Here is a 56,552-nt window from a genome sequence, read left to right on the forward strand (position 1 = left end):
CGCCTCAAGGGTTCGCTGCGCCGGGCTTACGCCCGCCCTCGACCCGCCAAACCACCCACTGAGAATTCAAAAGAGGCAGATTTTCTATCCGGCGTTGAGCATTGCAATGGCCGGCGATGAACGACTCGCGAAGAGCAAGCCCGAGCACGACACGATGAGAGAGGACATCGCGAAGCTGCGCTCGATGGGACCGCAGGATGCCGCTTACGACGCATGCTTCATGCAGCTCATGCGCGAAGTGATGCATCACATCGCAGATGAAGAGACCGTGCTGCTGCCGATCGCCGAGCGCGCGCTTGCATCGAAGTTGCCCGAGCTCGGCATGCGCATGACGAAGCGTCGCATGCAGCTCGTCGCGCGCAGTCGTCCATCGGCGATTGTCGCGAACACGGTCGGAACGTTTCCTTTGGCATCGCTTGCCGTCATGTCGCTCGGCGCAATGGCGATCGCGCACTGCTTGCGGCGTGCGGCGCGCCGTTGACTTCGACGATCGATACCGGAATCGACTTTGCGCTAGGCACTTTGCTTTCCTTCGCGTAATGCCATAACGGCAGCAGCGGATTGCACTCGGGGTAGTAACCGGCGATGCACCCTTGCGGTATGTCGTATGGATGAATGCGCAGGCCCGCGACGCGACGCTCGAAACCATCGTCGGAGAGGGTGCGCAACGTGATGCGATCGTCCGTCTTGAGACCGTGACGCGCCATGTCGGCCTCGCACATGAAGATCACCATCCGATCGCCGCTGACGCCGCGAAAACGGTCGTCGTGGCTATAAATGGTCGTGTTGAACTGACTGTCGCTGCGCAGTGTCATGAGGCGCAGCGCATCCGGCTCGCGCACGGGCATGTCCGGATCTTCGCCCAGCGTCTCCGGAACGGCGAATTCCGCCTTGCCGCTCTTCGTCTGCCACTTGCGCTCGCGCGCGGGCAGATCGCGCGGGAAGCCGCCGGGCGTCCACATCCGCTCGTTGAAGTCGTGGAAAGTCTCGGGATAGGTTTTCGCGATTTCATCGCGCACCAGCGCATAGTCATTGCGCCAGCGATCCCAGTCGACGGTCGATCGATCGCCGAGCGTATGCTTCGCCAGTTCCGCGACGATATACGGCTCCGAACGCGCATCGGGCGAAGCCGGTTCGGCCATGCCGCGCGAGCCGTGAATGCAGCCGGTGCTGTCTTCCATCGACACCGCCTGCGCGCCGCTCGCTTGCGTATCGATCTCGATGCGGCTCAGACACGGCAGAATGTACGACTTCTCGCCATGCACGAGATGACTGCGATTGAGCTTCGTCGCGACATTGACCGTGAGCTTGAGGCTGCGCCACGCCGGCTCGATCCGCATGCGGTCCGGCACAGAACGCACGAGATTGCCGCCGAGACTGATGACCGCGCTGACCTTGCCATCGAGCATCGCCTCGAATGTTTCGACGATGTTCATGCCTTTGTCACGCGGCGGCTCGAAGCTGAACTGGCTCGCGAGCTTGTCGAGCGGCGCGAGCTCCGGCTTCTCCGTGATGCCGACTGTGCGCTGCCCCTGCACGTTCGAATGCCCGCGGACCGGCGAAGGCCCCGCGCCCGGCTTGCCAATATTGCCGCGTAGAAAAAGCAGATTGCACAGCATGCGCACGTTCTGCACGCCCTGCCTGTGCTGCGTGATGCCCATGCCGTAGTGCGCCATCACCGCGTTCGCGCGGATGTATTCGCGAGCGGCGGCTTCGAGATCGGCGCGCGGCAATCCCGACACGCGCTCGATATCGTCCCACGATGCCGCGCGTGCGTAATCCGCAAAAGCATCGAACCCCACGGTATGCGTCTCGATGAAGTCGACATCGAGCACGCGCGGCTCGCCCTGTTCCTTCGCGCGATCATCGGCTTGAATGACGAGCTTGCAGATGCCGAGCAACGCGGCCGTATCGCCGCCCGTCTTCACTTGATGATATTGCGTGCTGATGAGCGTATGCGCGGGCGTCATCATCTCGAGCGGCGATTGCGGATTGGAGAACTTCAGCAAGCCCGGCTCGCGCAACGGATTGAACGTGATGATCGGCACGCCGCGCTTTCTCGCGTCCTGCAACTGATGCAGCATGCGCGGGCTATTGGTCCCGACGTTCTGTCCGAAGAAGAACATGAGGTCGGTCTTCTCGAAGTCGTCGAGCCTGACGGTGCCGACGCCCGCGCCGATCGCTTCCTTCAGTCCGACGCTCGTGCTCTCATGGCACATGTTCGAACTGTCGGGCAGATTGTTGGTGCCGTACATGCGCGCGAAAAGCTGGTACATGTACGACGTTTCCAGCGACGCTCTACCCGATGCGTAGAACGCGACGCGCTTCGGATCGAGCGCGCGCAATTCTCGGGCAATGTCTTCGAAGGCCTCCTGCCACGTGACACTCACGTACTTGTCCGTGGTTGCGTCGTAGCGCAGTGGCGCGGTGAGACGTCCCGCCTCTTCGAGGTCGTGGTCATGCCAGGCGCATAACTCCGTCACCGTGTGAAGCTCGAAGAATTGCGGCGTCATGCGCTTCGCGGTCAGGTCCCACGCGGTTGCCTTCGCGCCGCTCTCGCAGAACTCGAAGGTGTGCGGATCGGCGGGCTTCGCCCACGAGCAACTCACGCACGCGAAGCCGTCGGGCTTGTTCTGCTTGAGAAGAATGGCGCCGACCTTGAGCGGCACCTTCTCGTGAACGAGCGCGCCGGTGACGGCTCTCAGCGATCCCCATCCGCCTGACGAATACGGGTATGCGGCGTTCTTGCGAACACGATTGTCTGATTCGGCCATGTGCTTGCCTCCTGCGTTCTCGTGGTATTCGAGTAACGCACGAGCAAGCCTCGTTCCCTTTCTGCGAGCCTTCTACTTCTGCACGCGCGGATGCAGCGCCGCGACGCCATGCCCTTCGCGAGGCGCCATGCGTGCGAAGAACACGACGCCGGCAGCGAGCACGGACATCACCGCAAGCCCAGTCAGACCGCCCTGAATCGATCCCGTCTTCTGCTCGAGAAAGCCGAAGGCGGCCGGCGCGACAAAGCCGCCGAGATTGCCGATCGAATTGATCAGCGCAAGCACGGGTGCCGCGATGCGCGCATCGAGATAACCTTGCGGAATTGGCCAGAAGAGCGACGATGCCGCCTTGAAGCCGATCGCCGCAAAGCAGATCGCGATGAAGGAGAACGCAGGACTTCCCAGGCCCGCGGCATACATGCCCGCCGCTGCGATCAGCAACACGCACGCGACCCACGCCTGCTGAAACTTGAAGCGCGCCGCGAGCGCCGCGAACAGATACATCGCGACGATGGAGATGAGCCACGGAATCGAATTGAACAGTCCGACCTGGAAGTCGTTCAGATGCCCCATCTTACGGATGATGCTCGGCAGCCAGAACGTCGCGCCGTAGATCGTCAGCGACACCGAGAAATAGATCAGGCAAAAGATCAGGATCTGCGGATCGCGCATGAGACTCCACGACGACGGCTTGTTCACATGCGCGGCATCGCGGCGGCGCTGCTCGTCCTCGATCTCCGTGACGATCGCATCCTGCTCGGCAGGCGTGAGCCATTTTGCATCGCGTGGCTTCGAATCGAGCCAGAACCACACGAAGCCCGCGAGCACCACTGACGCCATGCCTTCGATGATGAACATCCACTGCCAGCCGTGCAGGCCCGCGCCTTCGATCAGCATCAGCCCGCCCGAGATCGGGCCGGAGAACACCGATGCAAGCGCCGAGCCGCTCAGAAAAACGGCCATCGCCTTGCCGCGTTCATCGCGCGGCAGCCATTGTGTGAAATAGAACACGACGCCCGGAAAGAAGCCCGCTTCGGCCGCGCCGAGCAGGAGACGCATCGCATAGAACGAGGTTTCGCCCTTCACGAAGGCCATGCCCACGGCCGCCAGTCCCCACGTGATCATGATGCGCGTGAGCCACGCCTTCGCGCCGAAGCGCTGCATCAGCATGTTCGACGGCACTTCGAACACGGCATAGCTCACGAAGAACAGACCCGCGCCGAGCCCATAAGCCGCAGCGCCGATGCCGAGATCCGCGCTCAGATGCTGACGCACGAAACCGATGTTCACCCGGTCGATGTAATTGACGATGAACATGACGACGAAAAGCGGCAGCACATGCCACTTGATCTTGCGAACGGCGCTCGACAGCACGCTGGAACTGCTCATGAAGTGTCTCCTTGATGCGCGCATTTTTGTAATGGCTTAGAAGCGCGGATTCTTGCCGGTAAAGTCCGGCTGATATTTGCGCATTTGCGAGAGGTCGTCGCGATTGCGCACGCCGCACGTCTTGTACTGCTCGTGCAGTTCAGCGAGCTTCTCGCGATCGAGCTCGACGCCGAGGCCGGGCGTCGTCGGCACGCGCACCGATCCATTGTCGAACTTCACGCGGCCGCCCTTGATGACTTCCTCTTCCTGCCACGGGTAATGCGTGTCGCACGCATACGTGAGGTTCGGCACGCTTGCGGCGACATGCGTCATCGCCATCAGGCTGATGCCAAGGTGCGAATTCGAATGCATCGACATGCCGAAGCCCCAGAGCTTGGCCATGCGCGCGAGCGTCTGTGTAGCGCGCAAGCCGCCCCAGTAATGGTGATCGGAGAGCAGCACCTTGATCGAACCCATGTTGCAGCCGCGGCGGAAGTCGTCCATCGTCGTGATGACCATGTTGGTCGCGAGCGGCAGCTTCGTGTGCTTCTGCAGTTCGGCCATGCCTTCGAGACCAGGACACGGGTCTTCGTAGTATTCGAGGATTTCGTCGAGCTGGGGCGCGGCCTTGATGCTGGTTTCGAGCGTCCAGTTCGCGTTCGGATCGAGACGCAACGGCATGCCGGGAAACGCCTTCGCGAGCGCCTGCATGCACGCGATTTCATGCGCCGGTTCGAACACGCCGCCCTTCAGCTTGATGCTTTGGAAACCGTACAGGTCGATCATGCGCTGCGCCTGCGCGACGATCTGCTCCGGGCTGATGCCCTCGCCCCACGCATCGGGCGCGTAAGGCTTCTCGACGTGCTCCGCATACTTGAAGAACAGATACGCGCTGTACGGCACGGCGTCGCGCACCTTGCCGCCCAGCAGATCGACGACCGGCGCGCCGACGATCTGGCCTTGCAGATCGAGCATCGCCACTTCGAGCGTGCTGATGACCTTCGGCGCATTTTTCGCGGCATGCGAGCCGGGCGCGAGTTCGAATTCCACTGCGCCGGGCGTCGCCTTGATCGTCGCGCGCACGCGTTCTTCCATCTGATTCAGATCGAACGGCGAAAGGCCGATCACGAGGTCCTTGGACTGATCGAGCACGCGCAGCATCGGCTCGTCGCCATAGGTTTCGGAGATGCCGACACGTCCGTCGCTCGTCTCCAGTTCGACGATGGCGCGCAACGCCCACGGCTCGTGGATACCCGCGGCGTTGAGCAACGGGCCGTCGCGGAAGGCGATCGGCGTGATTCGAACCTGAGTGATGGCGATATCGCGGGTCATGTCGGACGTTCCGGAAATTAATGGAATAGCCGAATCGTAAAGCACTAATGTATTAGTGTGTCAGTCGGGTTAACGCCGATCCGCGCAAACCTTACCGGCCGGTCGTCGGCGCGGCTATAGTACTAATGTTTCAGTGGCTTTCCTCCCGATCCGACATGAATAATTCCGCTTCCGTCCATCGACTCGACCGCTCTCGCCACGCCGCGCCGCAAGTCTTTGAGCGGCTGCGCGAAATGATTCTGTCGCTCGAACTGGCGCCGGGCACGGTGCTATCGCGCACCGAACTCGCGACGCGTTTCGGCCTGAGCCAGACGCCCGTGCGCGACGCGCTGATGAAGCTCGGCGAGGAAGGACTCGTCGATATTTTTCCGCAGCACGCGACGGTCGTAAGCCAGATCAGCGTGGCATCGGCGCTGCAGGCGCACTTTCTGCGCCGCTCGATCGAACTCGAAGTCGTGCGCACGCTCGCGCGCGAACACAAGCCGTCGCTGGTGGCGCGGCTGCGCGCGACGATCGCGGAGCAGATGGAATGGCTGGAGCCGACGGATGTCGAGCAGTTCTCCGCGCTCGATCAGACGTTTCATCGGCAGATGTATGAGGCTGCGGGCGTGCCGCAACTGTGGGATCTGGTGCGCAGACTGAGCGGCCATATCGACCGGTTGCGGCGGCTGCATCTTCCGGTCGAGGGCAAGACGATGGCCGTGGTGCGCGATCACACGGAAATCGTCGATGCCATCGAAAAAGGCGATCCCGATGCCGCCGATGCCGCGTTGCGCAAGCATCTGTCGGGCACGCTCAGTCAGGTGGACGAGATTCGCACGCGCCACCCGACCTTCGTCACGGATCACTGAGCGCTCAAACCCCGTGCGCGCTCAGGCGCGCCGAATACCAGCGCGAGAACTGCTCCACATAGCTTTCGGTGAACGGCGAGAACACGGCCGGCCGATACGCCGGATCCTGCGTGCCTTCATGCGTGATTTCGACGAGATGCTTGTCCTGCGCGTTCGTCGCGACCCACACTTCGGTCAGATCCTGAATCTGATAGTCGACGCCTTCGACCGCATCGGCATGCACGAGCCATTTCGAGCGCACGAGCGTTTTATCCGGCGCGAGCGGAATGATGTACGAGACCACGGCATGGTCGCTCATCACGTGCGTCCATGAGTTGTGCGTCCAGAGATGCGTGTCGCCGAGATCGCGCCGCTGCAGATTGCCGAGCAGCTTCTGACTCGCGACCTGCGTGCTGATGGTCTGCGATTCGCCGTGCCCCGCGATCACGAGCTGCTGCGTTCTGAATTGCGTGACGGCATCTTCTTCCAGCCACTCGACGGTCGCGCTCGTGAAGCCGTCGTTCTCCCAGCTTGCCTGACACGCTGCGTTCCGTTTTTTATAGTCTTCGATCTCGCGCAGCGATTCTTCGCTGAGGTTCTCGGGACAGAAACCGAAATCCTCGGGCAAAAACGACGCCGTCAGTTCCGGATGCGTCGCGGCGCAGTGATAGCACTCGCGATTATTCTCGATCACGAGCTTCCAGTTGCCGTTCTCGATAATTTCCGACTCGAACGCGATCTTCGTGTTTTGCAGGTCATAGGGCGCGAAACGCGGCGCCATCGTGTCTTCGAGTTTCGCGATGTCCACCGGCGGCTCGTCGGCGAGACACACGAAAATATGCGTGCCGACGATGCGCGTATGCACCGGCAGCAGGCTTCTGCACTTCGCGTCGAAATCCTTGCCCATGTGCGCGGCGTGGCGCAGGCTGCCGTCGAGATCGTAGGTCCACTGGTGATACGGGCACACCAGCATGCCGACGGTCGATTTCCCCGGCTCCTTCAGGCGCGCGCCGCGATGCCGGCAGACGTTGCGATAGGTGCGGATGTTCTCGTCGTCGTCGCGAACGATGATGATCGAAGCCCGGCCGATATCGACGGTCGAGACATCGCCCGGCTCGGGCACGTCCGCTGTCACGCCGACCAGAATCCAGTGCTTCTGGAAAAAAACCTCGACGTCCTTCTCGAACACGTCCTGCCGCCCGAACAGCTCGCCGGGCAATCCGTGGCCGGGCTCGCGGCTGCGGATCAGTTCGCCATGAGTCTTGATCTGCACTTCGGACATCGTCGCTCTCCAACATTCAGGGGTATCGGGACTTCGATGGTCCCGGCATGTGCTGAGTATTGGATCGCGGAAAAATAGCGTCAATGCGCTTTATTTTCGGCGTCGCATGACTTTTGTTTATGCGAGCGCGCCCTCGCGCAGCCACTCGATCAGACCGCCGATGACGGGCGTAAAGGCGCGGCCATGCGGCACCACGGCGAAGTACGAATCGGTCGGCTTGAAGGAGCCCACTTGCAGCCTGACGAGCTCGCCGCTATCGATAAAATCCTGAACGAGCCGGCCCCAGCCGAGCGCAACGCCCTGACCGTAACGCGCCGCCTGGATCGCGTCGGTGTAGAGGCTGCACCGCAGCGCGAAATTCAGGCGCATCGGCCGGCAGCCGAGGGCGTGGAACCACTCTTCCCAGCCCATCCAGCCTTCGGACGTCGAATCCGATTCGACGAGCACCGCGCCCGCCAGCTCGTCGAGCGAAGCCGGCGCGGGCTGCTTCTCGAGCCACGAGGGCGAGCAGACCGGAAACACCTCTTCGTCGAACAGCAGCGTCGCCGTGCCGTCCGGCCACAGACCGTTGCCGAAGCGCACGGCGACGTCGATTTCCTTGTGCCGCAGATCCGCCGTGAACATCTGCGTGGACAGGCGCAGTTGCAGATCGGGCTGCACGGCCTTGAGCGATGCGAGCCGCGGCAGCAGACGAAAATGCGAGAACGCGGACGTCGCCGCGAGCACGAGTTCCTGCTGCACGGGGCCGCGCGCGAGGCGATCGAACACGCTTGCGATTTTTTGCATCGATTCCGCGACGACGCGATACAGCGCCTCGCCTTCGCCGGTCAGTTCGATCGCGCGGTGCAGGCGGTGAAAAAGCCGCGTGCCGAGCGTCTCTTCGAGAAAACGCACCTGGCGGCTCACGGCGGCCTGCGTGACGCCCAGTTCATGCGCCGCGAGCGTGAAGCTGCCGAGCCGCGCGACGGCTTCGAACTCGACCAGCGCGGTCACGGACGGAATCAGCCGCCTATACCCCTTCGTCTTTTCCATTGCCGGTTTCATGCGGCGCTCACAGAACGGCTTTCGATTCGGCCGCGGGCCATCCCTGCATCATCGTTCCGATTTCCTCGTCGAGCCATTGGCGAAACTGGATGTATTCCGGCCGCGCCTTCGCGTTGCGATGCGTGATCAGATAGTGATGACGATCCTGGAACACGAGCGCATCGTCCACGGGGCGAACCAGTTTTTTCTGTTCCACCTGACGATGCACGAGATGATGCCAGCCGAGCAAGGTGCCCTCGCCCGCTTCGGCCTGCGCGACGAGCAGGCGATAGTCGTTGCTCTCCAGATCGTCGTGCTGATCGAGCCGCTCGGAGCCGTCGCCCTGCTGATACCAGTTTTTCCAGACGCGCCAGTCGACGTGCTCGCACACTTGCGCGCGCCCGAGCAGAGAAAGACTCAGTGTGGGATGTGCGAGCAGATCGAGCGGCTTCAGCGTGCGCCCATGAAAATAGCGCTCATAAAACGGAACGCTGCATACCGGATAAACGATGTCGTGAAAGAGCGGCTCGACTTCGTATTCCGCTTCGCGCGGCGGATTCTTCGTGATGATGACATCGGGCTCCATGAGGTCGTCGAGCTCCATGAAGTGCTCGGTCACCATCACATGCAGGCGGATGTTCGGAAAGCGCTGCCGGAACGCGGGCAGCCGAAGCGAAAGCCAGAGCGCCGAAAACGTATGAGAGATACAGAGCGTGAGCGCATGTCGATCGACGCGCCGCACCGCCTGCGCCGCCTCCGCGATGTTCATGATCGACAGATACGACGCGTTGTAGAGAATGCGCCCCGCGTCCGTCAGCGCGATGTGTCTGCCGGTGCGCTCGAAGAGCGCGACTTCGAGCGTGTCTTCAAGCTCCTTGATCTGCCGGCTCACGGCCGCCTGCGTGACGCACAGCACTTCCGCGGCTTGCGTGAAGCTTTCGTAACGCGCCGCGGTGACGAAGCACCGAAGCGCGCGCAGCGACGGCATCTGGGCGAGAAGCCTGTCCGCGAACTGCTGTTTCTTCTGCATGTGACTCACCTTCCAGGGGCTCGCGATTGTCGCTTGTTCTCTTTGTCCCGCACGTTCATTCGCGCCCTTGCACGCGGCGCATGATCGCGTCGAGCGCCTCGGCATAGTGCGCGTAGGTGCCCCGCTCAGACAGCTCGCGATTGAGTTGCTCGTTGAGGCCGCCGGGCGTGCTCACGCGCCCGATCATCGACGAAAAAGGCTGCGTATCGAGCGTCGTTTCATGAGCGAGGCCCACATGATAGCCCGACAAAAACGAACGCGCGGACGCATACGGCACGCCCTGCCGCGCGAGCCACGACGCCTGTTCTTCGAGCAGCGCGAAGTAGGCGGCCATCGTCGCGGTGGCGGCGCTCAATGCGTTGAACTGATGCTCGTCGTCGACTTCGACCGCTTCGCCGAGCGGCGCGAAGAGCGCGCGTGCGATGTCGTCGCGCGGGCAAATCGCCGTGCTGCCTTTGCCCACCGCCACCGCCGGCAAAGGTATCGTGCGCACGACGCCAGCCGAACGGCGCACGAGCGCGCGGATCTCATCGCGCGATTTCGCCGCGATGAAGCTGATGACGTGATGCCGTGCATCGAAGGTCAGTTCGCCCAGCACGTCCGCCGCGATCTGCGGCAAGACCGCGAGACACACGACATCCGATGCATCGAGCACGTGCTGATTGCTTTCGCAAACCTCGATGCGTGCATCGAGCTTCGCAAGCCGCGCCGCCGTTTGCGCGCTGCGCGGCGACAGCGCGACGCGCTCGAAGGGAACATGGAAACGAATCATGCCGGTCACGACCGCCTCCGTGATCGTGCCGGTACCAATGAAGCCAATGCGCATAACGCCTCGTCTGATGGTCAGTCGAGCTTCAGCCAGGTCGTCTTCAGCTCGCAGTATTGATCGTGCGCGTAGACCGACTTGTCGCGTCCGCCGAAGCCGGACTGCTTGAAGCCGCCGAACGGCGTCGAGAGATCGCCCTCGCCGAAGCAGTTCACCGTCACGGTGCCTGCGCGGATGCGTGCCGCGATCTTGTGCGCCTGATTCACGTTATCGGTCCACAGCGATGCCGCGAGTCCGTAGCACGTATCGTTTGCGATGCGCACGGCCTCGTCCACGTCAGCATATTCGATAAAGCAGACGACCGGGCCGAAGACCTCGTCGCGCGCGATGCTCATCTCGGGCGTCACATTGTCGAAGATGGTCGGCTCGACGAACCAGCCGCCCGTTTCCGTCAACACCGCGTTGCCGCCGCACGCGACGCGCGCGCCTTCGGCCTTCGCCTTCTCGATATGCCCGAGCACCTTGCGGTAATGCGCTTCTTCGATGAGCGAGCCGAGCTTGACATCGGGATCGAGCGGATCGCCCGTTTTCCAGCCTTCGAGCACGGCCTGCACCTTTTGCAGCAGTTCGGCCTTGTGGCTCGAATGCACCAGAATGCGCGATCCGGCGCTGCAGTTCTCGCCCATGTTCCAGAACGCGGCGGCAACGGCCTGCTCGGCAACGGCATCGAGATTGGCGACATCGGGCAACACCACTTGCGGATTCTTGCCGCCGCATTCGAGCACGACGCGCTTCATATTCGTATCGGCGGAATAACGCAGGAAGCGCTTGCCGGTTTCGGTGGAACCCGTGAACGCGATGAGATCGACGTCCGCATGCGTGCCGAGCGCCTGCCCCGCGCTCTCGCCGAAGCCCGTCACGACGCTGAACACGCCGGGCGGCACGCCCGCTTCGAGCGCGAGATCGGCGATACGCAGCGTCGACAGCGACGTCTGTTCCGCAGGCTTGACGATGACGCTATTGCCTACCGACAGCGCCGGCCCGATCTTCCACGCCAGCATCAGCGCCGGAAAATTCCACGGCAGCACCGCGCCGACGACGCCAATCGGCTCGCGCGTGATCATGCTCACGACGCTCGAACCCGATGGCGAGAGCGCGTCGTAACGCTTGTCGGTGACTTCGGCATGCCAGCGAATGCAAGCCGCCGATTCGGGAATGTCGAGCCCCATGCACTCGCTGATCGGCTTGCCTGCTTCGAGCGCTTCGAGCAAAGCTAGCTCTTCGGCGTTGTCGTCGATGAGTTGCGCGAGGCGTTGCAGGACCGCCTTTCTCTGCGAGGGCGCCGCCTTCGACCATACGCCCGATTCGAACGCATCGCGCGCCGCAATGACAGCGCGATCGATGTCCTTCGCATCGCACTTCGCGATCTCCGCGAGCACCTTGCCCGTCGATGGATTCAGCGTGCCGAACGTTTCATTCGATGCCGCATTGCACCGTGCTCCCGCGATGAACGCGCGGCCATCGAGCGACAAGTGTTCGGCCTGGCGTTTCCATTCCTGATGCGTCGTCATGTCATGTCCTCACAGATTCAAAGTTCGGCGCCTGCCGAGAATTCCTTCATCCAGATTGCCGCCGATACCGCGACGTCCGCGATCGGCCGTATCGGCAACGAGCGCGGATGCGGTTGTTTCAGCAGTTGATCGATCAGACCGTTTGATTGCCCGAGCGCATGTTCGGCGATGAGCTTGCCCGCCGCCGATCCACGGCTCAAGCCGAGCCCATTGCAGCCGACCGCTTCGTACACGCCGTCGTCACGTTGACCGAAGAGCGCGCCATTGTTCGCCGACAGGCACAACGCGCCGCCCCACGTGTATTGCAGTTCGACGTCCTTGAGCATCGGAAAACGTCGATCGAACGAACGTTGATGCAGATGCTTCGCCTTCATCAGATCATGTTCCGATACCGACAGATTCGGCCGGAACGCGAAATGGTTGCGCACGCAAATGCGATTGGTCGCGAGGCGCCGCACGGTCGTGCCCATCGGGTCTGCGGGAATCAGCGCCCAGGCGTTCGTTCCGCCGAGTATCGCGATCTCGTCACCGGTCATCACGCGCGACATCGACGCGAACGTATAGACCGGCAGCAAGCCGTTCGGATGACCGCCAAACGTCGCCGCATAAGCATTGGTGCACAGCACGACACGCTTCGCTTCGATCCTGCCATTCGCGAACGTCAGCAGCTTCGTCTGCCCGCGCGTTTCCATGCCTTTTACCGCGCTCATCTCGAAGACCGTCACGTTCGACGGCTGCGTCGCCGCGAGGCCGCGCATCAGCGCCGCAGGCTGGACCGTGCTGCATCCCGGCGTGAAAAGCGCGCTCTGATAGAAGCGCGTGCCCGTTACCTTCGCGATGGCGGCTTCGTCGAGCCACTCACATGGTTCGTCGATGCGCGCGAGTCCATCCGCGAAGTGCGTCAGCGCCGTGTGGCCTTTCTTGTTCACCGATGCGTGATACTTGCCATCGTCGCGCCAGTCGCAATCGATGCCGTGCCGCTTCACTGTATCGCGCACATAGCCGATGCCGTGTCGTTGCAGGCGCACGTCCGCCTTGTCGGCCTCGACACTGCGCGAGTAACTTTCACTGCTGATGTCATGCGGCAGATCGACGAAGAAGCCGGAGTTGCGCCCCGCCGTCGAGCGCCCGATGCGATCGGCCTCGACGAGCGCGATCGATGCATCCGGCGCAAGTTCGGCGAGCCGCCGCGCCGCGCACAAACCGGTGATGCCGCCGCCGACCACCACGTAGTCGCAGCGCTGTTCGCCCGTCACGCTCTTCGCGGGCGCGGCTGGCGGAAGACTCTCCCACCAGCCGTTGACGCCATCAGGTGCGGGAAAACGCACGAAGTCCAGTTTCGAGGCCATTCACGTTACTGAGCGTTGCGCAGCAGGGGTTGAACGAGCTTGGCGAAGGCACTGCGTTCTTCGTCGTTAAGCGTGCCGAGCGGCGCGCGCGCGGCGCCGACCTTCGTGCCCGCAAGCTCGCAGCCATAACGCACATACTGGATGAATTTGCCGCTTCGTTCCAGCAACTCGAGCACCGGGAGCAGTTGCGTCATCAGCTTGCGACCGGTGTTGAAATCGCCGCGTTTCACGCAGGCTTCGAGCAGATCGGTGTGTGCTTCGGGCAGAAAGTTCGACGCACCCGCGACCCAGCTGCGCGCGCCCCACGCGAAGAATTCCAGCGCCTGATCGTCCATGCCGCAACTGAGAATGAAGCGCTCGGGCAATTGCGTCGCCAGATGATGCAGATGCGCAATATCGCCCGTGCTCTCTTTCATCGCGGTGAAGTTCGGACGCGCGAGCAGCTTGTCGAGCACTTCATCGCCGATCGCCGTGCCCGTGCGCGCCGGGAAGTTGTAGAGCATGATCGGCATGTCGAGCGCGTCGTCCACGTTCAGCAGGTGATCGAGCAATTCGTCTTGCGTCGGTTGCACGTAGTAAGGCGCCGCGAGCAGCAACGCGTTGTAGCCCGCGCGCTTTGCTTCGTTACCGAGACGCAGCACTTCCTTCGTCGTGGTCGCGTTGATGCCGGCGGTCAGATAGGTCTTGCCGCCGACCGCCGATGCCACCGTCTCGAACGTCTTCACGCGCTCTTCGAAACTGAGCGCGTAGTATTCCCCGGTGGTGCCGCCGACGCCCATGCCCGTCACACGCCCCACAAGACTCGTGGCGTGCTTGCCGAGCATGTCGTGATCGATTTCGCCGTCGGCCTTGAACGGGGTGACGAGCGGAGTATGTACGCCTTCGAAACTCATGATTGTCTCTCTGATGAATGGATCGTATGAAGTCATGCGCGATGCGCGTCAGACGAGCGCTTCTGCATGGGAATAAAACGGGAACGTGTTGCACAGATCGCGCACGCGCGCGCGAACCGCACGCTCGACATGCTCGTCGCCGCGAGGCTCCTGTTCGAGCGCGTTCACTACGTCGAGGATCATCGCGCCGACCTGCTTGAACTGTGCGATGCCGAAGCCGCGCGTCGTGGTCGCGGGCGTGCCGAAGCAAAGGGTTGAAGTCATCGTGGCGCTGCACGTGATGCCCGCGCGCTCGAGCGCCTTCTCGGCCTGCATGCCGGTGATGCGCTTGCCGCGCAGATCGACGAGCAGCAGATGATTGTCCGTGCCGCCGGTCACGAGACGCAGGCCGCCAGCCAGCAATGTCTCGCCGAGCGCGCGGGTGTTGCGCAGCACTCGGTCGATGTAAGCGCTGAATTCAGGGCGCAGCGCTTCGCCGAACGCGACGGCCTTGCCGGCGATCACATGCATCAGTGGTCCGCCCTGCAAGCCGGGAAACACCGCGGCGTCGATCTTCTTCGCGATGTCGCCGTTGTTGGTGATAATGAAGCCACCACGCGGACCGCGCAGCGTCTTGTGCGTCGTGGACGTGACGACATCGGCGAACGGCACCGGATTCAGATGCCGTCCCGCCGCGACGATGCCCGCGATCTGCGCCACGTCGACCATCAACCATGCGCCGACGCTCTCCGCTATGTCGCGAAACGCCGCGAAATCCAGTGCGCGCGGATACGCCGAACTTCCGGCGACGATCAGCTTCGGACGATGCTGTTCGGCCATGCGCCGCACGTCGTCGTAATCGATACGCAGCGTGTCCGGGCTCGCGCCGTACTGAACCGCGTTGAACCACTTGCCCGGCAGCACGGGCGACATGCTCATCACGGTGTCGCCGGGCTGCAGAAGCGCGAGCATCGCCGCGCCGTTCGCCTGAGCGCCCGAATGCGGCTGCACGTTGGCGAAGTCGGCGTCGAACAACGCTTTCACGCGATCGATCGCAAGCGCCTCGATACGATCGACATGCTCGCGGCCGCCGTAGTGGCGCCCCGACGGATAACCCTCGGCGTACGTGTTCGTGAGGACAGTCCCCTGCGCTTCCAGCACCGCCGCCGAGACGATGTTTTCCGATGCGACCAGTTCGAGCTGCGTCTGCTGACGGCGCAATTCCAACGCGATTTCCGATGCGATCACGGGATCGTGGCTTTGCAGGCTTTCGCCGAAGAAGCGCGAATACTCGTTCACGAGACTTGCTCCGAGGGTGTCGTGCAACAAAGCTTCACTGTTCCAGCCAGGCCTTGACCTTGTCCGGATGTGCATCGACGAACTTCTTCGCGGCCGTCGCGTAGTCGTTGGTCGAATTGCCCTCGAACTCGATCGCTTCCACATCCGCGAGCGTCAGCTTGTAATGCTTGAAGAATACGTCGGCGCGGGGGAATTTCTTTGCGAACTGCTTCGATGCAAACGCGTGAACCTGCTCTTCTCCGCCGAGCGTGCCTTTCGGGTCCTTCAGATAGCGCATCTGCCACTTCTGGAACAGCCAGTGCGGGCTCCATACGGTCGCGACGATCCATTGCTTCGATCCATAGGCGCGCTGAATCGCCGCGAGCATGCCGGCCTCGCTTGCGGATTGCAGCTTGTAGCCCGACAGGTCATACGCCTTGATCGTCTTCTCCGACGCCTGCATGAGACCGCCGCCCGGCTCGATGCCTTGGATCACGCCGTTCATTTGCTTCTGCACGTCCGGTTTCTTCAGATCTTCGATCGACGAAACCTGCGATTCGGGCACATAGGCAGGCACGGCCCAGCCGTTCTTGCCGCCCGTGTAAATGATGCCGACGTCGTCAAGCGTGTCCTTGTAGCGCGCGACGTACTGACCGTGCGTCACCGGCAGCCAGCCGCCGACCATGATGTCGAGATCGCCGCGCGACACACCCTGATACTGTATGCCGATATCCGCCTGAACGAATTGCACCGGCTGCTGCAGCTTGGTTTCGAGCACATACTTCGCAACGTTGGCGACGGCGAGCACGTCGGCCCAGTTGGTGACCGCAATCTTGATCGGCTCGGCGGACATCGCCGGACTCGCGCCGGCCCCGAACGCCACGATGGCCGGCGTCACTATCTTGACGATCAAGGATTTGATCAGGCTCTTCTTCATTTCGGACTCCGTATCGTACTGTGCAGTAGGGTTGATTTGATCGACGCTCGTACCGTTCAGGTCTGCGCGCTCGTTCCCGCAGCGGCGGACTTCGCCGGCGTGGACACGACCTTCCTCTTTTTCTTCGCTTTTACGCCGAAGCTCTCCGTGAGGCGGTCGAGGATGATCGCGAGCAGCACTACGCCGAGGCCACCCTCGAAGCCGATGCCGATATCGAGCCGCTGGATGCCGCTCAACACGTACTCGCCAAGGCCGCCCGCGCCGATCATCGAAGCGACCACGACCATCGACAGCGCCATCATGATCGTCTGGTTCACGCCCGCCATGATCGAAGGCAGTGCATTAGGCAACTGGATTTTCCAGAGTAGTTGCGCATCCGTGCTGCCGAAGGAACGGCCCGCTTCGAGCAGTTCCTCGCGCACTTGCCGGATGCCGAGCGTCGTCAGCCGCACGACGGGCGGCATCGCGAACACGATCGTGGCGATCACCGCGGGCACGCGGCCCAGACCGAACAAAATCACGGCGGGAATGAGATACACGAATGCGGGCATGGTCTGCATGAAGTCGAGCAAGGAACGCAGCACGACTTCCACACGCCGGTTGCGCGCGCCCCAGATGCCGAGCGGCACGCCGATCACGAGACTGAAGAACGTCGCCGCGACGACGAGCGCGAGCGTCGATACGGTCTGTGCCCAGAGGCCCATGTAGTTGATCACATAGAGCGCCGCGCCGACAAACACCGCGAACACGACGCCCTTTCTCCACAGCGCGAGCGCCATGAGAATGACGAGCATCGCGATGAACGGCACTGCGCCGAGGCCGTCTTCGAGCAGCTTGATGACCGCGCCGAGCGCGGCCGAGAATGCATCGAATCCGCCGCGAAAGTGCGAGAAAAGAAAGTTGACCGCGTCTTCGGCGAATCGTCCAAAAATCGAGGAATTCATGCTGCTCTCCGCTCCATGACCTGCTTGAGAATCGTGCGGCAGGACACCACGCCCGCGAGTCTGCCGTGTTCATCGGTGACCGGCACGTCGTGCACCTGGCCGAGCGCAATCGCCGCGAGTTCATGCAAATCCGTTGTCAACGGAACGGCCGCGACGTCGCGAAGCAACGCGTCGCTGATCGGGCGATTGCCGCTCTTGTGCAATGACGCCGGCGTCACGCAGCCCTGATATCGCCCTGCTTCGTCGCAGACATAGCCGCACTCCGCGCCGCTGTCGATCAGGCTGTTCAGATAGCGCTCGGAAGGCGCGCTCGTATTACATGCGATGAGACCGCGCTCGACCTTCGTCATCAGGCTCGATGCTTCGAGGAAGCGCGACACGTCGACGTTGCGGAAGAAGTCGCGCACGTAGTCGTCCGCAGGCGATTGAATGAGTTCCGCCGGCGTGCCGACCTGAATCAGGCGGCCGTCTTTCATGATGCCGATGCGCCCACCGATCTTCACCGCCTCTTCGATGTCGTGCGAGATGAAAACGATCGTGCGCTGCTCTTCCTTCTGCAGACGCAGCAGCTCGTTCTGCATCTCGAAGCGGATGAGCGGATCGAGCGCGGAGAACGCTTCGTCCATCAAGAGCACCGAAGGATTCACCGCCAGCGCACGAGCCAGCCCGACGCGCTGCTGCATGCCGCCCGACAGCTCGCTCGGCAAAAGCTTTTCGTAAGAAGCGAGGCCGACGCGCGTCAACGCGGCGCGTGCGAGTTCATATCGTTCCGTTTTTTTCTTGCCCGCGACTTCGAGCCCATAGGCAATGTTGTCGATAACGGTGCGGTTCGGCAGCAGCGCGAAAGACTGGAACACCATTGCCATTTTTTCGCGGCGCACGGCGCGCAGTTCGGGCGTGCTCATCGGCGCGATATCGCGGCCTTCGAGAATCACTTGCCCGGAAGTCGGCTCGATCAGGCGATTGAGCAGACGCACCAGCGTCGATTTTCCGGAACCGGACAGGCCCATGATGACGAAAATCTCGCCTGCGTTGACGGCGAGGCTCACATCGTCGACGGCGACCATGTTGCCGGTCTGCGCGAAGATCTCGTTCCGGCCGAGGCCTTGCTTCAATAACTCCTGAGCGCGCTCCGGCTTCGCACCGAAGATCTTCGAAAGGTTCTTGACCGTGAGGATCTCGGTCTGGGAAGCCGCAACCGGGCGCGCCGGCGAGCGGGTTCCAAACTGCGCGGAAGCCGTACTCGTGACGTCGTTCGGTGCGAGAGTTAGGTTGGGAATCATCGGGTCATTCCACCTAGTTCGAAAAAGGAATTTGTCGCCGCCGGAGAAGTCCGGCCTTCTTTGCGTTGAATGAAGCGTACATGTCCAATTTCGAACACCCACCGACATTTTCTGAGCACTTTTCGATACTTCTGGTAATGAATGCGCGTGTTGCAGCCGATGCTTAAAAAAAGCGGAACGCGGCGCGTGTGCCGTGAAGCCATAGCCGGCGCGGCTTTGCGGGCGAAGGACTTGCTCGCGGCCGTTGCTTGCCACGCGAGCCTTCAAACGGGAGGCTAGGGAATGCCCCTAAACGGCAACGTTTTGATGACTTTTTCGGATGGTAAAGACGCGCTTTTGCGAATCGTCCGTAGGATTGCGGCCAATGCGGCACAATGATGCCGCTCGAAAAAAAGCTGAAAGGAGTTGGAGATGTCACAAGGGAACACTGACGAGGCGCTTCGTCGCATGGCGTCGATGGTCGCGCTGGTGTTTGCGCTCGTCCTCGTCGTGTTGAAGGTCTGGGCCTACTTCGCGACCGGATCGATTTCGCTGCTCACCGCCGCGGCCGACGGTCTCGTCGACGTGCTCGCGTCCTCCGTAACCTTCATGGGCGTGCGCTACGCCGCGCGCCCGGTCGATGCAGGGCATCGCTACGGGCATGGCAAAGCGGAAGCGGTCGCGGCATTCGTGCAGGCGCTGTTGCTCGCGGGCGCGGCGCTCGCGCTCGGCATCGAATCGGTGGAACGCATCCTGAACCCCGAACCGCTGAATCAGACGGGCTTCGGGATCGGGGTCATCATCGTGAGTTCGCTGGCGGCCGTCGCGCTCGTGTTGATGCAGACGTGGGTCGTGAAGCGCACGCGGTCGACCGCCATCGCCGCCGACCGCGCGCACTATGTCACGGACGTCGCCGTGAATATCGCTGTGCTCATCGCGCTGCTGCTCGATCGCTATCTCGGCTGGTCACGCGCCGACGCGATCGGCGCGCTCTGCATCGCGCTGTACATGCTCTGGAACGCGCGCGGCATGGCGGCGGAGGCGCTCATTCAGTTGCTCGACCGCGAGCTCGGCGAGCCGGAACGCGCGCGTATCGTGGCGGCGGTGACGGCAGTGGAAGGCGTGCAAGCCTTGCACGATATCCGCACGCGAAATGGCGGCGATCGCGTATTCGTCGAGTTTCATCTCGAAGTGAATGGCGATCTCACCGTCGCGCAAGGTCACGCCATCGCCGATGATGCGGAAAAAGCCGTGCAGCGGCTCTTTCATGCGTCCGACGTCACCGCGCATGTGGAACCGGCCGGCATCGTCGATGATCGTCTGGACGACCGCGTGCTCGGGATGAGTTCAGCAATCGGCCACAAGTGATTGCATCATCGATTCGCCGCGACATGTTCGCGGCCCTTCGATGCCGAAATGCTTTGCCAGTGCATCGACGACGTGTTCCGCCATCGCGCGACGCGTCTCTTCCGTTCCCGATCCGATATGCGGCGTGAGCACCAGCCTGCGATCGCGCATGAGCGCTTCGGGAACGTCGGGTTCGTGCTCGAACACATCGAGTGCGGCGCCCGCAAGCTTGTCCGATGCAAGCGCCGCGATCAGCGCACGTTCATCGACTACGGGACCACGCGCGATATTCACGAGAAATCCATCGGGGCCGAGCGCATCGATGACGTTCGCATCGATCAGATGATGCGTCGCCTTTGATAGCGGGCACGTGAGGATCAGCATGTCGCTGTTCCGCGCCAGTTGGGCGACGTCATCGTAGTACGGCATATCGACAGCCTTGCGGTTGGGACCGATATACGCGAGCGTCGAACCGAACGCACGCAGCCGATGCGCAATGGCCGAACCGATCGTGCCCAGTCCGACGATGCCGACCTTCATGTGTGAAATGGACCGGCCCAGCCGGTAATGACCTTGCACGGGCCATTGCCCTGAGCGCACGTAGGCATCGGCATTCACGAAGTCGCGCGTGATCGCCAGCGCCAGTCCGACAGCCGCATTCGCCACATCTTCGGCCAGAATGTGCGAAGTATTCTCGATGCGTAGGCCACGGGCGCGCGTCGCCTGAATGTCCACGTTATCCAGTCCCGCACTGTAGCTCGAGATGATTTCCAGCGCGGGAAGCGCATCGAGGAAAGCCACGTCGATCTTCGTTTTACGCAGCGCGATGCCGCGAATCTTGCGACCGTGCTCGATCAGAAACGCACGGGCCTCGGCGGGCTCTTTGGGCAAATCGAGCACGGTAAAAAGCGTTCTCAGTTCAGCGTGAGCCCACTCGGGCAAGTCCGCCGCATTGAGGATGATCGGCTTGGTCATGATTCGAATTCGATGATGGTGTTATGCAAAAAGAAACCTGAAAACAAGGACTCAACTCATTGTGACGCGCTCGATCTTTCCCATGAAGAACAGATAGACGATGGCCGCCAGCAAACAGTGCGCCGCGACGAAGTAGAGTCCGACCGTGTAGCCGCCCGTCGCCTGCACGAGATAGCCGAAGGCGATCGGCGTCACGATCCCGCCGATATTCCCGATGCAATTGAAGATCGCGCCGGCGAGACCGACTGCTTCGCGCGGTGCCGTATCGCTGACGACGGCCCACGTGCCCGCTCCCGCCGCCGCACCCTTGCCGAAGAAGGCCAGCGTCATCAGCATGACGATCACGACATTGCTTTCGGTGACGGCGGACAGCACGAGACTGCAGCCCATCGCCATGCCGACGATATACGGCGTCTTGCGCGCCCACGAGACGCTCCATCCGCGGCGAATGAGCCAGTCGGAAAGCGTGCCGCCCGCAATGCCGCCGACGAAGCCCGCCACGGCCGGCACCATCGTCGCGAAGCCTGCCTGCATCACGTTCATGCCGCGCGCCTGAACGAGATAGATAGGGAACCAGGTGATGAAGAAATAACTCAGCGCGATGGTGCAATACTGCCCGATATACGCGCACCACAGCATGCGGTTGGTGAGCAGCGTGCGCATGACGCCGGACGAGATCGCGGGGCGTGACTGAAGCTCGTGCTTCGAGTCGATATCGACCATTGCGCCGCCCGCGATGATGTGATCCAGCTCGCTGCTCGACACGCGCGGATGATTGCGCGGCTCGTACATCACGACGGCCCACACGCCCGCGGCCACGATGCCGATCACGCCCAGCGCGATGAACGGCGCGGGCCAGCCGAAACGCGACGTGAGCCATCCCGCGAACGGCGAGAAGATCGCCACGGCAAAGTACGATGCCGATGCGAACAGCGATGTCGCGAGACCGCGCTCTTCCTTCGGGAACCACATGACGGCAACGCGGCCGTTGGCGGGAAAGCTCGGCGCTTCGATCAGCCCGAGCGCGAAACGCAGCGCAAACAGCAGCCCCAGCGCAATCGAAAGATCCGACGTGAAGTTGCCGATGAAGCCGACCAACATCGTCGCGACGGACCACAGGATCAGCGTCGCGCCGTACATGGTCTTGGTGCCGAGACGATCGAGCAGCAAGCCGCCGGGTATCTGACCGACGACATACGCCCAACTGAAGGCCGACAGCACATAGCCCAGTTGCACGTGATTCAGGCCGAATTCCTTCGATATGCCGGGCCCTGCGATTGACAGGATGGCGCGATCCGCATAGGCCACCGTGGCCAGCAGCAGAATCATCGCGAGGATCGAGTAGCGTGTTCGCGTCGTGCGGGTTGCGGTGCTCGCTATATACTGGGTCGTTCGCTCTGTAGCCACCGATATCTCCTGTTTCATGCCCCTGAACGCGTCCGGACGACGCGCGCTGCGGAAGCCTTTCGACCTGCTGGCCGGACTTCTCTCGGGGAAATTTGATGCTTGCATTAAACCGACGCCGTGGATGACCGTCAATCTTGATTGATTCGATCAACGTGAAGAACTGGATGACTCAGGAAGAGGCCTGCGAGGCCCTGAGCGTGCGCAAGCAGACGCTATACGCCTATGTGAGCCGTGGTCAGATCGAGGTTCAGGACGACCCGCAGCACGCGAACCGCAATCTCTATCGCGCAGCGGATATCGCGGCGCTCGTGAAGAAGCGCAACCTCGGACGGGCGCGCAAGAACATCGCGGCGAGCACGATGGCCTGGGGCGAGCCGATCATCGACACGAGCATCTCCGCCATCGTGCGCGGGCGGCTCTATTATCGCGGCCGCGATGCGGTGCAACTGGCGGCATCGGCGACGCTCGAAGAGGCCGCGCGTCTGCTCTGGGATATGAACGAACTGCCGCGCTTTCCTTCTATCGAGCCGGTCCGTTTCGATGGACCCGTCCGCGCGCGTGTCTATGCTGCTCTGGCGCACGAGGCGGCGAACGATACGGACCAAACGGTGCGCGTGAATCAGGCCGCGGTGCTGGTGGGCCGCGTCGCGAGCAACTTCGTCGCGTTACGTTCGGATGACGGTCCGTTGCATCTGCGGATCGCGCATGCATGGGATGTCGCGCATCATGCGGATCTGATTCGGCGCGTGCTGGTGCTGCTTGCCGATCAGGAACTCACGAGTTCATCGTTCGCGGCGCGTGTGGCCGCATCGACGGGAGCCTCGCTCGGAGCAAGCATGATCGCGGGACTCGCGGCATTTTCCGGGCCGATGCACGGCAACGCCATCGTGCGCGTACGGGAGCTCATGAACGATGCGAAACGCTCGGGCACCGAGATCGCGGTTCAGCGACGCATCGCGGATGGCGACTCGTTGCCGGGCTTCGGCCACGAACTTTATCCGCAAGGCGATCCGCGCGCGGCCGATCTCTTGTCCGCGTTCGAAGCGCCCGATGCTGCGCGAGCGTTGATCGATTGCGTCGAACGATTGACGGGCAAGCTGCCCGCTATCGATATGGCGCTCGCCGCGCTCGGCGATCATTGCGGTCTCCCCGAGGAAGCGGCGTTCGCTCTATTCTCTATCGCGCGCAGCGTCGGCTGGATGGCTCATTCGATCGAGCAGATCGGCGAAGGACGCTTGCTGCGGCCGCGCGCGAATTATGTCGGGCCTGCGGTCATCGAGTAAGCGAGACTTCCTTCACTGCGGATGCAGGCTTCAGCACGCTCACGAGTTTGCTTTCGATGCCGGTGGTCGGCGCACCGGGGATATATGCGAGCACGCGCGTATCGATGCCCGTCGCGATCGCGGCCACCGTCAACACGATGAGCGCGCCCATCGCGCGGCGCACATGCTCGCCGACGCCGAGCGAACGCTTGACGCGATCGAGCGCGCGTTTGCCGAGGCTCGACGCCACCGCGAGCGCAGTCGCCGCGCCGATGGCATAGGCAAGGAGCGCCGCAACCGTATGCCAGTTCGCGCCATGCAGCGCTGCGCCCGTGAGGATCACGCCGAGAATCGGGCCCGCGCACGGCGCCCACAGAAGGCCCGTCGCCGCGCCAAGCAGCGTCGATGACGCGATGCGGCTCGTTGTCCCTTGCGCCGATGAACGCGCGACGATACGGTCCGCCAGCGCCGATAACGGGCGCGTGAGCCGCTCGGCGACCGATGGGAACAACAACGCCGCGCCGAACACGGCGAGCGTCGCGAGCGCGATCCAGCGGCCGTATTGACTCAGTTGCGCGGCGCCCGCGAGACCCGCGACGCCGATGCCGGTCACGAGCGCGAACGTGCCCGCGAGCCCGATCAAAAGCGGCAGGCGATCGGTGATAAAGGGCTTGTCCGAGCGCGCGAATACGAAGGGCACGACTGGCAGGATGCAGGGACTCAGGACGGTGAACACGCCGCCGAGAAATGCGATGAAGATGAGTGACATGGAATCGGTCTCCTTGAATAGCGGTTGGGCCATGTGCCGTATTCCAGCGCCTTCATGTATCGCGGACATTTCAGAAACGATGCGACGTGCAACGCCGTGTATCGAAAGCATTGCCGGATACATGGTGATACAAACGCGACACGCGCCCGATACATCGGCGCGATTCAATGGCTCCAACATCAGTTCAAAAGGAGCACTCGTCATGTTCGATCGTCTCAAGATCGCGGCCGTCGCTACGGCAATGGCCGCCGCATTCGGCGCTGTCGCGGCGCTTGCCGCTTTCTCATCGACCGGCTCGGCAGCCGGCGTGGAATCGATGCAATCCATGCAGCAAAAAGGCACGCAGGCGCCCGACTTCACCGGCATCGACAACTGGATCAACAGCGCGCCGCTCGATCTCAAGCAGCTGCGCGGCAAGGTTGTGCTCGTCGACTTCTGGACCTTCGATTGCATCAACTGCGCCCATACGCTGCCGCACGTGAAGGACTGGTATTCGCGCTATCGCGACAAAGGGCTTGTCGTCGTCGGTGTGCATACGCCCGAATACACGTTCGAGCGCGATACCGGCAATCTGAAGAAAGCGATCGCGCGATATGGAATCGAATATCCCGTCGCGCAGGACAATCGCTATGCGACATGGAATGCCTATAACAATCAGTATTGGCCCGCGTTCTATCTGATCGATCAGAACGGGAAGATTGTCTATGCCCAATTCGGCGAAGGAAGCTATGCGAAAACCGAAGACACGATTCGCGGATTGCTCGGACTGAGTGCAAAGCAAAGCTAAAAGAAAAAGCGCGCCACAACGGGCGCGCTTTCATTTCTAATTGACCGATGCAAGCGTTCAGCTTTGTCTTGCAGCTGCGCCTTGTGCATCGGCTTCGTGCGTCGAGCCTTTCGCCGGACGCCCTGCCCAATAGCCTGCGAGCATCGATCCCGACAGGTTGTGCCACACGGAAAAGAGCGCGCCGGGCAGCGCTGCGATCGGCGTGAAATAAAGCTTGCCGAGCGTCGCCGCGAGGCCGGAGTTCTGCATGCCGACTTCGATCGCGAGCGTGCGGCAGACGGCTTCGTCGAAGCCGAGCAGACGGCCGCCCCAATAGCCGCCCAGAAGACCGATGCCGTTGTGTAGCACCACGCCCACCGCGACGACCATGCCCACCGACGCGATGCTCTTCTGCGTGCCGCCGACCACCGCGGCGATGATGAGCAGGATCGACACCATCGACACGAGCGGCAGCATCCATTCGATCTTGCGCACGAGTTTGCCGAACAGATGATTCACGACGAGGCCGATGACGATTGGCAGCGCGACGATCTGCACGATGCTCATCAGCATGCCGTGCACGTCGACGGCAATCGATGCATCGACATAAAGACGCGTGAGCAACGGCGTCGCGAACACGCCGACGAGCGTCGACAGCGCGCTGATCGTGACGGACAGCGCGACGTCGCCGCGCGCGAGATAGATCATCACATTCGACGCCGTACCGCTCGCGACGCTGCCGACGAGCACCATGCCCGCCATCAGATCGGGCGGCATGTGCAGCGCCTTTGCGATCACCCAGGCGGCGAGCGGCATCACGAGGTAATGCAGCACGATACCCGCGATGACCGGCGCAGGCCGCGTGAACACGCGCCTGAAATCGTCGATGGAAAGCGTGACGCCCATCGACAGCATGATGATCGTCAGAAGCGTCGTGACGTGCGGCGCGATGCCGGTCACGGATGAAGGCGCGCTATAGGCGGCGATGGAAACCAGCACGGCCCAGAGCGGGAAAAGACGGGTGACGCGGGCAAGCATGAAAACGATCCTCGAGTGTCGTTGCGTGTCGTGTGTGTTTCAGCGAAAGCGGCGGTGCACGGGATGACCGGACAGGCGCAGACGGACGAAAGCTTGCCTTCGTGAGGCGGCGCGGCCCGCGATGCCGTTGCGCGCGGGTTACGCGCGTATGCGGCTGATTGACGGGCTGGCGGCGCATTTTACCCGGCGCGCAGCGAATTTTCGGAAGCCGCTTAAATCCCGCGATGCCGAGCGCCCCTCTCGCGGACTCATTCGCCGCTAATTCTGCGACGTCATCATGCGCATCAAACAACCCCTTGCAAGGAGATGATCATGACGCCAATCGCCATCATTCAAGGCACGCCGACATGGGTCTGGGTGCTGCTCGCGTTCCTGCTGTATCGCGGCATCAAGGCGATGCAGGCCAGCACTACGCCGCTTTCGAAGCTCGCCATCGTGCCGGTGATTTTCGCGGGCATGGGCATCGCGCATCTGGTTGCTTCGCCGCTCACGGGATGGATGGCGGTTGCCGTCTGGATCATCACGTTCGGCGCGGGCATGATCGGCGGCGTGTTCGCTGCGAGCCAGAGCCGCTTCATCGTCGATCCGATGGCGCGAACCGTGATGCTGCCGGGATCGAAACTGCCGTTGCTGCTGATCGCCGCGACATTCATCGCGAAGTTCTGGCTGGGCTTCGAGATGGCGACCGTGAGTCACCTGCCGGCGCTCATGACCTATACAGTCATCGACGCCGCGGTGTCGGGCATCGTCGCGGGCATCTTCGCCGGACGCTTCTTCACGTACTGGAAAACGATGCATGCGCTGCGCGCCTCGTGGGCCTGAGCGATATTGCTTGAATTTAATCGCTGACGACGCACGATTACGAAGAGACCTGTCTTCGTGATCGTGCGTTTGTCGTTCAGAGCGCGTGCTCGCAAATGGCGTCACACTTGTTGCTCTCGATCATCCGTTTTTCGCGTCAGACTCAATCACGGCATACAACGAGCCAGCGTTCAACTCAGGAGGTTGCAAAAGCCATGACTACATCAGACGAAAAGGGAACGACGGGCACAGGAACCGTCATGCGCACGCCACCCGTCGTGTCGCAAGAGGAATGGGAAGCGGCGCGTCAGCAATTGCTCGTAAAGGAAAAGGCCCATACGCGCGCCCGCGATGCGCTCGCGGCCGAGCGCCGTCGCATGCCGTGGACCGCAGTGAAGACGGATTATGTTTTCGAAGGCCCCGACGGCAAGATCGGCTTCCTCGATCTTTTCGATGGACGGCGTCAGCTGATCGTCTATCGCGCGTTCTACGAGCCCGGCGTGTTCGGCTGGCCGGAGCATGCGTGCCGCGGCTGTTCGCTCGTCGCGGATCAGGTCGCTCATCTTTCGCATCTGAATGCGCGCGACACGACGCTCGTCTTCGTATCGCGTGCGCCGCAGGAGGACATCGCGCGGCTGAAGCAACGCATGGGCTGGAACATTCCGTGGTTCACGCTGACCGATCGTTTCGATGCCGACTTCGGCGTCGACGAATGGCACGGCACGAACGTGTTCTTTCGCGACGGAGATCGCGCGTTCCGCACGTACTTCCTCAATAATCGCGGCGACGAGCAGATGGGCAATACGTGGAACTATCTCGACATCACGCCGCTCGGCCGTCAGGAACGGTGGGAAGACTCGCCTGAAGGTTATCCGCAGACGCCGACCTACAAGTGGTGGAACTGGCACGACAGCTATGTCGATGATGCCCCGACCGACAAGAAATGGGTCGACATTTCCGATGCGGGCGAAGCCGCATTCCGTGCCGAAAGCGCAAAAAACAAAGCGTGAAAGCCTGAAGGGGCCGGCTATCGTGCGTTTCTGATTTTTATGGTTCGATCGCGCCCGCGAACGTCAGCCATTCGCCGACGATCGCCTCGGGCGCATCTTCCTGCATCAGATGTCCTGATCCGCGTACTCGCGTAAAGCGCGCGCCCGGAATCAGCGACGCGAGCTCGACACCGCGCTCGACCGGAATCCATTCGTCCTCTTCGCCCCAGATAATCGAAACGGGGCATTCCAGTTCTCCGTAGCGCGATTGCACTTCATCGGTATAACGCTGATCCATCTGCGCGATCTGCCGATAAAACGCGGCCTGCCCTGTCTCGCCTGTCCATGGCCGCGTATAGATGCACAAGGTCTCTTCGGCCAAGCGCCGATGCGCCGCGCCTTGCAGATAGGCATCGAGCATCGCCTGATGCATGTACGCCGGCACGCCCGCGAAGGCCGCTTCGTGTTGACGCACGTGACGCACGAAAGGCGATCCCCAGGGCGCAACGGCGACCGGATCGACGAGCATCAGAGAACGATACGCGCAGCCGTCGAGCAACGCGGCTCTCAACGATGTCGCGCCGCCGAAGTCGTGCGCGAGCACGTCCGGTAAAGCGCCGCTCCATTCGACGCTCCAATGCGCGAGAAGCGCCGCGAGCACGCGATTCTGCACGCCGAGCGACACGTCCTGTCCATCGCGCATCTCCGACGCTCCGTAGCCCAGCAGATCGAAGTAATGCACGCGCCGCGAGCGTGCCGCAATCGGCGCAATGCGCCGCCATACCTGCGACGAGAACGGCGTGCCGTGCACCAGCACGAGCGGCGCGCCCTCACCGATCGCGCCGTGGCGCACGACTTGTCCTTCGAAATTGAAAGCGCGATCGAGCGGCAAGGCATCGTCCGGTTTGCTCATCGATACCTCCATGCTCAACGCAGATTCGTGCGAGCGAGTTCGACGATTTCATCGCCGCGTCCGCTCAGAATCGCTCGCAGCATGTAGAGGCTGAAGCCCTTCGCCTGCGATAGCTCGATGGTCGGCGGCATCGCGAGTTCATGCTTCGACGTGACCACATCGACGAGCGCCGGTCCCTTGTGCGCGAAGGCTTCGCGCAGCGCGTTCTCGAGTTGCTCCGACTCCTCGACACGCACCGACCAGATGCCCGCGCCCTTCGCGATCTGCGAGAAATCGGTCTTGCTCAGATCCACGTTGGTGTCGAGATAACCGCCCGCCTTCAGTTCCATCGACACGAAACCGAGCAAGCTGTTATTGAACACGACGACCTTGATCGGCAGGTCGAGTTGCACGGCCGAGAGCAGATCGCCGAGCAGCATCGACAAACCGCCATCGCCCGATAGCGACACCACTTGCCGTTGCGGTCGAGCGGCCTGCGCGCCGAGTGCCTGCGGCATCGCATTGGCCGTCGAACCGTGATTGAACGAGCCGTGCAACTGGCGCTTGCCGTTCATCGTCAGATAGCGCGCGGCCCAGAGTGTGGGCGTGCCGACGTCCACGGTGAAGATCGCGTCATCGGCTGCGATTTCATCGACGAGCTTTGTCAGATATTGCGGATGAATCGGACGGCCCGGCGCGGATGGCGTCGCGAGATCGTCGAGGCCCTTGCGCGCCGTGGCGTAATGCTTGAGCGCATTCTCCAGAAAGCGCCGCTCGTCCTTGCGCTGAAGCTTGGGCAAGAGCGCCGTCAGCGTTTCCTTGATCGTGCCGACGAGCCCCATTTCCAACGGCGCGCGGCGTCCGAGTTGCGAGCCGCGCCAGTCGATCTGCACGATCTTCGCCTGCGGCGGATAGAACGGGCGATACGGGAAATCGCAACCGAGCAGCAGCAATGTATCGCACGACATCATCGCGTGATAGCCGGAACTGAAGCCGATGAGTCCCGTCATGCCGACATCGAACGGATTGTCGTACTCGATGAACTGCTTGCCGCGCAACGCATGCACGATGGGCGCGCCGAGCGTATCGGCGAGCGCGACCACTTCGTCGTGCGAGCCTGCGACGCCGCTGCCGCACATGATCGTCACCGCTTCGCAGCCGTTCAGCAGGCCCGCGAGCTTGTCGAGATCCGCATCGGCGGGCACGATCGCGCCCGGCGCGCTCGCGGTCCAGCGCGGCTCGACATCCGGTCCTTCGCTCAATGCGACATCGCCCGGCAACACGATCACCGCGACACCACGTTGATCGATCGCCGCGCGCATCGCGCGTTCGAGCACGCGCGGAAACTGCGACGCGTTCGACACCAGTTCCACGAAGTGACTGCATTCCTTGAACAGCTCTTGCGGATGCGTTTCCTGAAAATAGCTGAGCCCGATTTCCGTCGACGGAATATGCGCCGCGATGGCGAGCACCGGTTGATGATTGCGATGGCAATCGAAGAGGCCGTTGATGAGATGCAGATTGCCGGGACCGCAACTGCCCGCGCATACGGCGAGCTTGCCGGTTGCGGCGGCATCCGCGCCGGCCGCGAAGGCCGCTGCTTCTTCGTGACGCGTGTGCATCCAGCGGATCGAGCCCACGCGGTCGAGGCTGAATGCCAATCCGTTCAGGCTGTCGCCTGTGACGCCCCAGATCCGTTCCACGCCCGCCGCCGCGAGCGTCTTCGCCAGATAGTCCGCAATCGTGTTCTTGGCCATGATGCTTCCCTTGTTGAAGAAAGGATGTCCAAAGATTCACCGGATCGCGCCCGGAACGACGCGCGCGCAGCCAGTGCTGGATCAATGCATGCAGGATTCAAAACGCAAAAGGAGTGTACGCCGGAGCGCGGCGGCTTGTCCTGGACGGTCTCAGAGCCGCATGGCACGGCGGTTCAGCGTAATTTGTGAAGGATTTTTGGGTGATTCAATAGCGGTATATTGAATGCATTATTACCGACGGAAGCGAGCATGCGGAATGCAAACGACAACGGAGCCGGTCGACTGACCCGGCTCCGTCTTGCGCGGCTAGCGGCAACAAGCGGGAAGCTCAGGCGCCCTTGCGCATGCTCTCCGGCAAATCACGCCCGTGATACTTCTTGTAGATCGTGTTGAGATTGCCGTTCTTCATGTTCGCGCCGACCCAGTTGTTCACCCACTCCTTCAGGCGCGGCTGGTCCTTGTTCATCGCGATGCCGAGATCGAAGGTCTTCTGTTCGAATTTCATCTCGATGTTTCGTTGCGGTGCGCGATCCTGCATCTCCTTCAGATTCGAAGGCGTGCTGGAGAAGATATCGACCTGTCCCGTGACCATCGATGTGATGAGCGTCGCATCGTCTTCATAGCGCTGAATCTGCGCGCCCTTCGCCTGTTGCGTCGTCAGCGTGTCGTTCACCGTCGCGCGCGTGAGGCCGATGGTCTTGCCGTCGAGATCCGCGTAATTCTTCACGTTCGCCGACTTCACGCCGCCGACGATGATGGAGATCACCGCGTACGGATTCGAGAAATCGACCACTTTCGCGCGCTCGGGCGTCACCGACAGCGACGAGATCACGAGGTCCGCGCGCTTTGCCTGCAGCGTCGGAATGCGCGCGGCGTTGGTGATCTGCACGAGTTCGAGCTTCACGCCGAGATCTTTCGCGAGCGCCGTGGCGGTATCGACGTCCGATCCCGCGGGCTTCAGGTTCTGGTCGGCATAGCTGAAGAGCGGCGTGCCGATTGCGATCGCAACGCGCACGACGCCTGCTTTCTTGATGTCGTCGAGTTGATCGGCCATCACGCTATGTACGGCACCTGCCATCATCAATGTTGCGAGAGTCGCGCGTGCAATGATTGTTTTCGCTTTCAAGTTACGTCTCCGTCGTTATGGGTGTTGCTGGATTGATGTTGCGGATATCAAAGCCCGTTATCGAGGAATGCTCGCAATTCGGCCGTGCGCGGCGCATCGAGCATGCTGCCGTCGCCCACTTCCCATACCTTTCCCTGATGCATGTAGATGATGCGGTCCGCCACGCGCTTCGCAAAGGCCATCTCGTGCGTGACGAGCAGCATCGTCATGCCATCGGCCGCGAGATCTTCCATCACGCGCAGCACTTCGCCCGTCAATTGCGGATCGAGTGCCGACGTCACTTCGTCGAACAACATCACCTTTGGCGACATCGCAAGCGAACGCGCAATCGCGACACGCTGCTGCTGCCCGCCCGACAATTGTTCGGGATAGGCATCGGCCTTTTGTCCAAGACCTACTTGTTCCAGCACGTTCATCGCAATGCGCCGCGCTTCGTCGCGCGACATCTTTTTCACGTGACGCAGCGCGAGCATGATGTTCTCTTCGACCGTCAGATGCGGAAAGAGGTTATAGCTCTGAAACACGATGCCGACTTCGCGGCGCAACAGATGCAAGTCGACTTTCGGATCATCGACACGAATGCCGCATACTTCGATCTCGCCCCGATCGATCGTCTCGAGCCTGTCGATACAGCGCAAAGCCGTGCTCTTGCCCGAACCGCTCGCACCGATCACGGCGATCATCTCGCCCTTGTTGACCTCGAAGGACACGCCCTTGAGCACATGATTGGAGCCGAAGCTCTTGTGAATATCGTCGACCTTAACGATTGCTGACATTGAGCTTGTTCTCCATCGATTGGCTCCAGCGCGAAAGCGGATAGCACAGGACGAAATAGAAAGCGCCGACCAGTCCGAAGATGAGGAACGGCTGGAAGATCGAGTTGTTGATGATCTGCCCCGCGCGCGTCAGCTCGATAAAGCCGATCACCGAAGCAAGCGATGTCATCTTGATGAGCTGCACGAGAAAGCCGACGGTCGGCGGCAGCGCGAGACGCATCGCCTGCGGGATGATCACGAGGCGCAGCGTCTGCCAGCGCGTGAGCGACAGACACTCCGACGCTTCCCATTGCGGCTTCGGCATCGCTTCGATACAGCCGCGCCAGATATCGCCGAGATACGCGCTCGAATAAACCATCAACGCGAGGCCGGCCGCAACGAGCGCGGGCACCTGATAGCCATACACCGACAAACCGAAGTACACGATGAAGAGCAGGATCAGCAGCGGAACACCCTGAATCGCTTCGATATACACGAGCGCCGTTCGCGACAGCCATGCGCGGGGCGAAATGCGCGCGAGCATCACGACGAATCCGCCGATGCCGCCGAGCACGAATGCAAGCGCGGAAAGCACGAGCGTCCAGCCTATCGATTGCACCAGATAGACGAAGTGAGCCGATGTGAATCCGCCGCTCATGCCGCACCTCCGGGAATGACCGTATCGATGCGCTGCGGATCGGGCGGCGTCTTGCCGGCGCGTTTCGCGGCGAGACGAATTGCACGGCGGCGCTTGAAGAGATGCTCGCCCACGGCCCACGCGATGAGCTTGATGACAAGCGACAGCACGAGATACAGCGCCGCGACGACGATGTACGTTTCGAGCGAGCGGAACGTGTCCGACTGCACCGTGTTGGCGACTGCCGTGAGTTCTTCCGCAGAGATTTGCGAAGCGATCGCGGAAGCTTGCATCATCAGCAGAAACTGGCTCGTCAATGCGGGATAGACCTTCTCGATCGACGGTTGCAGCATCACATGCCAGCCGATGCGCCACTTCGAAAGCCCGAGGCATTCCGCTGCTTCGATCTGCCCGCGCGGCACCGATTCCAGTCCGGCGCGAATAATCTCGGCCGCATAGGCGCCGATGTTGATGGTCATCGCAAGCGCGGCGGCTGCGAACGTCGGCATACGCAAGCCGATGCTCGCGAGACCGAAGTACAGCAGAAAGATCTGCACGAGGAACGGCGTATTGCGCACCGCCTCGATATAGATGATGCACAGGCGCGTCACCACCGGCAGCTTCGCGCGCTTGGCAAACGCGACCAGCATGCCGAGGATCAACCCGAAAAACACGGCCACGCAGGTCATCTTGAGCGTGAGCCAGGCGCCTAGCAGGAACGTTGGCCAATACGGCAACAGCGGTGAGAAATCGAGCGAAAACATGGCGGCAATGTTCCTGTTGGGTCTGGACGCGACGGCTCGCGCGTCCGGCGCTGGATGTATGACGACATACTACGCATGCCGTGATACTGCATTTCGCATGCATTAAACCGGGTCGAACGGGCCTGTCGTCGTGAAGGTGCCACCTTGCAGCACGGCCACGGGATCGGTCGGCGCAGGCGGCGGCGTCGCTTCGATCTTGTCGCGGAACTGCTCCGACGAGTCGCGCGGGACGAAGCCGAGATGCGCGGCGCAGCGGTTGTCCCACCAGGTATGCGCATTCGCGGACATGCCGAAGACGATCGTATGGCCGACGTCCTTAGTGAAGAGACTGCGGCGCAACAGGTCGTGAAAATCGTCGTAGCTCATCCAGCTCGCCATCATGCGGCGATCCTTCGGCTCCGGAAACACCGAGCCGATGCGAATGCTCACCGTCTCGATGCCATAGCGATCGAAGTACATCTGCGCAATATCTTCGCCGAAGGATTTCGACAGCCCGTAATAACCATCGGGACGCTTGCGCGCATCGGCATCGATTCGTTCGTCCTGCCGATAAAACCCCGTGACATGATTCGAGCTGGCGAACACGATGCGCTTCACGCCCTGACGGCGCGCCGCTTCGTAAAGGTTGAACACGCCTTTGATATTCGCTTCGAGAATCTCTTCGAACGGACGCTCCACCGATACGCCGCCGAGATGAACGATCGCATCGCAATCTTTCGCGAGTTCATCGACGGCGTGGCGGTCTGCCAGATCGCAAGGAGCGATCTCTTCGTGAGGCGCTGCCTCGCTCGGCAAGACGCCCGGCAAGTCCGACACGCGCACGTGCCGCGCGAATTCGGCAACGCGATGCCGGATCGCGCGTCCGATCCCACCCGCGGCGCCGGTCAGCAACAACCGGTTGAATGGCGCGTCGTCGCCGGGTACTTGCGCGCTGCTTTGTTGTTCCATCGAGTTGTGTCTCCTGAAGGCTGTCGTCGCTAGGGATTAACCCTGCGCGTGTCTTCTTGTACGTTGTCATATCACTACATCATGCATATCATCATTTGCCGATGGTTTTGTCAATGTGTGTAAAACCCACTCCACCGGGATTCCCGTGACGCTATTGCCCGATCTTCATGCCGACATCGACGCATCTTCGCCTGCATCGCCGGGAACGCGGCGCAGCCTCACCGCTCAGCTCGTGGATGCATTGCGCGCGCAAATCGATACGCAGGAACTGAAGGCCGGCAGCCGCCTCTCGACCGAAGCGGAAATGGTGCAGCGCTTCGGCGTGAGCCGCACGGTGGTACGCGAGGCGTTATCGCGATTGCAGGCGGCCGGGCTTGTGGAAACACGTCACGGCATCGGCACGTTCGTGTGCGAAGCGGGCATGTCATCGCTTCTGCGACTCGATCCCGCCGACGTCGCGGGCTCCATCGATGCACTCGCGATTCTCGAATTGCGCATCAGTCTCGAAACGGAAAGCGCAGGCCTCGCCGCCATGCGTTGCGATGCAACCCGCCTGGCAACGATGCGCACGGCGCTCGCCGATTTTTCAAGGAGCGTGAGCGAAGCGACCGATACCGTCTCGCCCGATCTGCGCTTTCACATGGAGATCGCGTATGCGACGAACAATCGCTATTTCGTCGAGATCATGGAGCATCTCGGCACGCGCATGATTCCGCGCACGCGCATCACGGCCACGCCGATTCCGCGCGATCAAAACGCGGAGTATCTGATGCGCGTGAATCGCGAGCATGAGCAGATCGCGGATGCCATCGAACGCGGCGACGCCGATTCGGCGCGCACCGCGATGCGTCTGCATCTGATCAATAGCCGGGAGAGATTGCGGCGGGCGCAGGCGGCATCCGAGTGAATTTGCGAGGACCGCGCCGCCGCAGTCCTCGCATCGATGCAAAATCAGCGCGCCATGTTCGGCTCGCCATCCTCGATGTCATGCGCGCCGGAAACCGTCTCCAGCGTCTGATCGTGATGCAGCAGCAGGACCGCCGCCACGCCAACCATGCCCGCCCCTGCCAGGCACAGCAAGCCCGCGCCGAAGCCGCCCGTGCTGTCCTTGATCCAGCCCATTGCATAGGGACCGAAGAAGCCCGCGAGATTGCCGAGCGAATTGATCGCCGCGATGCCGCCCGCCGCCGCCGCACCCGACAGGAACGAAGCCGGCAGCGTCCAGATCACCGGCAGGCAGCCGAAGATGCCGAAGCCCGCGATCGACAGCGCGATCATCTTCATCACTGGGTCATCGAGCCCCGCCGACGCCGCGATGCCGCCCGCCGCGACCATCAACGCAATCGCGACATGCCAGCGACGTTCGAGCTTGCGGTCCGAATGACGGCCCCACAGCACCATGCTGACCACGCCGACCGCATACGGCAATGACGTGACGAAGCCCGTCTGGAGGTTGGTCAGACCGAACGACTTGACGATCTGCGGCAGGAAGAAACTCAGGCCATAGTTGGTCGCGTTCGCGCCGAAGTAGATCAGCGCAATGGCCAGCACGCGCGGATTGAAAATGGCTTCCTTCACGCTGAATGCATGCACGGATTCGCGATGCGCCCGCTCCTGCGCCTGGCGATCGACGAGCCAGTCACGCTCTTCTTTCGCGAGCCAGTGTGCATCCCTCGGCCGGTCGGTCAGATAGAAGTACACGACGAATGCGAGCAGCAACGCGGGAATCGCTTCGATCAGATAGAGCCATTGCCAACCTTGCATGCCTTTGATGCCGTCCATCTGCAGGAGCGCGCCGGAGATCGGCCCGCCGATCACCGTGGACAGCGGAATCGCCGCCATGAAGTAGCCAACGACACGGCCGCGATACTTCGCCGGGAACCACAAGGTCAGCAGAAAGATGATGCCGGGAAAGAAGCCCGCCTCCGCGACGCCGAGCAGAATGCGCAAGCCGTAGAACACATGTGCGTTCGAGAAGCCTGTCGCCTGCGCGATGTTCGGAATGTAGGCCATCGCCGCCGCGAGAATGCCCCACGTGAACATGATGCGTGCGATCCAGCGGCGCGCGCCGAATCGTTCGAGCAGCAGATTGGACGGAACCTCGAAAAAGAAATAGGCGATAAAGAAAATGCCGGCGCCGAAACCGAACATGCTCGCCGTAAAACCGAGCGCCTTGTTCATCTGCAACGCCGCAAAGCCGACGTTGACGCGGTCCAGATAAGCGATGAAGTAACACAGGATCAGGAACGGCACGAGGCGAACCATCACGCGCTTCATGGTGCGAGCTTCAAGGTCCATCAATGTCTCCTCCGGATGAGAGAATCTGTCGATCGCTGGTACTCGGGATACCTGCCGCAGACTACTCTTTCAAAAGGATTTAAAGCATTGGTGTTTGTTCTTGGTATCGGTTCCGAAGCGTGACGTCCCTCACGACTCGATGCGCGCCAACGCAGTGCATCGAGTCGCTCGCGTCCCACACTGTGCGAAAAAATTGCGAACGGGACGCAAGACGCGCCCCGTTTCGTGACGATTATGCGACCGGTAACATACCGGCGTAGTCCGGTTCCGGTAATCCTTGCACGCCGGGGTTCAATGCGAACACGTGGCCGTCGTCGTCAGTGGCATTCGTTGCCGGACGAATTGTCGTGACATAGAGCGTTTTCAGATCGCTGCCGCCGAATGCGCACATCGACGGCTTGCTCGCGGGCAACGCGATCTCGCGATCCAGTTCGCCCTTCGGCGTAAAGCGCAGCAGACGTCCCGCGTCGTTCGCGCAGGTCCAATAGCAGCCGTCCGCATCGACCGCGGCGCCATCGGGACGGCCGGTGTAGTGATGCAGATCGGCGAATACGCGCTGATTGCTCGGCGTGCCGGTGTCGGCGTCGAAGTCGAATGCCCAAACGATGCGGCGCAGCGGATGCGAGTCCGAGAGATACATCGTCCTGCCATCCGGCGACCATGCAAGGCCGTTCTGCGTGATGAGGCCATCGACGATTGGCGCCGACAACGCGCGGTTCCGGTCGAAGCGATACAGCGCGCCGACGGCGCTCGCGAGCGACATGTCCTGCACCATCGTGCCGGCCCAGAAGCGCCCTTGCCTGTCGCAACGGCCATCGTTGAAGCGCATGCCCTTCGCGGGAAATGACGGTGCGGCGAGCTTCGTTGCGCGCGCTTCGCCCGTGTCGGCGAGCGTGACGCCGAACATGCCGCTCTCCATGCCCGCGACGACGCGCCCGGCGCTGTCGAACGCGAAGCAGGCGACCTGTTCATCGAACGTCCATTCCGTACGGCGCGCGCTTTCGATCTCGAGCCGCACGAGACGGCGCGCCGGGATATCGACCCAATACAGCGCGCCTTCCTGCGCGCGCCATACCGGACATTCGCCCACCGTCGCGCGCCCGGCCGCGTCGAGTCTTTCCGCGCGGACTGCGGCGCTCATCGCTTGCGCTCCATCGGTTCGCCCAGCACGAACGGACCGCCCTGGAAACGCTGCGACGGGTCGTCGCGATCGGCGGTCGGTCCCGTCGGCGGAAAGAGTCCGTTGAACTGCGCGGAGCTGTCCTGCGGATTGAAGCCGAGGAAGCCGGCCTTCGAGTTGTCCCACCACTTCACCGGATTGTCCGACGCGCCGTACACCACCGCATGACCGACGCGATTCGTGAACAGCGAGCAGCGCACGAGTTCGATGAAATCGCGGAAGCTCAGATAGGTGACCAGCATGCGCGGATTCTTCGGCTCCTCGAACGACGATCCGATACGCAGGTTCACCGTTTCGATGCCGAAGCGGTCGAAGTAATAACGCGAAAGCGATTCGCCGAAGCACTTCGTCACGCCATATAGGCTGTCCGGGCGATGCGGCGAATCCGCATCGAGCACTTCGGTGACCGGATGAAAGCCGATTGCATGGTTCGAGCTCGCAAACACGATGCGCTTCACGCCGTAGCGGCGCGCGGCTTCATAGATGTTGTACGTGCCGCGGATATTCGCTTCGATCAGATCGTCGAAGGGCGCGTCGATGGAGATGCCGCCGAGATGCACGATCGCATCGACGCCCTCGACGAGTTGCATCACCTTCTCGCGGTCCGCGAGATCGACGGCGCTGATTTCTTCGTGGCTCGCGGCATCGTCGAGCGGGGCGATGTCGGAGAGCCGCACGATGTCGGCCCATTGCGCGAGCGCACCGCGCAACTGACGACCGAGGTTGCCGGCCGCGCCGGTCAGAAGCAGGCGCTTGAACGGTTTGGCCGCTGCGTTTGGCTGATTCATCGAGACTCCTGTCGATACGAGTTGATACGTTAAAAGCAAGACGAGAGAAAACGTTTTCGGGACTATAGCGATCGAGGGAACGCGCCGTCAATCTTCACTTGGCATGCAAAAGGCTGAATGCAAAATGCAAGATGCGATGTCATCGTTTCCCGAATTTCTGCGACAATCCGTTAACAAAGCGAAAACGTTACCCTCCGAATGAAGAAAATGTCTCCGACCATTCGCGACGTCGCCGCCGCTGCTGGCGTCTCCGTCGCGACCGTCTCCAAGTACATCAACGGCGCGCAGCGCTTTTCCGCGCCGGTCGAAGCCAGGCTCAAGGAAGCCATCGATTCGCTCGGCTATCGCTCGAACCCGCTCGCGCGTTCGATGATCACGGGCAAGACGCGCACCATCGGCCTCACCATCCTGGACATCAGCAATCCGCACTTCACGCATGTCGTGAAAGGCGCGAACCGTATCGCGCTGCGGCACGACTACACGCTGCTGCTCGTCGATATCGACGAAAACCAGGCGCGCGAGCGGCCGCTCATCGAAGCTCTCGCGCAGCGCGTGGACGGCCTGCTCGTCAGTTCCCGTCTGCCCGACGAAGACGCGCAATGGATGCTCGATCTCGACAAACCCGTCGTGCTCCTGCGCAACGCCGAACTGCCCATTCCGAGCGTCGGCATCAACAGCCGCCTCGCCACCTACATGCTCGCGCGCCATCTGCTCGACCTCGGGCATCGCCGCATCGCGTATCTCGGCTTCGAGCATGCGCGCATCAACGATGAACGGATTCGCGGCGCGCGCGAGTGTCTCGCTGAAGCAGGCCTTGAACTCGACATCTACGAAGCCCACGCGCCGACGTCCCTTGCCGGCGAACAGGCCTGCTCGCGCGTGATGCTCGGTCCGAAGCGGCCGCAAGCGGTGATCTGCTACAACGACCTGATCGCGCTCGGCTTCATGAAGGAGGCCGCGACGCTCGGCATCCGCGTGCCGCAGGACGTGTCGGTGACCGGCATCGACAACGTGCCCTACGGCGCTTACGCCGCGCCGGGCCTCACGACCGTCGACATTCAAAGCGAGAAGATGGGCGAACTCGCGATGCAGAAGCTCATCGACGCCCTCGCCGGTCATCCCGATCCCGGCAACTCCATGTTCGAGCCGCGGCTCATCGTGCGTGAATCGACTGCTGCCGTCGCGTGACGCGCGCCGCGCGGCCTGCAAGTTGCGAGTGCTGGCGGCGCGGCGCATGTCTTTACTAATAATTGCTAATAGGAATTACGCGCTGAGCTTTGCCGGTGTCATCTTCGGAGTGAGCACGTGCATGATCGCGAAGGCGATGAGATACGCCGATGCGCCGATCGCGAACAGCACCCAGTAGTGCCCCGTGCGTTGCAGCACCTGGCCGATCACTTCCGAGAACAGCACGCCGCCGATCGAACCGGCCATGCCGCCGATGCCGACCACCGCACCCACCGCACGGCGCGGGAACAGGTCCGATGCCGTCGTGAAGAGGTTCGCCGACCAGCCCTGATGCGCCGCCGCCGCGAGACCGACGATCCCCACCGCGACCCACAGGTTTTCAGCTTGCGACACGAATGCGATTGGCAGCACGGCGCACGCACAGATCAGCATCGCGGTCTTGCGCGCCGCATTCACGGTCCAGCCCGCACGCAGCAGCGCTGAAGAAACCCAGCCGCCGCCGATACTGCCGATCGTGGTAATCGCATAGATCACGACGAGCGGCAAACCGATGTGCTGCATGTCCATACCGCGCGACTCGTTGAGCCACTTCGGCAGCCAGAACAGATAGAACCACCACACCGGATCCGTCATGAACTTGCCGACGATGAACGCCCACGTCTCGCGCTTCTTGATGAGTTCCTTGAAGCCCGGCCCGCGTGCCTTGACGTTGGCGGCATCGGCGGCGTTGGTGTCGTCGCCTTCGTCGGCGATTTCGTCGTCATGCGCGCGGCCGTCCGGCTGGCGATACATCACGAACCACACGACGAGCCACACGAGGCCGATCGCGCCGACCAGCACGAACGCCGCGCGCCAGCCGAAGGCCACCGCGAGCGCCGGAATCAGCGCCGGTGCGAAGACCGCGCCGATGTTCGCGCCCGAATTGAAGATGCCGGTCGCGAGCGCGCGCTCACGGCGCGGGAACCATTCGGCGGTCGTCTTGATGGCGGCCGGGAAATTGCCGCCCTCGCCGATACCGAGGAGCGCGCGGACCATCGCGAAGCCCATCACGGAGCCGACGGCCGCGTGCAGCATCGCGGCGATACTCCAGATGAACATCGCAAGCGCATACGAAATACGCGTGCCGAGCCAGTCGACGATGCGCCCAAAGCACAGCAGACCGATCGCATAGAACGCCGAGAACGCGATCACGATGCGGCCGTACTGCACCTGTGTCCAGCCGATGTCGTGCTGAAGCATCGGGGCGAGCAGACCGAGGATCTGCCGGTCCATGTAATTGATGACCGTGGCGAAGAAGAGCAGCGCGCACACGGTCCAGCGATAGCGGCTGGCGGTACGCACGACGCCGGCAACGACAGTGTTCATGAAAGTCTCCGGACGCGGCGGCGCTCGTCGTGCCGCGTTTCTTGTTGCGTGAACGGCGACGAGCGCCGTAGGCGATGGCGTCGCGTCGGTGTCGAAACGCGGGCGAGCCGGGGTTTGGAAAACGTTTTTTCGAAGAATAGTGGCTTTGTCGTGCGCTGACCATCCTGGTATTTGCCCTAACCCTGCATTCACGCTTATCTGTCGGGCTTCTGGCAGCGAACTACCGCGTAGATCGCCATACGAGGTCTCGCTGTTAATCGTTTTCTGGAAATTTTTCTCGAGCGGGCGCCGGGCGGTGTTTGTTTGCGTTTTGCATGTTGCCTTTTGCACGCAAAATGCCAGCGCCCGCGTCGGGACCGCCTCAGGACGCCTGTATGATCGAACCCCGACGAACAACGACGACAAAACGCTTTCAATGCCTGCTCGCCTGACGGGGTTTCTCTGCCTGCTCGTGACTGCCACCGGCTGGGCGCTCAACTGGCCCGCCATGAAAATCCTGCTGCGCGAGTGGCCGCCGCTTTTCTCGCGCGGTGTCGCCGGCATTGCGGCCGCCGTGCTGCTCGGCGTCATCGCCAGATTTGCCGGTGAGAACACGCGCATACCGCGCGCGCTCGTTCCGAGGCTGCTGCTCGCATCGGCGATCAACGTCTTTGCCTGGATGGGCTTCTCCACGCTCTCGATGAAATGGCTGTCGGTCAGCGAAGGCGCGCTGCTCGTCTATACGATGCCGATCTGGGCGATGCTGCTCGCATGGCCCATCGCGAAGCGCAGGCCTTCCGTCGCGGGCTTTTGCGCGCTCGCGCTGGGTCTTGCGGGCGTCGTCGTGCTGCTGTCCGCGCATGGCCTTTCGTTCGATGGCGGCAAGCTCGCCGGCATTGCGTTCGCACTCTCGGCGGCAGTGCTGTTCGCGCTCGGCACGGTCATCACGCACGGGCCGATGCCCATCCCGCCGATCACGCTCGTCGCATGGCAAGTCGGTATCGGCTGCGCGCCGATGATCGTGCTCGGGCTCTATATCGAGCATCCGGTGTTTTCCGCGCTCGGTCCCGACGGCTGGGCGGTGCTCGTCTACATGAGCCTCGTGCCGATGGCCGTCTGCTATCTCGCGTGGTTCGCGACGCTGCGCCGCCTGCCCGCCGATGTCGCGTCCATCGGCATGCTGCTCGTGCCGATCATGGGCATCGTCGCGGCGGCGCTCACGCTCGGCGAGCCGCTCGGCACGCGCGAAGCCGTCGCCATGGCGCTCACGCTGTCGGGTGTCGCCCTCGCGATGAGGCAGCGCAGCTAGCACGCCGCACGGCGAAAATTAAAGTCTCGTCAAGTATCTGCCGATAAGGTGCATTACAACTCTTATCGATCAGTCACTCCCCCATGCTTCGTAATGTTCTGGCCCGGACGAATGTCGGGACCAAATTCGCCGTGCTCGCCTGCGCGCTCACGGCGGTCGTCGTTGCCTTCTTCACCATCGCCGTCACGCAAAGCGCGGGCGAACAAGTGGACACGCATGCGCTCGCGCGCGTCGAAAGCGAGAATCGCTCGATCGCAACGATGATCGGCCTCTATGACAAAGCCGTGAGCGCGGAAGTCTCGCGCTTCATGACGATCTTCGCGCATCGCCTGCCGTCCGCCTTCACGCTCGATGAAACGCGCACCGTCGATATCGACGGCAAAGCCACGCCGACCTTCCTCGCAGGCGACAAGCCGCTCAACAACGACTTCGCGATTCCCGATGCTTTCCTCGAAGAAAGCGGCGCAATCGCGACGATCTTCGCCCGCACCGGCGACGATTTCGTGCGCGTCACGACTTCGCTCAAGAAGCAGGACGGCACGCGCGCGATCGGCACGCTGCTCGATCGCAAAGGGCCCGCGTATGCGCCGATTCTGTCGGGCAAGCCGTATATCGGCATCGCGGCGCTGTTCGGCAAGCAGTACATCACCGAATACAAGCCCGTCACCGATGTATCGGGCCGCGTGATCGGCGCGCTCTTCGTGGGCGTCGACGTGACGTCGGAATTCGCTGCGCTGCAAGACACGATCGCGAAACTCGTGATCGGCACGAGCGGCTATCACTTCGTTGTCGATGCATCGAACGGCGCGAATCGCGGCAAGCTGCTCGTGCATCCCGGCTCGAAAGGCGAGACGGCCGATGAACGCGTCGCGCCCTTCACGCAGATGCTCGATGCGCACGAAGGCGCGCTCACGTTCGATGGCGTCGACATGCCGGGTGCGGATGCGCGCGTGCATGGCGGCACGAAGGAAATCGTCTATATGACGGTGCCGCAATGGCAATGGATGATCGGCGGCATCGCTTATCGCGACGAACTGCTCGCGGACGTACATGCGAGCCGCAATCGCTTTCTCGCGCTCGGGTTGATCGTCGTGGCGTTGCTCGTTGGCGTGTTGATCTATGCGGTCACGCAACTCGTGAGCCGTCCGATCGACGACGTGACGCGCGCTTCCGAACGCATCGCCGCGGGCGATCTGACCGTGCGTATCGACAGCACGCGCGAGGACGATATCGGCCGGCTGATGCGTGCGATCGATGGTGTCTCGCGCGGGCTCGCGGGCATCGTCGCGCAGGTGCGCAGCGCATCGGCCGACATGAACGAAGGCACAGCGCGCATCGCGTCTGGCAGCAGCGACATCGCGACGCGCATCGCCACGCAGGCGGCGAGCGTCGAGGAAACCGCTGCGAGCATGGAAGAAATCACGAGCACGGTGCAGCAGAACGCAGCGAATACCGCGCAGGCGGGCACGCTGGTCGCATCGGCATCGGATGCTGCGCGCGCGGGCGGTGACGCCGTGGGACGCGTGGTCGAAACGATGGGCGAGATCGATGCATCGGCGCGACGCATCGCCGATATCACCGCGACGATCGAAGGCATCGCGTTTCAGACCAACATCCTCGCATTGAATGCCGCGGTCGAAGCGGCACGCGCGGGTGAGCACGGCAAGGGCTTCGCGGTCGTTGCATCGGAAGTGCGGGCGCTCGCACAGCGCAGCGCGAGCGCCGTGAAGGAGATCGAAGTGCTGATCGCGGAATCCGCCGCGAAGGTCTCGCAGGGTTACAAGATCGCCGAGGAAGCGAGCAGCACGATGGGCGGCATCGTCGAGCGTGTCTCGCGCGTGAATGCGATCGTCGATGAGATTGGTGTTGCGTCGCGCGAGCAGGCGAGCGGCATCGAGCAGGTGAACAGCGCGGTCATGCTGATCGGCGAAGCGACGCAGCAGAACGCGGCGCTCGTCGGTGAAGCGGAGCATTCGACCGCCGAGTTGCGCGATCAGGCCGAACGCCTCGCGCGCGCCGTCAGCATGTTCCGCGTGTGATTCATCGATCGTTCAGAGCGGTTCCGGCGGGTGCGGCGCGTCGTCATAAGCGCCCCACACCGATTGATCGAAGTTGATCATCGATCCGGTCATCAGCCCGGACTCCGCACTCGCCAGATAGGCGACCGCGCGCGCCGCCTCATTCGTGTTGATTAGTCGTCCGAATGGCTGCGCGGATGCGGCGCGTTCGAGCCAATCGTCGTCCGCGCCGTGATGCGTGCGCTGAATGCGGTCTTCGCCTTCGCTCGCCATCCAGCCGAGATTCAGGCCGTTCACGCGGATGCGATTGCGTAGCAGCGCGTACGCGGTGTTCTGCGTGAGCGTCGCGAGCGCGCCCTTCGACGCGCAATAGGCGGCGATGAACGGCTGCCCCGCCATCGCCGACATCGAGCAGATGTTGACGATCGCGCCTTCGATCCGTTCACGCTTCATGATGCGGATCGTCTCCTGCATCAGAAAGAACGGCGCGCGCACGTTCGTTGCGAACATGCGGTCGAAGAGCTCGGGATCGGTGTCGAGAATCGTGCCGCGATCCGTTGTCGCGGCGGCGTTCACCAGCACGTCGACGCGTCCAAACTGTTCATCCGCGGCGGCAATGACCGCGCGGCATTCTTCCACGCGCGACAGATCGGCCGCGACGAAGCGCACGTGCGCACCGCTCGCTTCGGCCAGCTCGCGCGCCTTCTGTTCCCCCTTGTCCTTCGAGCGCGCGCAAATCACGATGCCGTGCGCACCGCGTTCCGCGAAGAGCGCCGCCACTGCCGCGCCGAGTCCTTGCGCGCCGCCGGTGATGACCGCCACCTTGCCTTCGAACTGACTCATCGTCTGTCTCCAGAGATCAGATCTCGATGAAGATGCGCCCGCCCTCGACTTTCGCGGGATACGTCCGCAACTTTTCGCACACGGGCGCGCACAGCGGCCGGCCATCGCGAATGTCGAAGCGTCCGTTGTGCTTCGGGCATTCGATGACATGATCCATCACGAACCCGTCACTCAGATGCACGTGCTCGTGCGTGCACAGGCCATCGCTGGCGTAGACGGCATCGTTCACGCGGTAGATCGCGAAAGTGCGGCCATCGTGATCGAAGCGCATCACGTCTTCGTCTTCGATGTCGTCCATCGCGGCTGCATCGATCCATTGGGTCATGAGAAACAGTCTCCTTGTTCAGGCCTGCGTTGCGGCGGGCACCGGCCGCTCGACGTGATACGACGGATCGCGCGTTTGCCGCACGAGCGCCGGAATGATCTCCGCATAGGCCGCGATCGTGCTCGCATACGGCGGCGGCATGTCGTGCTTCACCGCTTCGTGAAGGCGCGGCAGCGCGTGATAAGGCACCATCGGAAACATGTGATGCTCGACGTGATAGTTCATGTTCAGATAGAGAAACCGGAATACGGGATTCATCATCACGGTGCGGCAGTTCTTGCGATGATCGAGCACGTTCTCGGGCATGCCCGCATGCTGCGTGAGGCCGAAGAAGAGATACAGCCACGCACCGTAAAGACTCGGCAAGCCGATATAGAGCAGCGGCAGTATCGAATGGAACACAAAGCAGGCGGCGATCACGACGACATAGATCGCCAGCGTGATGCGCGCTTCCAGAATCACCTTCGGCCATTCTGATTCCGGCACATAGGTCTTTTCCTCTTCGCCGATATTCCCGAATGCCGACGACACGATCTTCGGCGCTTCACTTGCAGCGTGTTTCAGTGCGAACACGTTCAATGCGAGACTCAACCAGTCGGTCGGCAGCGGCACCGCGATCTCGCGATCTCGCCCGACGACCAGCGTATCCGTGTGATGACGCGCGTGACTCCAGCGCCAGATCGTCGGACGGCGAAACACCTGAAACGAAGCGGCCTGATAGAGCGCCTTGTTCATCCATGAGGTCTTGAATGCGGTGCCATGACCGCTCTCATGCCAGCGCGAATCCGCCGGACTGCAATAGAGCGTGCCATAGAGAAGAAATGCGGGAACGGCCCAAAGCGAGTGGGCTTGCCAGGCGAACCACGCGAGCACGCCGCTCGCGATGATCGACGCGTACCAGAGCACGGTGTCGCGAATGGCGCGCGCATCGCCACGCTGCATCAGGCTCTTCATGAGCGGACGCGGCACCGCGCATTTGTACCACTCTGCATTGACGAGCCCGGCGGCTTTCGCGCGTTCACCCGCGCCGCCAATCAACTGGTAATCGCGATAACCGTCCCGCGCGTCTGCGCCCGGCGATTGCCTGGATTCCATCATGTCACCTCAACCGATGATTGGATTTACATCATTCGTTATTGTTGGATCGATGATAGAAGCGGACCCATAGCCTGCGCAATGTTCTCGCTCATTTGCTATCTTTAGGCATCATCGCGCGAATTGAAAACCCATCAATTACATCAAAGATGAGCAAGCGTCCTACTCTTCAATCCGTGGCCGAAGCCGCGGGCGTCAGCCCAGCGACGGTCGATCGGGTATTCAACGGACGCATCAGCGTGCGCGAAGGCACCGCATTGCGCGTGATCGAAGCGGCCGAGCGCATCGGCTATCACGGCGCAGGACTCATGCGCGAGCGCATGCGCGCACAACGCGGCGAGCGTCATGAGCGCTACACCTTCGGATTCTGTCTGCAAAAACGTGCGGACCCGTTCTATCAGACCTTTGCGCGCATTCTGACCGATGCGGCCACGCGCCATGAACCCGAGCCTTGCAACGCCGTCATCGAATACATGGACGAGCTCGATCCGGCTTCCATCGCGCGCACGCTGCTTTCGCTCGGCGAACAAGTGGATGCGCTCGGCGTAGTCGCTGTGGATCATCCGCACGTGACGGCTGCAATCGAAACGCTTCACGGACAAGGCAAGCCCACGGTCACGCTGCTCTCGGATCTGAGCGCGCCCTTGCGTGCCGGCTATATCGGCGTCGATCCGCGCAAGAGCGGACGCACGGCAGCGTGGGCCGTGAGCCGTCTCACGCGTCGCGACGAAGGCACGGTCGGCGTCTTCGTCGGCACGCCGCGTTACCTCGGTCAGGAAAGTTGCGAGATCAGCTTTCGCTCGTATTTGCGCGAGCACGCGCCGGGTCTGCGTGTGCTCGATACGCAGATCAATCTCGAGGACAAGCAACTCGCCTATGAAGCGACGCTTGCAATGCTCGCGCGTCACGCCGATCTCGCCGGCCTCTATATTCCCGGCGGCGGGGTGGGCGGCGTGATTCGCGCGTTGCGCGAGGAAGCCGCGGGGCGGCGCATCGTGACCGTGTGCAGCGACCTGATGCCGGATCGTTACGAGGCGCTCGTCGAAGGCGTCATCGATCTCGTCATCGATACACCGCTTCAGCGCATCGCAGAGACAGCGATTCACGCGATGCTGCGCGCATTGCAGGCGCTGCCGGGCGAAGCGGCACAAGCGAGTCAGTATCCGTTGCCGGCGCAGCTCTATACGCCGGAAAACGTCTGAGCACGATCCACGCACTCACGGTCGGCTAATTCTTCGCGCCTAGTCTCCTTCTCACGTTCCACACGTTCAAGGAGAACGATCATGAAGAAGCTCGCAGCCGCCCTTCTCGCCGCTTCGGTGACGGTGCCGATGCTGTGTTACGCACAATCGCATACGCCGGACGTGCGCGCTGACGCTGATGCGGCAAGCCAACATGCGCAACAGTCGGGCGATTACGGAGGCAGCCTCGACGGCACCGCGCAAAGCGGCTGGACGACACAGCCTTCGCCTCAGGCGCTCGGGCAATTCGTCTATAACCATCATTGATAACTCGCTGACGGAGCGTGGCAAGCGTGCATGCCGCTGAATGATGAGCGACATACGTACTTTTTTCCTCATGTCAATCGCACAAGGCGGACGACAGGAAAAATATGCGGCGTGCCGCTACAGTTGCTTGCACATGAAACCGTTTGTCACGCTTCAGCGCGTCCGATGTCGCTCGCGTGTGTCCAAGCGCACCGAGAGCCGGGTGTCCCGCCCGGACGATAACGTTTGCGAGTCAGTGTTGCTTCGCAAACGGACGAAATCCGGCTCTGTGCAGTCGTTTTTCTACTAGTATGTCCCGAAGGACTTCATTGGCTGCATGCTGCACGCAGGCGAGTGTCATCGCTTCGTTGTTTTGAAGGACTAGCATGCAGACACTTGGGGAACCCATCCAGCATAAATCGCTCTATTTACGTTTGTTCCATCGACATGCACGTCAGGCCGGGGCGTCCGGGGCCCGCCATATGACAGACATGCTCCAACAATAAAAGCGTCGCAAGCGCTTTCGTATGCGTAGCCCGAAACGGCCACGCTTGAAGGCCCTTGTTGCGCCGGCATTCCGAACGGTTCCTTCCCGTCTAGTACGGTGATCGAGCCAGCCGCATCCATCAGACCAGATGTATGTCCTCCGTGCTGCGATTCACGCGGATAGGCGCCGTTGCGTGCAGCATCGCTGCGTGGCGGCACAGGGACATCGACGACGGCTCTTTGCATCAGGCATGCGAAGAGACAGAGCCCAATCAATCGACGGAGAGCGTCATCCATGCCGTTTGAGAGTGACTCCTTGCGAGACACCAATCCGCTGCTCAGTATCGTCGTGGCGGCTTACAACATCGAGGGTTACATCGAGGAAGCGCTCGAGTCCCTCCTGTCCCAACCTCATATCGATGCGATGAAGATCATCGTGGTCGATGACGGTTCTCGCGACGAGACCTATGCGGCGGCACGCTCGGTGGTCGAACGCGATCGCGGCGTGCACATCGAGTTAATACACCAGGAAAATCGCGGTCTGAGCGCCGCGCGCAATACCGGGCTCGCAGCCGTGCGCACGCCTTATGTCGGATTCCTCGACGGCGACGACATCTATCTGAAGGGCTTCACCGAAGCCATGATCCCCGTGCTGGCCGAGCGCAAATGGGATGTGGTCGAGTACAACGTCACGATCATCGATGACAACGGACGCGAGCTCGACGAAATCGCACTCGTCGACGATGCAACGAGCGGCGGTCATCCCATGGATCGCGCGGCCCTGCAGCAATTCGCCGACCGGTTCCACACTTTCGCGTGGGCGCGCGTCTATCGCACCGATCTCTTCGACGAAGCGCCCTTTCCTGTCGGACGAAATTACGAGGACATGGCGCTCGTGCCTTCGACCTATCTTCGTGCGAAGAGCATCTACCGTATTCCGGCGCCGCTGATCGGATATCGCCGGCGCTTCGGCAGCATCACGCAAACCGCCAAGCTGCGCGACATGCACAATCTTCGCGTCACGGGGCAGGAAGCGCTCGCGCATTGCGACGGCAGCGACATGGACGACTTCTGGCTCACCGTGTTCGACAAGCTCTTTCATCGGGCCTGTCACGTTTGCGCGCGCGTCGATCGGGCGTCGTTCAAGCAGGCATCGGAGACGCTCACGGCCATGGCCGTCGATCATCGGACGCTGCGTGAGAAGCTCGCTGAGCGCAGCGGCCGCAAGGTCGTCGAACTCGCGCCTTTCGATCTGAACGTGCGCGCGGATCGCTCGATCCACTTCCTGAAGGGTCTCGTCAAGAAAGTGCTGCGGCGAAGTCTCGATCATCATCAGCGGGCACGGCGGCCGAGCACGTCGAATCAATTGAGCGGATGAACGGGCGCCGTTCTCAGACTTCTTCGATAGCCCGCAAGCTCATTCGCTTATAGGCATCGACGAGCAATGCGCCCTCGCCGCGCTTTTGCGCGACGGCGAGGCGCATGGTCTCTTCGCCTAGCTGCCAGATCAGAAACGCGAGCGCGTTCACGCGCTTGATGTCCGCGCGCGGCATCACGCGCCGGATCGCCGTCGCGAGCAACGCGCCGCATGCACGGCTCTCCGCAATCTCGATGCTCATCAACTCCTTGTCCGATCGCAGCGCCGACGAGATGTCGCGCATCACGGGCTTGTCCAGCACGATTTCATAATACTGATCGACGAGCGAGGCGAACGCGCCCAGCAATTGCGCCCTGGTCGATACGGCCTCGAACGCTTCGCGAACGCATCGGCGGCTCTCTGCCGCGTGGAGCTCGGCGAGCGTGCGCACGATTGCGCGCTTGTCGGGAAAGTACTGATACAGCGAGCCAATCGATATCTCCGCGAGCTCGGCGATTTCGCTCATCTTCACGTGCTCGCTCCCCTTCTCCGCAATCAGTTGCTGCGCGATCTCCAGTATGCGATCGAGTCGCTCGCGGCTGCGCTGCTGCGCGGGCTGTCTGCGCGCGACACGCTCCTGCGTTTTGATTCGCGACGATTTCTCCTGCATGGCGATGTCCTTTGCGTGCTTGAATGAACGCTCAAAAATGCTTGACAGTCAAATGTGAGTATCTATCATGTTTAAAACGTGAGCAACTCTCACGTTCTAAGCTCAGGAGATGGTCATGGCTCTTACGGACTTCGATGCGGCGCCCATTCTCGTTCTCGGCGCGAATGGCAAAACGGGACGACGCGTGGCAGAGCGGCTGCGCAAACAAGGCCTCGACGTGCGCGCATGCGCGCGTTCCACGCAGCCCCGCTTCGACTGGAACGATCGCGTGACATGGCGCGCGGCGCTCGAAGGCGTGAAACGCGTGTACGTCACCTATCAGCCAGACCTCGCGAAACCAGGCGCGCTCGATACGGTCAGCGCATTCTTCGACATGGCGCTGACAAGCGGCGTCCAACATATCGTGCTGCTATCGGGACGCGGCGAAGAAGAAGCGCAAGCCGCGGAACAGGCACTGCAACGCTCGGGTGCAAGCTGGACGATCCTGCGTTGCAGCTGGTTCATGCAGAATTTCAGCGAGAGCTTTCTGATCGACCCGGTCCGCGAGGGCGTGCTCGCACTGCCCGTCGGCGACATAAGAGAGCCTTTCGTCGATGCAGAAGATATCGCCGATGCAGCCGTCGCCGCGCTCACGCAACCGGGCCATGAAAACCGGCTTTACGAACTCACCGGGCCTCGCGCGATCACTTTCGCCGAAGCGCTTGAATGCATCGCGAAGGCATCGAAACGTGATCTGCAACTCGTTCCCGTACCGCCCGATGCATTTCGCGCCGGCCTGCTCGAAGCGGGCGTGTCCAAACCCGAGACCGACTTGATGCTCTATCTCTTCACCACCGTGCTCGATGGCCGCAACGCGCAACCCGCAGACGGCGTGCGCACCGCCTTGCATCGCGAAGCTCGCACGTTCGAGGACTATGCCAAACGAGCCGCATCGAGCGGCGTATGGGACGCGTGATGCGCGAAAGCCGTCATTGTTTCGCGGTAGACTTCAGGAATGGAAAAATGTCCCTACTGTGAGCGAATCCGTGACGAATGGGATTGTCACGGTCAGGAATGCCGCACCGCCATCGCCCGCGCGTTGCGCAGGCAGCGCATGGGTTTGCCGATGGTGCCCAAGGTCATTCGCAACGAGATTCCGCCGGGCGCATCGACAGGCGAAGTGATCGCCCAGTTGTCGCGTCAACGCCTGCGAGCGCGCCGTGCGAACGAGGAACGCCGCGCGCGCAAGGAAGCCGACGACCTCGATCTTTAACGGCAGGCAGCACATCAAACGCGCGCGGGTGGATCGATGTTCGATCCGCCGTCTTGCGCGAGCGTTCCTTCCTCGCGCCATGCGCGCCGCGATTCGCGCATCTTCGTAAGCGCCATGCGTGCGACCTTGAGCCAGCCATAAGGACGCGGATCGGCAACCATGCTCAACGCGCGCGCATAGTCGAGCGTGAGACCGGGCGTCCACGCCATCGTCACCGCGCGTTTGCGCACCTGCGCCGCGACCCATAGCTCCGGCGTCACGATCATCCTGAAGAGCGCGCCCCAGCCCGCGCGCGACCCGTACAAGCGGCCGGCCGCGCCTTCGAGCGCAGCTTCCAGCGCACGCGACACGCTGCTCGAACAATTGCGATGCGTGAGGTTATACGTGGTGTCCTCGCGATAGTTGCGCCAGAATCGATCGAGCCGCGCCGGATCGTAATTGCGGATGCGCACGCGCACCGTCGATGGACACCATGCCTTCGATTCGATCGCGTAGCTCGGCTGGAAAAGGCCAGGCACGTCGTTCTCGCGCGTGGCGCGCAAGAGGCGCGCGAAGTCGTCGGGCGAGCGGTCGATTTCAACGGCCGGATAAAGACTCACATAGACGCCTTCCGGCGATTCGAGCGCCGCATGTCCCGTCGAGATCACGCCATTGCGATCCACCGCCGCGATATATCGATCGATGATCGGATGCCATTGCGTCTCTGCCTTCGACGATCCCACCGGCGTCCATACGTGCACGGTCAGCGCCGGTTCGTTGTCGCCGGGCGGACCGTCCCATTCGCTCGCTTGCAGCGCCGGGCGGGTGCTATCGTGCGTGTGGCCTGTTTCGCTTGCCGCTTCCGCACTCGCATCGCCCCAGACGGCGGGATTGCTCGTCAGCTTGCGCACCCGCGTTCCGATCATGATGAGATTCCATCCCGCGAAGATGAAGAACGCGCCGATGCAATACGGCACCGTCCCCTTGTAATGCGTCGGATACGGTTGAATCATGAAGACGCCGAGAACGATCTCGAAGATCGCGAAGCCGAGCGCGACCCGATAACGACGGTAACGCACGACGAGCGCCGAAGTGGCTTGCAGCAGACCATCGAACAGAAAGGCGAGTCCGATCAAGATCGACAGAATGAAGTGCCCGTGATGATCGCCTTCGAAGATCAGCGCAGCCGTGAGCACGAACGCGATGCCCTTCGCATAGCGCAGCCTGCGCTGCCCGCCGACACCCGCCCACGCCACCGATAGCGTGAGCGCCCCCTCGAGGAGCAGCAACCAGCCGACGAACGCGATCGGGAAGCCAAGCGCGCCGTCGAGCGCATCGATGAACACGCCGATGCCGACGACGAGCAGCAGCCAGCCCGTCGCCGTCAGGCTGCGCCAGCGATCGCGAAGATAGTCCACGCCCAGCAGGATCATCATCAGCTTGACCATCGTGCTCTCGTTTCGAAAAGAAAAAGCGACGGTAAGTGCCTCTGCATGTTAGTGCAGTCGATTCGTTTCGTACGATCGTTCGAGAGCGTGCGCGTGACATACTTGCACGGCTTATCCACGCGACGGAGACGCCATGTTCGAACAATGCCGATGGATCAACGAACCCGCGCAATGGCGCCTCGAGAATGGCACGGTCATCGTCACCACCGATGCGAACACCGACTTCTGGCGCAAGACACGCTACGGCTTCGTGCGCGACAACGATCATGCCTTCGCCGCGCGCGCGAACGACGATTTCACGGCGGAAGACACCGTCGATGGCGATTTCTCCGCGCTCTACGATCAGGCCAGATGGCCGCGTATGCGATTTCGGGGCTGCTGTCGGCGCTCGTCGGCGTGCTTGACGCGGCGCGGTACCGGCAAGGCAAGGCCGATGCCGGCATGGGCTGGGAGCTCGATGCGATCGCCGCCGTCGTGATCGGCGGCACGAGTCTTTCGGGCGGCGTAGGACGGGTGTCGGGCACGGTCGCGGGCGTGCTGATCTTCGGCTTTCTGAGCAACATCCTGCTGGTCAACGATATCGACAGCAACACGCAGCTCGTGCTGAAGGGATTGATCATCGTGATCGCCGTGTTCCTTCAGCAGACCGATATGGGCAAGCGCGGGTGGTTCAGGCGTTTCGGCGCGAAGAAATAGTCAGGCTTCGAAATCGATGCCGCGCGAGCGCAACTGCCGCATGCCGCTCGCGAGATGCGCCCGCGCGCTTTGGGCGTCGCCGGCGCGCATCTGCTCATAAGTGCGCTGCGCGATGTCGTGCGGCACCGGCTTGAGCGGCCGGTTCGCGCTCATCGCGCGCAGCTGCACTTCGGCCGCGCGCTCCAGATAGTAGAGATCGTCCCATGCCTCGGCGATGGTCGCGCCCGCGACCATCACGCCGTGATTCTTGAGAAAGAGGATATCGGCGTCGCCCATCGTGCGGGCGATGCGGTCGCCTTCGGCATAGTCCAGCGCGAGGCCGTTGTAGTCCTCGTCGACGGCCGTGCGCCCGTAGAACTTCAGCGACGTCTGCCCGAGCCACAAGAGCGGCGGCCCTTCGACGAGGCACAGCGCCGTCGCGTTCGGCATATGCGTGTGAAACGCCGCCTTCACGCGCGGCTTGAGCTTGTGCACGCGCGCGTGAATGTAGAATGCGGTCGCTTCGGGCTCGCCCTCACCGTCGATCACGTTGCCGTCGAAATCGCAGATCAGGAGGCGCGACGCCGTGATCTCGCCGAATGCATAGCCGTAGGGGTTGACGAAGAACAGATCGTCGTTACCCGGAACCATGGCCGAAAAATGATTGCACACGCCCTCTTCGAAGCCATGCAGCGACGCTAGTTGAAAGCAGGCTGCGAGCTGGCGCCGCGCTTCGGCAATCTCGGGCGCGTCGAGCCGGCGGGAAACGGGGACGACGCGCTCTGCGCCACTGGAAAGCGTATGCGCCATATGAACGTGCCTTTATCGTTTGCCTGACTCGAAAGCCGAGAATAATCGAACGGACGGGCGAATAATGTCCGAACAAAAAAATTTTCGGCTAGACTGCCGCGGGCGGCGCGAAGTATGACGTCCGTATGTCATGTCTCTTAGCAAAAACGCTTATTTGAACTCTGCGTTCTGGCATGGTAAAACTCTATGCCGCTCGAAATTCGAAGCGCATCTTCAACGAAATTCGTCTCAATAGGGATTCTGGAAAAATGGCAACAGGTACTGTGAAGTGGTTCAACGATGCAAAGGGTTTTGGTTTCATCACGCCGGACGACGGCGGTGAAGACCTGTTTGCACATTTCTCCGAAATCCAATCCAAGGGTTTCAAGTCGCTCCAGGAGAACCAGAAGGTGAGCTTCGAAGTCAAGCAAGGCCCGAAGGGCAAGCAAGCTTCGACGATCCAGCCGCTGTAAATTCAGCGCTGTCGCCTCAGGCACAAAACGGCCCGTATGGGCCGTTTTGCATTGGCGCGCACCAAACGCCCGTCATATATCATCTACCGGATGGTCGGATTTTCAGCAGTGACGGCGTCTTCGGCCGATTAAATAAATCAGTAGAATAAATACTGTATTTTTTCAGTCTCGCGGTCATTCGCGACAACGCGAAATTATTTCCTCTGATTCATGTGAACCCGGCAAGCAAGCGGAAAAAACGCCGCCCGCTCGTGCGGCACAAAACAAAAGCATTGCTCGTCTCGCTCTGGATTCTGACTTGCGATGTGCACGCGCAATCGTTCGCGACCAATCAGAAAGCCGCGCGCTTCGTCTCGCAAGTCGTGATGAACGACTTCCACACGGCGCAGGCGGGCGGCGGTTATGTCTTTTCCTACGATAGCCAGGAAACGGAAGCGTCCCTGTCCGCCCGGCTCGACCGCTGGCTCTCGGGCACGGAACCGCAGGCGATCGTCATGGAGCCCGCTGAGAAGCAGGCGCTTTTCGGTTTCTACTGGGCCGCGAGCATGATGCCTGCGAATTCGCCGTGCTTTCGCGACATCGCCGATCCGTCCTGTGGCAAGGAATTATCGAAGTGGATGGCGCGCGAGTTGGACGACGATCCGCGCTTCATCCGGGCCTACGAATCCGCGAAAGAACCGCTCGGCCTGCCGCCAAT

General features: G+C 62.0%; 54 protein-coding genes and 1 pseudogene (1 of these 55 running past the window's edge). 20 read left to right on the forward strand and 35 right to left on the reverse strand.

Annotation, left to right across the window (positions count from 1 at the left end; translation table 11 throughout):
- Nucleotides 1-79 precede the first annotated feature (79 nt).
- Entirely contained in the window at nucleotides 80-481 is a 402-nt protein-coding gene (locus tag AWB76_RS04930; protein ID WP_341845280.1) for a hemerythrin domain-containing protein, read from the forward strand.
- Here AWB76_RS04930 and AWB76_RS04935 read toward each other — a convergent pair.
- From AWB76_RS04935 to AWB76_RS04945, 3 genes are all read right to left on the reverse strand, one after another.
- Nucleotides 423-2,774 carry an FdhF/YdeP family oxidoreductase gene (locus tag AWB76_RS04935; RefSeq protein WP_061159026.1) on the reverse strand — a complete coding sequence of 784 codons (2,352 nt, stop codon included), beginning with the start codon at nucleotides 2,772-2,774 and terminating at the stop codon, nucleotides 423-425. The two genes, AWB76_RS04930 and AWB76_RS04935, sit on opposite strands and share 59 nt — an antisense overlap.
- 72 nt (nucleotides 2,775-2,846) lie before the next feature.
- A complete protein-coding gene (locus AWB76_RS04940) occupies nucleotides 2,847-4,163 on the reverse strand; it encodes an MFS transporter (RefSeq protein ID WP_061159027.1) in 1,317 nt (438 codons plus the stop codon).
- 36 nt (nucleotides 4,164-4,199) lie between these two features.
- A complete protein-coding gene (locus AWB76_RS04945) occupies nucleotides 4,200-5,474 on the reverse strand; it encodes a glucarate dehydratase family protein (RefSeq protein ID WP_061159028.1) in 1,275 nt (424 codons plus the stop codon).
- 155 nt (nucleotides 5,475-5,629) lie between these two features.
- Here AWB76_RS04945 and AWB76_RS04950 point away from each other — a divergent pair, with 155 nt between their 5' ends.
- Nucleotides 5,630-6,325, forward strand: a complete 696-nt coding sequence (locus AWB76_RS04950) for a GntR family transcriptional regulator (RefSeq protein WP_061159029.1) — start codon at nucleotides 5,630-5,632, stop codon at nucleotides 6,323-6,325.
- A 4-nt stretch (nucleotides 6,326-6,329) separates the two neighbouring features.
- Here AWB76_RS04950 and AWB76_RS04955 read toward each other — a convergent pair whose 3' ends face one another.
- The 11 genes from AWB76_RS04955 to AWB76_RS05005 form a co-directional block, all read right to left on the reverse strand.
- Entirely contained in the window at nucleotides 6,330-7,586 is a 1,257-nt protein-coding gene (locus tag AWB76_RS04955) for an aromatic ring-hydroxylating oxygenase subunit alpha (RefSeq protein ID WP_061159030.1), read from the reverse strand.
- 117 nt (nucleotides 7,587-7,703) lie between these two features.
- Nucleotides 7,704-8,630 (reverse strand): LysR substrate-binding domain-containing protein, encoded by a 927-nt coding sequence (locus tag AWB76_RS04960; RefSeq protein WP_061159031.1) that lies wholly within the window; start codon nucleotides 8,628-8,630, stop codon nucleotides 7,704-7,706.
- 7 nt (nucleotides 8,631-8,637) lie between these two features.
- Complete coding sequence (locus tag AWB76_RS04965) at nucleotides 8,638-9,639, reverse strand: LysR family transcriptional regulator (protein WP_061159032.1); 1,002 nt, start codon at nucleotides 9,637-9,639, stop codon at nucleotides 8,638-8,640.
- A 55-nt stretch (nucleotides 9,640-9,694) separates the two neighbouring features.
- Complete coding sequence (locus tag AWB76_RS04970; protein ID WP_061159033.1) at nucleotides 9,695-10,465, reverse strand: pyrroline-5-carboxylate reductase; 771 nt, start codon at nucleotides 10,463-10,465, stop codon at nucleotides 9,695-9,697.
- A gap of 17 nt (nucleotides 10,466-10,482) precedes the next feature.
- A complete protein-coding gene (locus AWB76_RS04975; RefSeq protein ID WP_061159034.1) occupies nucleotides 10,483-11,976 on the reverse strand; it encodes an aldehyde dehydrogenase in 1,494 nt (497 codons plus the stop codon).
- Between the two features lie 17 nt (nucleotides 11,977-11,993).
- Nucleotides 11,994-13,325, reverse strand: coding sequence for an NAD(P)/FAD-dependent oxidoreductase (locus AWB76_RS04980; protein ID WP_061159035.1), 1,332 nt, complete (start codon nucleotides 13,323-13,325; stop codon nucleotides 11,994-11,996).
- Nucleotides 13,326-13,330: 5 nt separating this feature from the next.
- Nucleotides 13,331-14,218 carry a dihydrodipicolinate synthase family protein gene (locus AWB76_RS04985; protein WP_061159036.1) on the reverse strand — a complete coding sequence of 296 codons (888 nt, stop codon included), beginning with the start codon at nucleotides 14,216-14,218 and terminating at the stop codon, nucleotides 13,331-13,333.
- 48 nt (nucleotides 14,219-14,266) lie between these two features.
- On the reverse strand, nucleotides 14,267-15,496 hold the full coding sequence (gene glyA, locus AWB76_RS04990; protein ID WP_061159037.1) for a serine hydroxymethyltransferase: 1,230 nt from the start codon (nucleotides 15,494-15,496) through the stop codon (nucleotides 14,267-14,269).
- 34 nt (nucleotides 15,497-15,530) lie between these two features.
- A complete protein-coding gene (locus AWB76_RS04995; protein ID WP_061159038.1) occupies nucleotides 15,531-16,412 on the reverse strand; it encodes a glycine betaine ABC transporter substrate-binding protein in 882 nt (293 codons plus the stop codon).
- A 56-nt stretch (nucleotides 16,413-16,468) separates the two neighbouring features.
- Entirely contained in the window at nucleotides 16,469-17,356 is an 888-nt protein-coding gene (locus AWB76_RS05000) for an ABC transporter permease (RefSeq protein ID WP_061159039.1), read from the reverse strand.
- A complete protein-coding gene (locus AWB76_RS05005; protein ID WP_061159040.1) occupies nucleotides 17,353-18,639 on the reverse strand; it encodes a quaternary amine ABC transporter ATP-binding protein in 1,287 nt (428 codons plus the stop codon). Before AWB76_RS05005 ends, AWB76_RS05000 begins: the two co-directional genes overlap by 4 nt.
- A gap of 411 nt (nucleotides 18,640-19,050) precedes the next feature.
- Here AWB76_RS05005 and AWB76_RS05010 point away from each other — a divergent pair, with 411 nt between their 5' ends.
- Nucleotides 19,051-19,986: a cation diffusion facilitator family transporter gene (locus AWB76_RS05010; protein ID WP_061159041.1), complete on the forward strand. Its 936-nt coding sequence runs from the start codon at nucleotides 19,051-19,053 to the stop codon at nucleotides 19,984-19,986.
- On the opposite strand, the gene AWB76_RS05015 is transcribed toward AWB76_RS05010, so the two are convergent.
- Nucleotides 19,966-20,940 carry a 2-hydroxyacid dehydrogenase gene (locus AWB76_RS05015; protein ID WP_061159042.1) on the reverse strand — a complete coding sequence of 325 codons (975 nt, stop codon included), beginning with the start codon at nucleotides 20,938-20,940 and terminating at the stop codon, nucleotides 19,966-19,968. The genes AWB76_RS05010 and AWB76_RS05015 overlap by 21 nt on opposite strands.
- Before the next feature lie 51 nt (nucleotides 20,941-20,991).
- A complete protein-coding gene (locus tag AWB76_RS05020; RefSeq protein WP_061159401.1) occupies nucleotides 20,992-22,347 on the reverse strand; it encodes an MFS transporter in 1,356 nt (451 codons plus the stop codon).
- Nucleotides 22,348-22,511: 164 nt separating this feature from the next.
- On the opposite strand from AWB76_RS05020, the gene AWB76_RS05025 reads away from it, so the two are divergent.
- Nucleotides 22,512-23,630 carry a citrate synthase family protein gene (locus tag AWB76_RS05025; RefSeq protein WP_061159402.1) on the forward strand — a complete coding sequence of 373 codons (1,119 nt, stop codon included), beginning with the start codon at nucleotides 22,512-22,514 and terminating at the stop codon, nucleotides 23,628-23,630.
- On the opposite strand, the gene AWB76_RS05030 is transcribed toward AWB76_RS05025, so the two are convergent.
- On the reverse strand, nucleotides 23,620-24,378 hold the full coding sequence (locus tag AWB76_RS05030) for a cytochrome c biogenesis CcdA family protein (RefSeq protein WP_244173225.1): 759 nt from the start codon (nucleotides 24,376-24,378) through the stop codon (nucleotides 23,620-23,622). The genes AWB76_RS05025 and AWB76_RS05030 overlap by 11 nt on opposite strands.
- Before the next feature lie 202 nt (nucleotides 24,379-24,580).
- Between AWB76_RS05030 and AWB76_RS05035 the strand changes: the two genes are divergently transcribed.
- Nucleotides 24,581-25,165, forward strand: coding sequence for a thioredoxin family protein (locus AWB76_RS05035; protein ID WP_061159043.1), 585 nt, complete (start codon nucleotides 24,581-24,583; stop codon nucleotides 25,163-25,165).
- A 57-nt stretch (nucleotides 25,166-25,222) separates the two neighbouring features.
- Here AWB76_RS05035 and panS read toward each other — a convergent pair whose 3' ends face one another.
- Nucleotides 25,223-26,182: a ketopantoate/pantoate/pantothenate transporter PanS gene (panS, locus tag AWB76_RS05040; protein ID WP_061159044.1), complete on the reverse strand. Its 960-nt coding sequence runs from the start codon at nucleotides 26,180-26,182 to the stop codon at nucleotides 25,223-25,225.
- Nucleotides 26,183-26,494: 312 nt separating this feature from the next.
- Here panS and AWB76_RS05045 point away from each other — a divergent pair, with 312 nt between their 5' ends.
- A complete protein-coding gene (locus AWB76_RS05045) occupies nucleotides 26,495-27,004 on the forward strand; it encodes a DUF6622 family protein (RefSeq protein WP_061159403.1) in 510 nt (169 codons plus the stop codon).
- A 194-nt stretch (nucleotides 27,005-27,198) separates the two neighbouring features.
- Nucleotides 27,199-27,993, forward strand: a complete 795-nt coding sequence (locus AWB76_RS05050) for a DUF899 domain-containing protein (protein ID WP_061159045.1) — start codon at nucleotides 27,199-27,201, stop codon at nucleotides 27,991-27,993.
- Nucleotides 27,994-28,030: 37 nt separating this feature from the next.
- Here the strand turns inward: AWB76_RS05050 and AWB76_RS05055 are convergent, their stop codons facing one another.
- The 7 genes from AWB76_RS05055 to AWB76_RS05085 all read right to left on the reverse strand — a co-directional run bounded on the left by AWB76_RS05055 (nucleotide 28,031) and on the right by AWB76_RS05085 (nucleotide 34,851).
- Nucleotides 28,031-28,885, reverse strand: a complete 855-nt coding sequence (locus tag AWB76_RS05055) for an alpha/beta fold hydrolase (RefSeq protein ID WP_061159404.1) — start codon at nucleotides 28,883-28,885, stop codon at nucleotides 28,031-28,033.
- Between the two features lie 14 nt (nucleotides 28,886-28,899).
- Nucleotides 28,900-30,621, reverse strand: coding sequence for a ubiquinone-dependent pyruvate dehydrogenase (poxB, locus tag AWB76_RS05060; protein ID WP_061159046.1), 1,722 nt, complete (start codon nucleotides 30,619-30,621; stop codon nucleotides 28,900-28,902).
- 328 nt (nucleotides 30,622-30,949) lie between these two features.
- On the reverse strand, nucleotides 30,950-31,747 hold the full coding sequence (locus AWB76_RS05065; protein ID WP_061159047.1) for a transporter substrate-binding domain-containing protein: 798 nt from the start codon (nucleotides 31,745-31,747) through the stop codon (nucleotides 30,950-30,952).
- 47 nt (nucleotides 31,748-31,794) lie between these two features.
- Entirely contained in the window at nucleotides 31,795-32,523 is a 729-nt protein-coding gene (locus AWB76_RS05070) for an amino acid ABC transporter ATP-binding protein (RefSeq protein ID WP_061159048.1), read from the reverse strand.
- A complete protein-coding gene (locus tag AWB76_RS05075) occupies nucleotides 32,507-33,160 on the reverse strand; it encodes an amino acid ABC transporter permease (RefSeq protein ID WP_061159049.1) in 654 nt (217 codons plus the stop codon). The genes AWB76_RS05070 and AWB76_RS05075 overlap by 17 nt, the downstream gene beginning before the upstream one ends.
- Nucleotides 33,157-33,903: an amino acid ABC transporter permease gene (locus AWB76_RS05080; RefSeq protein ID WP_061159050.1), complete on the reverse strand. Its 747-nt coding sequence runs from the start codon at nucleotides 33,901-33,903 to the stop codon at nucleotides 33,157-33,159. Before AWB76_RS05080 ends, AWB76_RS05075 begins: the two co-directional genes overlap by 4 nt.
- A gap of 102 nt (nucleotides 33,904-34,005) precedes the next feature.
- Nucleotides 34,006-34,851: an NAD-dependent epimerase/dehydratase family protein gene (locus tag AWB76_RS05085; RefSeq protein WP_061159051.1), complete on the reverse strand. Its 846-nt coding sequence runs from the start codon at nucleotides 34,849-34,851 to the stop codon at nucleotides 34,006-34,008.
- Nucleotides 34,852-34,996: 145 nt separating this feature from the next.
- Here AWB76_RS05085 and AWB76_RS05090 point away from each other — a divergent pair, with 145 nt between their 5' ends.
- Nucleotides 34,997-35,758, forward strand: coding sequence for a FadR/GntR family transcriptional regulator (locus AWB76_RS05090; protein WP_096031255.1), 762 nt, complete (start codon nucleotides 34,997-34,999; stop codon nucleotides 35,756-35,758).
- Between the two features lie 44 nt (nucleotides 35,759-35,802).
- On the opposite strand, the gene AWB76_RS05095 is transcribed toward AWB76_RS05090, so the two are convergent.
- From AWB76_RS05095 to AWB76_RS05105, 3 genes are all read right to left on the reverse strand, one after another.
- Nucleotides 35,803-37,149 carry an MFS transporter gene (locus tag AWB76_RS05095; protein ID WP_061159053.1) on the reverse strand — a complete coding sequence of 449 codons (1,347 nt, stop codon included), beginning with the start codon at nucleotides 37,147-37,149 and terminating at the stop codon, nucleotides 35,803-35,805.
- 232 nt (nucleotides 37,150-37,381) lie between these two features.
- Nucleotides 37,382-38,290 (reverse strand): SMP-30/gluconolactonase/LRE family protein, encoded by a 909-nt coding sequence (locus AWB76_RS05100; RefSeq protein ID WP_061159054.1) that lies wholly within the window; start codon nucleotides 38,288-38,290, stop codon nucleotides 37,382-37,384.
- On the reverse strand, nucleotides 38,287-39,117 hold the full coding sequence (locus AWB76_RS05105; protein WP_061159055.1) for an NAD-dependent epimerase/dehydratase family protein: 831 nt from the start codon (nucleotides 39,115-39,117) through the stop codon (nucleotides 38,287-38,289). Before AWB76_RS05105 ends, AWB76_RS05100 begins: the two co-directional genes overlap by 4 nt.
- 198 nt (nucleotides 39,118-39,315) lie before the next feature.
- Between AWB76_RS05105 and AWB76_RS05110 the strand changes: the two genes are divergently transcribed.
- Nucleotides 39,316-40,305: a LacI family DNA-binding transcriptional regulator gene (locus AWB76_RS05110; RefSeq protein WP_061159056.1), complete on the forward strand. Its 990-nt coding sequence runs from the start codon at nucleotides 39,316-39,318 to the stop codon at nucleotides 40,303-40,305.
- 75 nt (nucleotides 40,306-40,380) lie between these two features.
- Here the strand turns inward: AWB76_RS05110 and AWB76_RS05115 are convergent, their stop codons facing one another.
- The gene (locus AWB76_RS05115) at nucleotides 40,381-41,670 is read right to left on the reverse strand and encodes an MFS transporter (protein WP_061159057.1); all 1,290 of its coding nucleotides are present in this window, start codon (nucleotides 41,668-41,670) and stop codon (nucleotides 40,381-40,383) included.
- A gap of 415 nt (nucleotides 41,671-42,085) precedes the next feature.
- On the opposite strand from AWB76_RS05115, the gene AWB76_RS05120 reads away from it, so the two are divergent.
- Together AWB76_RS05120 and AWB76_RS05125 are read left to right on the forward strand one after the other, a co-directional pair.
- Nucleotides 42,086-42,958 (forward strand): DMT family transporter, encoded by an 873-nt coding sequence (locus AWB76_RS05120; RefSeq protein WP_061159058.1) that lies wholly within the window; start codon nucleotides 42,086-42,088, stop codon nucleotides 42,956-42,958.
- Between the two features lie 83 nt (nucleotides 42,959-43,041).
- On the forward strand, nucleotides 43,042-44,997 hold the full coding sequence (locus AWB76_RS05125; protein WP_061159059.1) for a methyl-accepting chemotaxis protein: 1,956 nt from the start codon (nucleotides 43,042-43,044) through the stop codon (nucleotides 44,995-44,997).
- Between the two features lie 12 nt (nucleotides 44,998-45,009).
- Here the strand turns inward: AWB76_RS05125 and AWB76_RS05130 are convergent, their stop codons facing one another.
- The 3 genes from AWB76_RS05130 to AWB76_RS05140 are packed head-to-tail and all read right to left on the reverse strand — an operon-like array spanning nucleotide 45,010 to nucleotide 47,242.
- Nucleotides 45,010-45,819 (reverse strand): SDR family oxidoreductase, encoded by an 810-nt coding sequence (locus AWB76_RS05130; RefSeq protein WP_061159060.1) that lies wholly within the window; start codon nucleotides 45,817-45,819, stop codon nucleotides 45,010-45,012.
- A gap of 16 nt (nucleotides 45,820-45,835) precedes the next feature.
- Nucleotides 45,836-46,144, reverse strand: a complete 309-nt coding sequence (locus tag AWB76_RS05135; RefSeq protein ID WP_061159061.1) for a non-heme iron oxygenase ferredoxin subunit — start codon at nucleotides 46,142-46,144, stop codon at nucleotides 45,836-45,838.
- A gap of 18 nt (nucleotides 46,145-46,162) precedes the next feature.
- A complete protein-coding gene (locus tag AWB76_RS05140) occupies nucleotides 46,163-47,242 on the reverse strand; it encodes a fatty acid desaturase family protein (protein WP_061159062.1) in 1,080 nt (359 codons plus the stop codon).
- A 146-nt stretch (nucleotides 47,243-47,388) separates the two neighbouring features.
- Here AWB76_RS05140 and AWB76_RS05145 point away from each other — a divergent pair, with 146 nt between their 5' ends.
- From AWB76_RS05145 to AWB76_RS05155, 3 genes are all read left to right on the forward strand, one after another.
- Complete coding sequence (locus AWB76_RS05145; RefSeq protein ID WP_061159063.1) at nucleotides 47,389-48,441, forward strand: LacI family DNA-binding transcriptional regulator; 1,053 nt, start codon at nucleotides 47,389-47,391, stop codon at nucleotides 48,439-48,441.
- A gap of 81 nt (nucleotides 48,442-48,522) precedes the next feature.
- On the forward strand, nucleotides 48,523-48,747 hold the full coding sequence (locus AWB76_RS05150; RefSeq protein WP_061159064.1) for a hypothetical protein: 225 nt from the start codon (nucleotides 48,523-48,525) through the stop codon (nucleotides 48,745-48,747).
- A gap of 760 nt (nucleotides 48,748-49,507) precedes the next feature.
- The gene (locus tag AWB76_RS05155) at nucleotides 49,508-50,590 is read left to right on the forward strand and encodes a glycosyltransferase family 2 protein (RefSeq protein ID WP_061159065.1); all 1,083 of its coding nucleotides are present in this window, start codon (nucleotides 49,508-49,510) and stop codon (nucleotides 50,588-50,590) included.
- Nucleotides 50,591-50,603: 13 nt separating this feature from the next.
- Here the strand turns inward: AWB76_RS05155 and AWB76_RS05160 are convergent, their stop codons facing one another.
- Entirely contained in the window at nucleotides 50,604-51,239 is a 636-nt protein-coding gene (locus AWB76_RS05160; protein WP_061159066.1) for a TetR/AcrR family transcriptional regulator, read from the reverse strand.
- Nucleotides 51,240-51,354: 115 nt separating this feature from the next.
- Here AWB76_RS05160 and AWB76_RS05165 point away from each other — a divergent pair, with 115 nt between their 5' ends.
- Nucleotides 51,355-52,194 carry an NAD(P)H-binding protein gene (locus AWB76_RS05165; protein ID WP_061159405.1) on the forward strand — a complete coding sequence of 280 codons (840 nt, stop codon included), beginning with the start codon at nucleotides 51,355-51,357 and terminating at the stop codon, nucleotides 52,192-52,194.
- Nucleotides 52,195-52,233: 39 nt separating this feature from the next.
- The gene (locus tag AWB76_RS05170) at nucleotides 52,234-52,491 is read left to right on the forward strand and encodes a hypothetical protein (RefSeq protein ID WP_061117089.1); all 258 of its coding nucleotides are present in this window, start codon (nucleotides 52,234-52,236) and stop codon (nucleotides 52,489-52,491) included.
- 14 nt (nucleotides 52,492-52,505) lie between these two features.
- Here AWB76_RS05170 and AWB76_RS05175 read toward each other — a convergent pair whose 3' ends face one another.
- Entirely contained in the window at nucleotides 52,506-53,918 is a 1,413-nt protein-coding gene (locus AWB76_RS05175) for an HdeD family acid-resistance protein (protein WP_061159067.1), read from the reverse strand.
- 133 nt (nucleotides 53,919-54,051) lie between these two features.
- Here AWB76_RS05175 and AWB76_RS05180 point away from each other — a divergent pair.
- Both AWB76_RS05180 and AWB76_RS05185 read left to right on the forward strand, forming a co-directional pair.
- A pseudogene (locus tag AWB76_RS05180) lies at nucleotides 54,052-54,207 on the forward strand (DUF1349 domain-containing protein); the annotation flags it as partial.
- 62 nt (nucleotides 54,208-54,269) lie between these two features.
- Nucleotides 54,270-54,614 carry an ABC transporter permease gene (locus AWB76_RS05185; protein WP_244173227.1) on the forward strand — a complete coding sequence of 115 codons (345 nt, stop codon included), beginning with the start codon at nucleotides 54,270-54,272 and terminating at the stop codon, nucleotides 54,612-54,614.
- Here the strand turns inward: AWB76_RS05185 and AWB76_RS05190 are convergent, their stop codons facing one another.
- Nucleotides 54,615-55,403 carry an aldolase gene (locus AWB76_RS05190; RefSeq protein WP_061159069.1) on the reverse strand — a complete coding sequence of 263 codons (789 nt, stop codon included), beginning with the start codon at nucleotides 55,401-55,403 and terminating at the stop codon, nucleotides 54,615-54,617.
- A gap of 248 nt (nucleotides 55,404-55,651) precedes the next feature.
- Between AWB76_RS05190 and AWB76_RS05195 the strand changes: the two genes are divergently transcribed.
- Both AWB76_RS05195 and AWB76_RS05200 read left to right on the forward strand, forming a co-directional pair.
- On the forward strand, nucleotides 55,652-55,855 hold the full coding sequence (locus AWB76_RS05195) for a cold-shock protein (protein ID WP_008347993.1): 204 nt from the start codon (nucleotides 55,652-55,654) through the stop codon (nucleotides 55,853-55,855).
- Between the two features lie 251 nt (nucleotides 55,856-56,106).
- Nucleotides 56,107-56,552 carry the 5' portion of a hypothetical protein gene (locus tag AWB76_RS05200; RefSeq protein ID WP_244173228.1) on the forward strand. Its footprint extends 19 nt past the window's final position, so only the first 446 of its 465 coding nucleotides appear in the window; its start codon is at nucleotides 56,107-56,109; the stop codon falls past the right edge of the window.

The organism is Caballeronia temeraria, from assembly GCF_001544795.2.
In the GTDB taxonomy this organism is placed as follows: domain Bacteria; phylum Pseudomonadota; class Gammaproteobacteria; order Burkholderiales; family Burkholderiaceae; genus Caballeronia; species Caballeronia temeraria.

Coding starts and splice junctions, on each gene's coding strand:
- AWB76_RS05135 (WP_061159061.1), bottom strand. CDS start 46,144: ATGACCCAATGGATCGATGCAGCCGCGATGGACGACATCGAAGACGAA.
- AWB76_RS05130 (WP_061159060.1), bottom strand. CDS start 45,819: ATGAGTCAGTTCGAAGGCAAGGTGGCGGTCATCACCGGCGGCGCGCAA.
- AWB76_RS05010 (WP_061159041.1), top strand. CDS start 19,051: ATGTCACAAGGGAACACTGACGAGGCGCTTCGTCGCATGGCGTCGATG.
- AWB76_RS05170 (WP_061117089.1), top strand. CDS start 52,234: ATGGAAAAATGTCCCTACTGTGAGCGAATCCGTGACGAATGGGATTGT.
- AWB76_RS04935 (WP_061159026.1), bottom strand. CDS start 2,774: ATGGCCGAATCAGACAATCGTGTTCGCAAGAACGCCGCATACCCGTAT.
- AWB76_RS05075 (WP_061159049.1), bottom strand. CDS start 33,160: ATGAGCGGCGGATTCACATCGGCTCACTTCGTCTATCTGGTGCAATCG.
- AWB76_RS04940 (WP_061159027.1), bottom strand. CDS start 4,163: ATGAGCAGTTCCAGCGTGCTGTCGAGCGCCGTTCGCAAGATCAAGTGG.
- AWB76_RS05140 (WP_061159062.1), bottom strand. CDS start 47,242: ATGATGGAATCCAGGCAATCGCCGGGCGCAGACGCGCGGGACGGTTAT.
- AWB76_RS05190 (WP_061159069.1), bottom strand. CDS start 55,403: ATGGCGCATACGCTTTCCAGTGGCGCAGAGCGCGTCGTCCCCGTTTCC.
- AWB76_RS05050 (WP_061159045.1), top strand. CDS start 27,199: ATGACTACATCAGACGAAAAGGGAACGACGGGCACAGGAACCGTCATG.
- AWB76_RS05000 (WP_061159039.1), bottom strand. CDS start 17,356: ATGAATTCCTCGATTTTTGGACGATTCGCCGAAGACGCGGTCAACTTT.
- AWB76_RS04995 (WP_061159038.1), bottom strand. CDS start 16,412: ATGAAGAAGAGCCTGATCAAATCCTTGATCGTCAAGATAGTGACGCCG.
- AWB76_RS05195 (WP_008347993.1), top strand. CDS start 55,652: ATGGCAACAGGTACTGTGAAGTGGTTCAACGATGCAAAGGGTTTTGGT.
- AWB76_RS05005 (WP_061159040.1), bottom strand. CDS start 18,639: ATGATTCCCAACCTAACTCTCGCACCGAACGACGTCACGAGTACGGCT.
- AWB76_RS05175 (WP_061159067.1), bottom strand. CDS start 53,918: ATGGTCAAGCTGATGATGATCCTGCTGGGCGTGGACTATCTTCGCGAT.
- AWB76_RS05095 (WP_061159053.1), bottom strand. CDS start 37,149: ATGGACCTTGAAGCTCGCACCATGAAGCGCGTGATGGTTCGCCTCGTG.
- AWB76_RS05150 (WP_061159064.1), top strand. CDS start 48,523: ATGAAGAAGCTCGCAGCCGCCCTTCTCGCCGCTTCGGTGACGGTGCCG.
- AWB76_RS05160 (WP_061159066.1), bottom strand. CDS start 51,239: ATGCAGGAGAAATCGTCGCGAATCAAAACGCAGGAGCGTGTCGCGCGC.
- AWB76_RS05045 (WP_061159403.1), top strand. CDS start 26,495: ATGACGCCAATCGCCATCATTCAAGGCACGCCGACATGGGTCTGGGTG.
- AWB76_RS05035 (WP_061159043.1), top strand. CDS start 24,581: ATGTTCGATCGTCTCAAGATCGCGGCCGTCGCTACGGCAATGGCCGCC.
- AWB76_RS05120 (WP_061159058.1), top strand. CDS start 42,086: ATGCCTGCTCGCCTGACGGGGTTTCTCTGCCTGCTCGTGACTGCCACC.
- AWB76_RS05085 (WP_061159051.1), bottom strand. CDS start 34,851: ATGGAACAACAAAGCAGCGCGCAAGTACCCGGCGACGACGCGCCATTC.
- AWB76_RS05145 (WP_061159063.1), top strand. CDS start 47,389: ATGAGCAAGCGTCCTACTCTTCAATCCGTGGCCGAAGCCGCGGGCGTC.
- AWB76_RS05105 (WP_061159055.1), bottom strand. CDS start 39,117: ATGAATCAGCCAAACGCAGCGGCCAAACCGTTCAAGCGCCTGCTTCTG.
- AWB76_RS05155 (WP_061159065.1), top strand. CDS start 49,508: ATGCCGTTTGAGAGTGACTCCTTGCGAGACACCAATCCGCTGCTCAGT.
- AWB76_RS05185 (WP_244173227.1), top strand. CDS start 54,270: ATGGCCGCGTATGCGATTTCGGGGCTGCTGTCGGCGCTCGTCGGCGTG.
- AWB76_RS05100 (WP_061159054.1), bottom strand. CDS start 38,290: ATGAGCGCCGCAGTCCGCGCGGAAAGACTCGACGCGGCCGGGCGCGCG.
- AWB76_RS04950 (WP_061159029.1), top strand. CDS start 5,630: ATGAATAATTCCGCTTCCGTCCATCGACTCGACCGCTCTCGCCACGCC.
- AWB76_RS04955 (WP_061159030.1), bottom strand. CDS start 7,586: ATGTCCGAAGTGCAGATCAAGACTCATGGCGAACTGATCCGCAGCCGC.
- AWB76_RS05115 (WP_061159057.1), bottom strand. CDS start 41,670: ATGAACACTGTCGTTGCCGGCGTCGTGCGTACCGCCAGCCGCTATCGC.
- panS (WP_061159044.1), bottom strand. CDS start 26,182: ATGCTTGCCCGCGTCACCCGTCTTTTCCCGCTCTGGGCCGTGCTGGTT.
- AWB76_RS05070 (WP_061159048.1), bottom strand. CDS start 32,523: ATGTCAGCAATCGTTAAGGTCGACGATATTCACAAGAGCTTCGGCTCC.
- AWB76_RS04945 (WP_061159028.1), bottom strand. CDS start 5,474: ATGACCCGCGATATCGCCATCACTCAGGTTCGAATCACGCCGATCGCC.
- AWB76_RS05030 (WP_244173225.1), bottom strand. CDS start 24,378: ATGTCACTCATCTTCATCGCATTTCTCGGCGGCGTGTTCACCGTCCTG.
- AWB76_RS05025 (WP_061159402.1), top strand. CDS start 22,512: ATGACTCAGGAAGAGGCCTGCGAGGCCCTGAGCGTGCGCAAGCAGACG.
- AWB76_RS05110 (WP_061159056.1), top strand. CDS start 39,316: ATGAAGAAAATGTCTCCGACCATTCGCGACGTCGCCGCCGCTGCTGGC.
- AWB76_RS04960 (WP_061159031.1), bottom strand. CDS start 8,630: ATGAAACCGGCAATGGAAAAGACGAAGGGGTATAGGCGGCTGATTCCG.
- AWB76_RS04975 (WP_061159034.1), bottom strand. CDS start 11,976: ATGACGACGCATCAGGAATGGAAACGCCAGGCCGAACACTTGTCGCTC.
- AWB76_RS05165 (WP_061159405.1), top strand. CDS start 51,355: ATGGCTCTTACGGACTTCGATGCGGCGCCCATTCTCGTTCTCGGCGCG.
- AWB76_RS05015 (WP_061159042.1), bottom strand. CDS start 20,940: ATGACCAAGCCGATCATCCTCAATGCGGCGGACTTGCCCGAGTGGGCT.
- poxB (WP_061159046.1), bottom strand. CDS start 30,621: ATGGCCAAGAACACGATTGCGGACTATCTGGCGAAGACGCTCGCGGCG.
- AWB76_RS05125 (WP_061159059.1), top strand. CDS start 43,042: ATGCTTCGTAATGTTCTGGCCCGGACGAATGTCGGGACCAAATTCGCC.
- AWB76_RS04980 (WP_061159035.1), bottom strand. CDS start 13,325: ATGGCCTCGAAACTGGACTTCGTGCGTTTTCCCGCACCTGATGGCGTC.
- AWB76_RS05055 (WP_061159404.1), bottom strand. CDS start 28,885: ATGAGCAAACCGGACGATGCCTTGCCGCTCGATCGCGCTTTCAATTTC.
- AWB76_RS04970 (WP_061159033.1), bottom strand. CDS start 10,465: ATGCGCATTGGCTTCATTGGTACCGGCACGATCACGGAGGCGGTCGTG.
- AWB76_RS04985 (WP_061159036.1), bottom strand. CDS start 14,218: ATGAGTTTCGAAGGCGTACATACTCCGCTCGTCACCCCGTTCAAGGCC.
- AWB76_RS04965 (WP_061159032.1), bottom strand. CDS start 9,639: ATGCAGAAGAAACAGCAGTTCGCGGACAGGCTTCTCGCCCAGATGCCG.
- AWB76_RS05080 (WP_061159050.1), bottom strand. CDS start 33,903: ATGTTTTCGCTCGATTTCTCACCGCTGTTGCCGTATTGGCCAACGTTC.